59 protein-coding genes and 1 other RNA gene (1 of these 60 cut by a window edge) are annotated in these 52,315 nt (G+C 70.2%); 24 read left to right on the top strand and 36 right to left on the bottom strand.

What is annotated here, in order from left to right; all coding sequences use genetic code 11:
• The 3 genes from ahcY to Q0R13_RS07695 form a co-directional block, all read left to right on the top strand.
• On the top strand, window positions 1–1,098 hold the 3' portion of the coding sequence (ahcY, locus tag Q0R13_RS07705) for an adenosylhomocysteinase (protein WP_293901895.1). The gene continues 294 nt to the left of window position 1, outside the view; the window shows 1,098 of its 1,392 coding nt (coding positions 295–1,392); its start codon lies off the left edge, out of view; the stop codon is at window positions 1,096–1,098.
• Window positions 1,099–1,283: 185 nt separating this feature from the next.
• Window positions 1,284–2,129, top strand: a complete 846-nt coding sequence (locus tag Q0R13_RS07700) for a PfkB family carbohydrate kinase (RefSeq protein ID WP_293901893.1) — start codon at window positions 1,284–1,286, stop codon at window positions 2,127–2,129.
• Complete coding sequence (locus Q0R13_RS07695; protein ID WP_293901891.1) at window positions 2,126–3,259, top strand: serine hydrolase domain-containing protein; 1,134 nt, start codon at window positions 2,126–2,128, stop codon at window positions 3,257–3,259. Before Q0R13_RS07700 ends, Q0R13_RS07695 begins: the two co-directional genes overlap by 4 nt.
• A gap of 358 nt (window positions 3,260–3,617) precedes the next feature.
• Here the strand turns inward: Q0R13_RS07695 and rarD are convergent, their stop codons facing one another.
• From rarD to Q0R13_RS07680, 3 genes are all read right to left on the bottom strand, one after another.
• Entirely contained in the window at window positions 3,618–4,556 is a 939-nt protein-coding gene (rarD, locus tag Q0R13_RS07690; RefSeq protein ID WP_293901888.1) for an EamA family transporter RarD, read from the bottom strand.
• Window positions 4,557–4,560: 4 nt separating this feature from the next.
• Window positions 4,561–5,592: an aspartate-semialdehyde dehydrogenase gene (locus Q0R13_RS07685; protein WP_293901885.1), complete on the bottom strand. Its 1,032-nt coding sequence runs from the start codon at window positions 5,590–5,592 to the stop codon at window positions 4,561–4,563.
• Window positions 5,593–5,778: 186 nt separating this feature from the next.
• Window positions 5,779–7,395: a PEPxxWA-CTERM sorting domain-containing protein gene (locus Q0R13_RS07680; protein ID WP_293901882.1), complete on the bottom strand. Its 1,617-nt coding sequence runs from the start codon at window positions 7,393–7,395 to the stop codon at window positions 5,779–5,781.
• Window positions 7,396–7,641: 246 nt separating this feature from the next.
• On the opposite strand from Q0R13_RS07680, the gene Q0R13_RS07675 reads away from it, so the two are divergent.
• Window positions 7,642–8,034 carry a hypothetical protein gene (locus Q0R13_RS07675; RefSeq protein ID WP_293901879.1) on the top strand — a complete coding sequence of 131 codons (393 nt, stop codon included), beginning with the start codon at window positions 7,642–7,644 and terminating at the stop codon, window positions 8,032–8,034.
• A 26-nt stretch (window positions 8,035–8,060) separates the two neighbouring features.
• On the opposite strand, the gene Q0R13_RS07670 is transcribed toward Q0R13_RS07675, so the two are convergent.
• Window positions 8,061–8,468, bottom strand: coding sequence for an EVE domain-containing protein (locus Q0R13_RS07670; RefSeq protein ID WP_293901876.1), 408 nt, complete (start codon window positions 8,466–8,468; stop codon window positions 8,061–8,063).
• A gap of 101 nt (window positions 8,469–8,569) precedes the next feature.
• Window positions 8,570–8,941: a hypothetical protein gene (locus Q0R13_RS07665; RefSeq protein WP_293901873.1), complete on the bottom strand. Its 372-nt coding sequence runs from the start codon at window positions 8,939–8,941 to the stop codon at window positions 8,570–8,572.
• Between the two features lie 141 nt (window positions 8,942–9,082).
• Here Q0R13_RS07665 and Q0R13_RS07660 point away from each other — a divergent pair, with 141 nt between their 5' ends.
• On the top strand, window positions 9,083–10,003 hold the full coding sequence (locus tag Q0R13_RS07660) for a bifunctional helix-turn-helix transcriptional regulator/GNAT family N-acetyltransferase (protein ID WP_293901870.1): 921 nt from the start codon (window positions 9,083–9,085) through the stop codon (window positions 10,001–10,003).
• 5 nt (window positions 10,004–10,008) lie between these two features.
• Here Q0R13_RS07660 and leuB read toward each other — a convergent pair whose 3' ends face one another.
• The 8 genes from leuB to Q0R13_RS07620 form a co-directional block, all read right to left on the bottom strand.
• The gene (gene leuB, locus Q0R13_RS07655; protein ID WP_293901867.1) at window positions 10,009–11,061 is read right to left on the bottom strand and encodes a 3-isopropylmalate dehydrogenase; all 1,053 of its coding nucleotides are present in this window, start codon (window positions 11,059–11,061) and stop codon (window positions 10,009–10,011) included.
• A 10-nt stretch (window positions 11,062–11,071) separates the two neighbouring features.
• Complete coding sequence (locus tag Q0R13_RS07650; RefSeq protein ID WP_293901864.1) at window positions 11,072–11,377, bottom strand: putative quinol monooxygenase; 306 nt, start codon at window positions 11,375–11,377, stop codon at window positions 11,072–11,074.
• Window positions 11,374–11,985, bottom strand: coding sequence for a 3-isopropylmalate dehydratase small subunit (leuD, locus tag Q0R13_RS07645; protein WP_293901862.1), 612 nt, complete (start codon window positions 11,983–11,985; stop codon window positions 11,374–11,376). Before leuD ends, Q0R13_RS07650 begins: the two co-directional genes overlap by 4 nt.
• Window positions 11,985–12,797: a VOC family protein gene (locus tag Q0R13_RS07640; protein ID WP_293901858.1), complete on the bottom strand. Its 813-nt coding sequence runs from the start codon at window positions 12,795–12,797 to the stop codon at window positions 11,985–11,987. Before Q0R13_RS07640 ends, leuD begins: the two co-directional genes overlap by 1 nt.
• Before the next feature lie 21 nt (window positions 12,798–12,818).
• Window positions 12,819–12,959, bottom strand: a complete 141-nt coding sequence (locus Q0R13_RS07635) for a hypothetical protein (protein WP_293901855.1) — start codon at window positions 12,957–12,959, stop codon at window positions 12,819–12,821.
• A complete protein-coding gene (locus Q0R13_RS07630) occupies window positions 12,956–13,237 on the bottom strand; it encodes a type II toxin-antitoxin system prevent-host-death family antitoxin (protein WP_293901852.1) in 282 nt (93 codons plus the stop codon). Before Q0R13_RS07630 ends, Q0R13_RS07635 begins: the two co-directional genes overlap by 4 nt.
• 37 nt (window positions 13,238–13,274) lie before the next feature.
• Complete coding sequence (leuC, locus tag Q0R13_RS07625) at window positions 13,275–14,699, bottom strand: 3-isopropylmalate dehydratase large subunit (RefSeq protein ID WP_293901970.1); 1,425 nt, start codon at window positions 14,697–14,699, stop codon at window positions 13,275–13,277.
• 132 nt (window positions 14,700–14,831) lie between these two features.
• Window positions 14,832–15,815, bottom strand: a complete 984-nt coding sequence (locus tag Q0R13_RS07620; protein WP_293901849.1) for an NAD(P)H-binding protein — start codon at window positions 15,813–15,815, stop codon at window positions 14,832–14,834.
• A gap of 98 nt (window positions 15,816–15,913) precedes the next feature.
• Between Q0R13_RS07620 and Q0R13_RS07615 the strand changes: the two genes are divergently transcribed.
• Window positions 15,914–16,798 carry a LysR family transcriptional regulator gene (locus Q0R13_RS07615; RefSeq protein WP_293901847.1) on the top strand — a complete coding sequence of 295 codons (885 nt, stop codon included), beginning with the start codon at window positions 15,914–15,916 and terminating at the stop codon, window positions 16,796–16,798.
• Window positions 16,799–17,038: 240 nt separating this feature from the next.
• Here the strand turns inward: Q0R13_RS07615 and rplS are convergent, their stop codons facing one another.
• Genes rplS through Q0R13_RS07600 form a run of 3 tightly spaced genes read right to left on the bottom strand, consistent with a single transcriptional unit; the run spans window position 17,039 to window position 18,808 of the window.
• The gene (rplS, locus tag Q0R13_RS07610; RefSeq protein ID WP_293901845.1) at window positions 17,039–17,440 is read right to left on the bottom strand and encodes a 50S ribosomal protein L19; all 402 of its coding nucleotides are present in this window, start codon (window positions 17,438–17,440) and stop codon (window positions 17,039–17,041) included.
• A 12-nt stretch (window positions 17,441–17,452) separates the two neighbouring features.
• Window positions 17,453–18,172: a tRNA (guanosine(37)-N1)-methyltransferase TrmD gene (gene trmD, locus Q0R13_RS07605; protein WP_293901842.1), complete on the bottom strand. Its 720-nt coding sequence runs from the start codon at window positions 18,170–18,172 to the stop codon at window positions 17,453–17,455.
• 39 nt (window positions 18,173–18,211) lie between these two features.
• Entirely contained in the window at window positions 18,212–18,808 is a 597-nt protein-coding gene (locus tag Q0R13_RS07600; protein ID WP_293901839.1) for a hypothetical protein, read from the bottom strand.
• A gap of 105 nt (window positions 18,809–18,913) precedes the next feature.
• On the opposite strand from Q0R13_RS07600, the gene Q0R13_RS07595 reads away from it, so the two are divergent.
• Both Q0R13_RS07595 and Q0R13_RS07590 read left to right on the top strand, forming a co-directional pair.
• Window positions 18,914–19,816, top strand: a complete 903-nt coding sequence (locus tag Q0R13_RS07595; protein WP_293901836.1) for an acyl-CoA thioesterase II — start codon at window positions 18,914–18,916, stop codon at window positions 19,814–19,816.
• A 72-nt stretch (window positions 19,817–19,888) separates the two neighbouring features.
• Window positions 19,889–20,758 carry an acyl-CoA thioesterase II gene (locus tag Q0R13_RS07590; RefSeq protein ID WP_293901833.1) on the top strand — a complete coding sequence of 290 codons (870 nt, stop codon included), beginning with the start codon at window positions 19,889–19,891 and terminating at the stop codon, window positions 20,756–20,758.
• Between the two features lie 170 nt (window positions 20,759–20,928).
• On the opposite strand, the gene rimM is transcribed toward Q0R13_RS07590, so the two are convergent.
• Genes rimM through ffh form a run of 3 tightly spaced genes read right to left on the bottom strand, consistent with a single transcriptional unit; the run spans window position 20,929 to window position 23,603 of the window.
• Window positions 20,929–21,432, bottom strand: coding sequence for a ribosome maturation factor RimM (rimM, locus tag Q0R13_RS07585; RefSeq protein ID WP_293901831.1), 504 nt, complete (start codon window positions 21,430–21,432; stop codon window positions 20,929–20,931).
• A gap of 11 nt (window positions 21,433–21,443) precedes the next feature.
• Entirely contained in the window at window positions 21,444–22,067 is a 624-nt protein-coding gene (gene rpsP / locus Q0R13_RS07580) for a 30S ribosomal protein S16 (protein WP_293901828.1), read from the bottom strand.
• A gap of 24 nt (window positions 22,068–22,091) precedes the next feature.
• A complete protein-coding gene (gene ffh / locus Q0R13_RS07575) occupies window positions 22,092–23,603 on the bottom strand; it encodes a signal recognition particle protein (RefSeq protein ID WP_293901825.1) in 1,512 nt (503 codons plus the stop codon).
• 720 nt (window positions 23,604–24,323) lie between these two features.
• Here ffh and Q0R13_RS07570 point away from each other — a divergent pair.
• The 3 genes from Q0R13_RS07570 to queG are packed head-to-tail and all read left to right on the top strand — an operon-like array spanning window position 24,324 to window position 27,161.
• On the top strand, window positions 24,324–25,274 hold the full coding sequence (locus Q0R13_RS07570) for a cation diffusion facilitator family transporter (protein WP_293901822.1): 951 nt from the start codon (window positions 24,324–24,326) through the stop codon (window positions 25,272–25,274).
• Window positions 25,275–25,333: 59 nt separating this feature from the next.
• A complete protein-coding gene (locus Q0R13_RS07565; RefSeq protein WP_293901819.1) occupies window positions 25,334–26,023 on the top strand; it encodes a glutathione S-transferase family protein in 690 nt (229 codons plus the stop codon).
• Window positions 26,004–27,161 (top strand): tRNA epoxyqueuosine(34) reductase QueG, encoded by a 1,158-nt coding sequence (gene queG, locus Q0R13_RS07560; RefSeq protein ID WP_293901816.1) that lies wholly within the window; start codon window positions 26,004–26,006, stop codon window positions 27,159–27,161. Before Q0R13_RS07565 ends, queG begins: the two co-directional genes overlap by 20 nt.
• 157 nt (window positions 27,162–27,318) lie before the next feature.
• On the opposite strand, the gene rfbC is transcribed toward queG, so the two are convergent.
• Complete coding sequence (gene rfbC, locus Q0R13_RS07555; protein WP_293901813.1) at window positions 27,319–27,906, bottom strand: dTDP-4-dehydrorhamnose 3,5-epimerase; 588 nt, start codon at window positions 27,904–27,906, stop codon at window positions 27,319–27,321.
• Between rfbC and Q0R13_RS07550 the strand changes: the two genes are divergently transcribed.
• On the top strand, window positions 27,905–28,930 hold the full coding sequence (locus tag Q0R13_RS07550) for a glycosyltransferase family 2 protein (protein ID WP_293901810.1): 1,026 nt from the start codon (window positions 27,905–27,907) through the stop codon (window positions 28,928–28,930). The two genes, rfbC and Q0R13_RS07550, sit on opposite strands and share 2 nt — an antisense overlap.
• Before the next feature lie 133 nt (window positions 28,931–29,063).
• Here the strand turns inward: Q0R13_RS07550 and argE are convergent, their stop codons facing one another.
• Window positions 29,064–30,233: an acetylornithine deacetylase gene (gene argE / locus Q0R13_RS07545; RefSeq protein WP_293901807.1), complete on the bottom strand. Its 1,170-nt coding sequence runs from the start codon at window positions 30,231–30,233 to the stop codon at window positions 29,064–29,066.
• A gap of 129 nt (window positions 30,234–30,362) precedes the next feature.
• Here argE and Q0R13_RS07540 point away from each other — a divergent pair, with 129 nt between their 5' ends.
• On the top strand, window positions 30,363–31,055 hold the full coding sequence (locus tag Q0R13_RS07540) for a thioredoxin family protein (RefSeq protein WP_293901804.1): 693 nt from the start codon (window positions 30,363–30,365) through the stop codon (window positions 31,053–31,055).
• A 408-nt stretch (window positions 31,056–31,463) separates the two neighbouring features.
• Entirely contained in the window at window positions 31,464–31,799 is a 336-nt protein-coding gene (locus Q0R13_RS07535) for a DUF2794 domain-containing protein (protein WP_293901801.1), read from the top strand.
• Between the two features lie 88 nt (window positions 31,800–31,887).
• Here Q0R13_RS07535 and Q0R13_RS07530 read toward each other — a convergent pair whose 3' ends face one another.
• The gene (locus tag Q0R13_RS07530) at window positions 31,888–32,634 is read right to left on the bottom strand and encodes a Bax inhibitor-1/YccA family protein (RefSeq protein WP_293901798.1); all 747 of its coding nucleotides are present in this window, start codon (window positions 32,632–32,634) and stop codon (window positions 31,888–31,890) included.
• A gap of 116 nt (window positions 32,635–32,750) precedes the next feature.
• Between Q0R13_RS07530 and thpR the strand changes: the two genes are divergently transcribed.
• Window positions 32,751–33,284 carry an RNA 2',3'-cyclic phosphodiesterase gene (thpR, locus tag Q0R13_RS07525; protein WP_293901796.1) on the top strand — a complete coding sequence of 178 codons (534 nt, stop codon included), beginning with the start codon at window positions 32,751–32,753 and terminating at the stop codon, window positions 33,282–33,284.
• Between the two features lie 42 nt (window positions 33,285–33,326).
• Here thpR and Q0R13_RS07520 read toward each other — a convergent pair whose 3' ends face one another.
• Window positions 33,327–33,719: a DUF2237 domain-containing protein gene (locus tag Q0R13_RS07520; RefSeq protein WP_293901794.1), complete on the bottom strand. Its 393-nt coding sequence runs from the start codon at window positions 33,717–33,719 to the stop codon at window positions 33,327–33,329.
• Between the two features lie 62 nt (window positions 33,720–33,781).
• On the opposite strand from Q0R13_RS07520, the gene Q0R13_RS07515 reads away from it, so the two are divergent.
• Window positions 33,782–34,645, top strand: coding sequence for a CoA ester lyase (locus Q0R13_RS07515; protein ID WP_293901791.1), 864 nt, complete (start codon window positions 33,782–33,784; stop codon window positions 34,643–34,645).
• Window positions 34,642–35,259 (top strand): hypothetical protein, encoded by a 618-nt coding sequence (locus Q0R13_RS07510; protein ID WP_293901788.1) that lies wholly within the window; start codon window positions 34,642–34,644, stop codon window positions 35,257–35,259. The genes Q0R13_RS07515 and Q0R13_RS07510 overlap by 4 nt, the downstream gene beginning before the upstream one ends.
• A 27-nt stretch (window positions 35,260–35,286) precedes the next feature.
• Here the strand turns inward: Q0R13_RS07510 and Q0R13_RS07505 are convergent, their stop codons facing one another.
• Complete coding sequence (locus Q0R13_RS07505) at window positions 35,287–35,706, bottom strand: HIT domain-containing protein (RefSeq protein WP_293901785.1); 420 nt, start codon at window positions 35,704–35,706, stop codon at window positions 35,287–35,289.
• A 79-nt stretch (window positions 35,707–35,785) separates the two neighbouring features.
• On the opposite strand from Q0R13_RS07505, the gene Q0R13_RS07500 reads away from it, so the two are divergent.
• The gene (locus Q0R13_RS07500) at window positions 35,786–36,769 is read left to right on the top strand and encodes a malate dehydrogenase (RefSeq protein WP_293901783.1); all 984 of its coding nucleotides are present in this window, start codon (window positions 35,786–35,788) and stop codon (window positions 36,767–36,769) included.
• 108 nt (window positions 36,770–36,877) lie between these two features.
• On the top strand, window positions 36,878–37,081 hold the full coding sequence (locus tag Q0R13_RS07495) for a hypothetical protein (protein WP_293901780.1): 204 nt from the start codon (window positions 36,878–36,880) through the stop codon (window positions 37,079–37,081).
• A 17-nt stretch (window positions 37,082–37,098) separates the two neighbouring features.
• On the opposite strand, the gene Q0R13_RS07490 is transcribed toward Q0R13_RS07495, so the two are convergent.
• On the bottom strand, window positions 37,099–37,683 hold the full coding sequence (locus tag Q0R13_RS07490) for a septation protein IspZ (protein ID WP_293901777.1): 585 nt from the start codon (window positions 37,681–37,683) through the stop codon (window positions 37,099–37,101).
• Window positions 37,680–38,624, bottom strand: a complete 945-nt coding sequence (gene ftsY / locus Q0R13_RS07485; protein WP_293901774.1) for a signal recognition particle-docking protein FtsY — start codon at window positions 38,622–38,624, stop codon at window positions 37,680–37,682. The genes Q0R13_RS07490 and ftsY overlap by 4 nt, the downstream gene beginning before the upstream one ends.
• A gap of 61 nt (window positions 38,625–38,685) precedes the next feature.
• Here ftsY and Q0R13_RS07480 point away from each other — a divergent pair, with 61 nt between their 5' ends.
• The gene (locus Q0R13_RS07480) at window positions 38,686–39,306 is read left to right on the top strand and encodes a trimeric intracellular cation channel family protein (protein ID WP_293901771.1); all 621 of its coding nucleotides are present in this window, start codon (window positions 38,686–38,688) and stop codon (window positions 39,304–39,306) included.
• A 26-nt stretch (window positions 39,307–39,332) separates the two neighbouring features.
• On the opposite strand, the gene mtaB is transcribed toward Q0R13_RS07480, so the two are convergent.
• From mtaB to Q0R13_RS07455, 5 genes are all read right to left on the bottom strand, one after another.
• Window positions 39,333–40,583: a tRNA (N(6)-L-threonylcarbamoyladenosine(37)-C(2))-methylthiotransferase MtaB gene (mtaB, locus tag Q0R13_RS07475; protein WP_366852586.1), complete on the bottom strand. Its 1,251-nt coding sequence runs from the start codon at window positions 40,581–40,583 to the stop codon at window positions 39,333–39,335.
• Between the two features lie 31 nt (window positions 40,584–40,614).
• Window positions 40,615–41,523, bottom strand: coding sequence for a signal peptidase I (lepB, locus tag Q0R13_RS07470; RefSeq protein WP_293901768.1), 909 nt, complete (start codon window positions 41,521–41,523; stop codon window positions 40,615–40,617).
• Window positions 41,520–42,341: a diaminopimelate epimerase gene (dapF, locus tag Q0R13_RS07465; protein WP_293901765.1), complete on the bottom strand. Its 822-nt coding sequence runs from the start codon at window positions 42,339–42,341 to the stop codon at window positions 41,520–41,522. The genes lepB and dapF overlap by 4 nt, the downstream gene beginning before the upstream one ends.
• Window positions 42,342–42,606: 265 nt before the next feature.
• A complete protein-coding gene (locus Q0R13_RS07460; protein ID WP_293901762.1) occupies window positions 42,607–43,188 on the bottom strand; it encodes a PadR family transcriptional regulator in 582 nt (193 codons plus the stop codon).
• 109 nt (window positions 43,189–43,297) lie between these two features.
• Window positions 43,298–43,651 carry a phage holin family protein gene (locus Q0R13_RS07455; protein ID WP_293901759.1) on the bottom strand — a complete coding sequence of 118 codons (354 nt, stop codon included), beginning with the start codon at window positions 43,649–43,651 and terminating at the stop codon, window positions 43,298–43,300.
• 227 nt (window positions 43,652–43,878) lie between these two features.
• On the opposite strand from Q0R13_RS07455, the gene Q0R13_RS07450 reads away from it, so the two are divergent.
• Window positions 43,879–45,582 (top strand): ATP-binding protein, encoded by a 1,704-nt coding sequence (locus Q0R13_RS07450; RefSeq protein ID WP_293901756.1) that lies wholly within the window; start codon window positions 43,879–43,881, stop codon window positions 45,580–45,582.
• Between the two features lie 52 nt (window positions 45,583–45,634).
• Here the strand turns inward: Q0R13_RS07450 and Q0R13_RS07445 are convergent, their stop codons facing one another.
• The 3 genes from Q0R13_RS07445 to ssrS form a co-directional block, all read right to left on the bottom strand.
• Window positions 45,635–46,471 carry a TIGR00282 family metallophosphoesterase gene (locus Q0R13_RS07445; protein WP_293901753.1) on the bottom strand — a complete coding sequence of 279 codons (837 nt, stop codon included), beginning with the start codon at window positions 46,469–46,471 and terminating at the stop codon, window positions 45,635–45,637.
• Between the two features lie 9 nt (window positions 46,472–46,480).
• Complete coding sequence (locus Q0R13_RS07440; protein ID WP_293901750.1) at window positions 46,481–47,029, bottom strand: 5-formyltetrahydrofolate cyclo-ligase; 549 nt, start codon at window positions 47,027–47,029, stop codon at window positions 46,481–46,483.
• A 25-nt stretch (window positions 47,030–47,054) separates the two neighbouring features.
• Window positions 47,055–47,215: non-coding RNA, 6S RNA (gene ssrS / locus Q0R13_RS07435), on the bottom strand.
• Between the two features lie 55 nt (window positions 47,216–47,270).
• Here ssrS and Q0R13_RS07430 point away from each other — a divergent pair.
• Together Q0R13_RS07430 and Q0R13_RS07425 are read left to right on the top strand one after the other, a co-directional pair.
• Entirely contained in the window at window positions 47,271–48,407 is a 1,137-nt protein-coding gene (locus tag Q0R13_RS07430; RefSeq protein ID WP_293901747.1) for a serine hydrolase domain-containing protein, read from the top strand.
• Between the two features lie 70 nt (window positions 48,408–48,477).
• The gene (locus Q0R13_RS07425) at window positions 48,478–49,512 is read left to right on the top strand and encodes a fatty acid desaturase (protein ID WP_293901744.1); all 1,035 of its coding nucleotides are present in this window, start codon (window positions 48,478–48,480) and stop codon (window positions 49,510–49,512) included.
• Here the strand turns inward: Q0R13_RS07425 and zapA are convergent.
• Window positions 49,509–49,841 (bottom strand): cell division protein ZapA, encoded by a 333-nt coding sequence (gene zapA / locus Q0R13_RS07420; RefSeq protein ID WP_293901741.1) that lies wholly within the window; start codon window positions 49,839–49,841, stop codon window positions 49,509–49,511. The genes Q0R13_RS07425 and zapA overlap by 4 nt on opposite strands.
• A gap of 4 nt (window positions 49,842–49,845) precedes the next feature.
• Window positions 49,846–50,115 (bottom strand): DUF4164 family protein, encoded by a 270-nt coding sequence (locus Q0R13_RS07415; RefSeq protein WP_293901738.1) that lies wholly within the window; start codon window positions 50,113–50,115, stop codon window positions 49,846–49,848.
• A gap of 138 nt (window positions 50,116–50,253) precedes the next feature.
• Between Q0R13_RS07415 and tkt the strand changes: the two genes are divergently transcribed.
• Window positions 50,254–52,221 carry a transketolase gene (gene tkt, locus Q0R13_RS07410; RefSeq protein WP_293901735.1) on the top strand — a complete coding sequence of 656 codons (1,968 nt, stop codon included), beginning with the start codon at window positions 50,254–50,256 and terminating at the stop codon, window positions 52,219–52,221.
• Window positions 52,222–52,315 lie beyond the last annotated feature (94 nt).

Here is a 52,315-nt window from a genome sequence, read left to right as displayed (position 1 = left end):
ATCAAGGGCGAGACCCTGGTCGAGTACTGGGAGTACGCCCACAAGATCTTCGAGTGGTCGGACGGCGGCTACCCGAACCTGATCCTCGACGACGGCGGCGACGCCACCCTGCTCTGCGTGCTGGGCCCCAAAGCCGAGCAGGATCCCTCGATCCTCAACAAGCCGGAGAACGAGGAGGAAGAAGCCCTCTACGCGGTGATGAAGCGCTACCTGCAGGAGAAGCCCGGCTTCTATTCGGCGATCCGCGATTCCATCAAGGGCGTGTCGGAAGAGACCACCACCGGCGTCCACCGCCTCTACCAGATGCATGAGCGCGGCGAACTGCCGTTCACCGCCATCAACGTCAACGACAGCGTCACCAAGTCGAAGTTCGACAACCTCTACGGCTGCCGCGAGAGCCTGGTAGACGCCATCCGCCGCGGCACCGACGTGATGCTCTCCGGCAAGGTCGCCGTGGTGCTGGGCTATGGCGACGTCGGCAAGGGCTCGGCCGCCAGCCTGCGCAACGGCGGCGCCCGCGTCATCGTCACCGAAGTCGATCCGATCTGCGCCCTGCAGGCGGCGATGGAAGGCTATGACGTCCAGACCGTGGAAGACGTGGCGGGCCGGGGCGACATCTTCGTCACCTGCACCGGCAACAAGGACGTGCTGACCGTCGATCACATGCGGGCGATGAAGAACAACGCCATCGTCTGCAACATCGGCCACTTCGACTCGGAAATTCAGATCGCCGGCCTGCGCAACTTCAAGTGGGACGAGATCAAGCCGCAGGTCCACCACGTGGAATTCCCGGACGGCAAGAAGATCATCGTGCTGTCGGAAGGCCGCCTGGTGAACCTGGGCAACGCCACCGGCCACCCCAGCTTCGTGATGAGCGCCAGCTTCACCAACCAGACCCTGGCCCAGATCGAGCTCTGGCAGAACGGCGCCAAGTACGAGACCCGGGTCTACACCCTGCCCAAGCATCTGGATGAGAAGGTGGCCATGCTCCACTTGGAAAAGCTTGGCGCCAAACTGACCAAACTCTCCAAGGAACAGGCCGATTACATCGGCGTGACGACCGAGGGCCCGTTCAAGCCGGAGCACTATCGCTACTAGGGCGGCCCGCCGTTAACCCTTTGGGGGTCCGGCCCCCCGCCGCGGCGGCGCTGCCTCGGCAAGCGCCGCCTGCGGTGCGCGTCAAGGTTAGCCGAATACTACCAGAGATGGTTAAATTCGGCCGCCACGCTATTTCTAGTAGAAAAACGCTGGTTACTTGAAAGTATCTGGGCTAGGGCCGAACGGTGCCGCTAGCCCTGATCCTCTCCTCATTCGTTGCCGCGAGCCGCATCGGCGGGGCCGCGCAGCAATATGTGCTGGCGGCGCACAAGATCGACCCGGTGCTGGCGCCGACGGTGATGTTCGGCCGCACGCCGGCCCGCGGGGGTCGCGGCGAAGTCACCTCGCCCGAAGTCTTCCGGCGCATGCTGGTCGACATCGAGGCCGACGCCCTGTTCGGCATGGTCGATCTGATCATCACCGGCCACTTCTCCGATCCCGAGCAGGTGGAGATCGCCGCCGGGGTGATCGAGCGGGTACGCACCACCGAGCGCAGCGACGCCTGGGGCGCGCGGCCGCTGGTGCTGGTCGACCCAGTGCTGGGCGACTCTCCCAAGGGTCTCTACGTGTCCTATGAGGTGGCCGCCGCGGTCGAGAGCCGGCTGGTGCCCCTGGCCGACTGGATCACCCCCAACCTCTGGGAACTGGCGTTCCTCGCCGACCGCCAGATCAATTCGGCCGCCGACGCCCGCGACGCGGCGCGGTCGCTGGGCCGGCCCGCCCTGGTGACCTCGGTGCCGGCGAGGGAGGACGAGATCGGCCTGCTCTACGTGGACAAGGAGGAGGCGGTGCTGTTCGCCCATCCGCGCCGCGAGCGGGCGCCCAACGGCACCGGCGACCTGGTCACCGCCAGCTTCGGCGCCGGCCTCGTGGAAGGTCGCGACCCGCGCGACGCGGCCGAGCGGACGGCCCGCGCCGTGGCCGAGACCCTGCTGGTGGCGCAGGCCTGGAAGTCGCTCGACCTGCCGATCGTGGCGCTGGCCGATCGGATCGTGAATCCCACGGCTCAGGTGCGTATAGAGGCGCTATGAGCGTCGGGACTTCTGTCGAGATCGCAGGCTTCGCGCCGAACCGGTTCGCCGCGGTGAAGGACGCCTTCGCCGCCAATTTCGCCGCCGGCGAGGAGCTGGGCGCGCGCTTCACCCTGGTCGAGGCCGGCGAGGTGGTGCTGGACCTGATGGCCGGCTGGGCCGACCGCAGGCGCACCGTCCCGTTCGGCGAGACGACGCTGGCCCCGGTGTTCTCCAGCACCAAGGCGGTCGCGGCCCTGATGATCGCCCGCCTGGTTGACCAGGCGAAGCTGGACTACGGGCAGACCGTCGCCAGCGTCTGGCCCGCGTTCGCCCAGGCCGGCAAGGCCGCCGTGACCGTCGAGCAGGCGATCTCGCACCAGGCGGGGCTGCCTGGGTTTCCCGAGCCGATGGACCCCGGGCTCTGGGTCGACTGGGACGCGATCTGCGCGAAGCTCGCGGCCATGGCCCCGATGTGGCCGCCGGGCTCGGCCAGTGGCTACCATCCCGTGACCGTGGGCTATATCGCCGGCGAGATCTTCCGCCGGGTCGACGGGCGAACCATCGGCGCCGCGTTTCGCGAGGATATCGCCGCGCCGTTCGGCCTGGATGTGTGGGTCGGCCTGCCGGCCGACGTCGAAGGCCGGCTGGCCGAACTGCAGCGTCCCAGCGCGCTGCCGGAGTTCGGCGAGATCAACGCCGCCACCCGCGCCGCCTTCCTCGCCCCGTGGTCGTCGGCCGCCGGCAAAGCGGGGACCGACTACCGCCGGATGGAGGTGCCCTCCACCAACGGCTACGCCACCGCCGAAGGCCTGGCCAAGGTGATGGGCGCGCTCGCCAACGACGGCTGGCTGGACGGCGGCGAGATCCTCGCGCCCGCGCTGATCGCCGAGGCGGCCCGCGAACGCATCCGCGGCCAGGACCTGGTGCTGCCGTTCGTGATGAGCTGGGCGGCGGGCTTCATGCGCAACGAGCCGAACTTTCCCTGGGGGCCGGGCGCGCAGACCTTCGGCCACTCCGGCTGGGGCGGCTCCTGCGCCTTCGCCGACCCGCAGCGCAAGCTGGGCGGCGCCTACGTGATGAACAAGCAGGGCGTGGCCCTGATGGGCGACGCGCGGCCAAAGCGGCTGATCGCGGCGTCGTACGTCTAGGGGGTCGCCTCTTGGGAAGGTGCGCAAACGAAAAAGGGCCCGCGAGGGGCCCTCATCAGAAGCTGGGTCTTGGGCGTGGGCTTAGACGCCGAGGCCGGCGGTGGCGAAGGCGGTCAGCATGCCGATGACCAGGAGGGCCAGGGGGGCGAAACGGTCGGCTTGGCGTTCGAATGAGGCGAAGGTCATGACACACACCTTGAGATCTTTGTGAGGGAACCCCGGGGGAGCGGGGCTGTCCGTCTGGACACCGTTTAGATAGCACCATCTGAACACTGCACAGATCAGCAATTTCACAGACCCGCTATGCGTTTGTGCATGAGCGACTCCTTTACCCCTCGGCCTCGCCGCCGGAGAGGAGCTATTCTGCCGCCGCCTCCACGGTATCTCGCGCTGCCCGCAGGATCGTCCGCGATCTGCGCCACGCCCCCCATGCGAACACCGCCGCACCGCCCCAGATGAACACGAACGACAGCGCCCGCAGAGGACCGAAGGCCTCGCCCTCGGTCACGCCGATCACGATGCCGATGGTCGGGCCGATGAACTGAAGGAAGCCCATCACAGAGAGCGGCAGGCGGCGCGCGCACCAGGAGAACAGCACCAGCGGCACCGCCGTGATCGGTCCGGACGCCAGCAGCCACGCCGTAGTCGCGACCGAGACGCCGAAGTGACCCTGGCCGCGGCTCGCCAGCCAGGCCACGAAGGCGAGGCCCGGGGTCGCCAGCAGGAGGCACTCGATGAAAAGGCCGGTCTGGGCGTCGGCCCTGACCTGTTTACGCACCACGCCGTAGGCCCCGAAGGAGACCCCCAGCGCCAGGGAGATCAGCGGCAGATGGCCGATGGCGGCGGTCTGCACCGCCACCCCAATCGCCGCCAGGCCGATGGCGACGCCGCCGATGCGGTCGATGCGCTCGTGGAACAGGAAGGCGCCGGCCGCCATGTTGAGCAGCGGGGTGATATAGTAGCCGAGGCTGGAATCCAGCACGCGGCCAGTGGTGACGGCCCAGATGAACACGCTCCAGTTCGATGCGATCAGCGTTGCCGAGAGCATCAGCCAGGCCAGGGTGCGGGGTGTGCGGAAGACGGCCAGGACCTGCCGCCACTGGCCGGCCAGCAGGACGAAGATCAGCGCCGTCGGCGTACCCCACACGGTGCGATGGGCGAGAATCTCCCAAGGGCTCACGCCCTGGCGGCCGATGGCCTGGAAGACCAGCGGCACGAAACCCCAGATCAGATAGCAGCCGATCCCGGCGATCAGCGCCACGCGGGCCTCGGCCCCAGGCGCCGTTGGCGAGGACATGGGCCTAGGCCAGGGCTTTCTGGCGGATCAGGCCGCGCTGGTGGAGCAGCTCGGCGATCTGCACCGCGTTCAGCGCCGCGCCCTTGCGCAGGTTGTCAGAGACCACCCAGATGTTCAGGCCGTGCTCCAGGGTCGGGTCGTTGCGGATCCGCGAGACGAACACCGAGAAGTCGCCCTGGGCCTCCTTGGGGGTCATGTAGCCGGTGGGGTCGCGCTTATCGATCACGATGACGCCGGGGGCCTCGCGCAGGATGTCGCGCGCCTCGTCCTCGTCCAGGTGTTCGTGGAACTCGATGTTGACCGCCTCCGAATGGCCCACCATCACCGGCACGCGGACGCAGGTCACGGTGAGCGCGATGTCCGGATCGAGCATCTTGTGGGTCTCGTTCCACATCTTGTGCTCTTCGTCGGTGTAGCCGTCGTCCTGGAACTCGCCGATGAACGGGATGACGTTGAAGGCGATCTGCTTGGGGAACTTCTTCGGCGGGGTGGCGCCCAGGACGAAGACGTTCTTGGTCTGGTCGAAAAGCTCGTCCATGCCTTCCTTGCCGGCCCCGGAGACCGACTGATAGGTCGAGACCACCACCCGCTTGATCCGCGCGGCGTCGTGCAGCGGTTTCAGCGCCACCACCAGCTGGATGGTCGAGCAGTTGGGGTTGGCGATGATGTTCTTGCGGTCGGCCCACTCGCAGTCGTCCGGGTTCACCTCCGGCACGATCAGCGGCACGTCCGGGTCCATCCGGAAGGCCGAGGAGTTGTCGATCACGATCGGGCCGGCGGCGCCGATCCTGGGCGCCCATTCCTTGGCGAAGGCGCCGGACACGCTCATCAGCACCACATCGACGGTGGAGAAGTCGAACTGGGCGATGTCCTGGCACTTCAGGATCCGGTCACCGAACTCCACTTCCACGCCGATGGAGTTCCGCGATGCGATCGCGTGAATCTTGTCCACGGGGAATTTCACTTCCTCGAGGATGTTCAGCATCTCGCGGCCCACGTTGCCCGTGGCGCCGACGACGGCGACCCGGTAACCCATTGGCGTCTCCTAGAATGAGGGAGCGTCCCGTTACGCCCCCGGCTCCGCCAAGGCAAGGCGAGGGAAGCTGATCGTTCGATCGAACAGGGGGCGTTCGCTTGGGTCAAAGCCCGTCGCCCGGACCTGACACGACAACGCCGCCGATCGCGAGACCGGCGGCGTTGCAGACGTCCCCCCCAGAAGACGTCAGACCGACAGCGCGCCCCGGCGGCGACGAAGCGCCGAGCCGAGCAGGCCGAAGCCGGCCAGCATCAGCGTCCAGGTCGCCGGTTCGGGCACCGCCGTGCCGACGTTCAGTTCCGAGATCCAGGTGCTCCAGCGCGATCCGCCGCTGCCGCCCGGGTGCCCGCTGGCTTCGTTGTTGTATTCGCGGGCGTACTCGCCGATCACCCAGAACTCACGGTCGTTGGTGGGGTCGAGCGATACCGCGCTGTAGTCGCCCCACCGCTGGCGGCCGGCGGCGATCTTACCGAAGGTGCTGCCGTTGTGGTAATCGTCCACGAGGCTGACCTTGAGCAGTTGCTCGTCGCCGCGCTTCGCCAGCTTGCCGCCGATGCCGGTGCTGAAGGCCTGGGCGAGGAAGCTGATGTTGCCGTCCGACGGATCGGAGCCGGACCGGTTATAGCCGATCACCACCTGGCCGTACTTGTTCACGGCCAGCGAACCTTCCCAGTAGTCGTGGAGGCCGTCGCCGATCGCGCCTTCGTCCAGCAGCGCGTTGGTCGCCGCGTCGATCACGTCGTAGCGCACATAGGTGTGGTCGCCGTTCAGCGGGGTGACCGTGTAGACCGAATAGATGCGGCCGTTGACCTCGTAGCTGGACGACCCGATCCGCTGGTCCAGGGTGTCAACCACCCGGTCGTTGCTCGGGAAGTCGCCGTTCGTGAAGATGTCCGGGACCTGGTTGGGCTGACGGGCGGCGTTGTTGGAGCCGTAGTCCTGGATGCCGACGTAGGCGGCGTTCTGGTAGGTGGCCGCGCCGCTGCCGGCGTTGGCGAGGTCGTAGCGGAGCACATCGTCAAACAACAGGGAGGCGGCGACGATGTGGCCGGTCGAGCCCGGCCCCGTGCTATTGACCCCCTGGATCGCGAAGCCCGCGTCCGTGCAGGTGGCCGGGTTGCAGGGCGCCACCAGCTGCTGGAGGCCCGCCACGCTCGGCGCGGCCGGGCCGATCAGGCTCGCCAGCGGAATGACGTTGAGCGTTGTGCCGCGGAAATTACCCGCAGCATTGAAGTTGTTGGTGCCGATGTAGACGGCGTTGTTGTCCAGCGCGAGGGTCGGATAGTCCGCCGTGCCGCCGGCGAAGCCGGTGAACTTGGTCGACTGCCAGATCCCGGTTGCATCCGAGGTGTTGGACACCGCGATCTGGATGTCGGAGACGCTGTCGCCGAACGACAGCGCGATCCAGCGGTCCGCGGCCTTGTTGTACATCACGCGGGAGTCGCCGTTGGCGCCGGTCTGGCCGGCGGCGGCCCAGAAGGCCAGGTCGGACGTGGCCTTGGTGGTGTTGCCGGTGGCCTTGTCGAAGACCGCGAAGCCGCCGTTCACGAACTCGGTGAACTGGGTCTTGCCCACGGCGCCCATGGTGTCCGGCGGGATGAAGTTCCGCGCATAGGAGGCGACGTCGTACTGGCTGACGCCCTGGAAGCCTTTGACTACCATCGTGGAGCCGCCGAACACCGTGGCCTCGCGCGCCGCCCCGCCGGCATCACCGGCGGCGAAGGGCACGTGCTCCATCTGCTCGAAGTCTTGGTACTCGTCCTTCACATTCGCGCTGGTCTGCGCGAGCGCGGTGGACCCCATCAACGAAGAAAGTAGAAGCGCAGCACCCAGCGCGCCGGACATTTTCATAACGCAATCCCCACCACATGCCGCCGCAACGGCCCCATAACATATCGTTAACATTTTCCCGCGTGGCGGCAAGCGTACTCGCCTCAGGGGAGAGTGTGTAATATTTTGAGCGGCCAACAGGTGTTTGGCGGGCCGATTTTACCCGGCACCGGTCGCGAGCCGTGCAAAGCCGCCGTCGCTGGCCGATAAGGTTTCCCCATGTCGTCGCCCTGGATCCTGCTCGCCGCCGCCGCGGCCCTGGCCGCACCTGCGGACAGCGGCGGGCTGACCGGCGTCTGGGGCGGCGACCGGGCCGTCCTGACCGTCACCGCCAAGGGTGCCCGGCTCGAGACCGACTGCGCTACCGGTGCGCTGACGGCGCCGATTCGCCTGGACCGGTTCGGACGGTTCTCCGTCGAGGGGACCTTCCAGGGCATGACCGGCGGGCCGCAACGCGCCGATGAAGACGCCGCCTCGCCGCCGGCGGTCCGCTACAGCGGCCAGGTGAAGGACCAGACGATGATCTTGAGGCTGCCGTCCGCCGACGGGCGGCCCGCCCGCGAATTCACGCTGCGGCAGGGCGTCCGGCCGAAACTGGCGCGCTGTCTCTAGGCGGCCAGCGCCTGCACGACAGCGGCTCAGTCGCCGGCCAGCGTCAGGATCGTCGCCCATTCCTCGGGGCGGACCGGGGAGACGGAGAGGCGGCCCTGGCGGATCATCTCCAGGCCGGAGAGGGCGGGGTTGGCCTTCATCTCCTGCAGCGTGACCGCGCGCTTCAGCGCCCGCACCGGCTTCAGCTCGACGGCGACGAAGCGGCCGGCGGGGTCGGTGACGTCCGGAAAAGCCTCCTTCACCACCTCGGCGATCCCCACGACGGCCAAGCCTTCCTGGGAGTGGTAGTAGAGCACCGGGTCGCCGACCTTCATGGCCTTCAGGTGCAGGGCCGCGGCGTTGTTGCGTACGCCGTCCCAGACCGTGCGGCCATCGCGCTCCAGGTCGGCGAAGGCGTATTTATTGGGCTCCGACTTCACCAGCCAATAGGACATCGCCGCCTCCGGTTCGCGTGGCCGGAGCATGGCAAACCGCGGGGGGATTGCACAGCCGCTCTGCGCGAATGGGGCCGCGAGGGGCTGGCGGCGGTGGTGGCCTAGGCGGCGGCCCTGGCCTCGGCGTAGAGGTCGCGCACCGAGCGCAGGCCCTTGAGAATGGCCGCGCGTTCCTTGGCGTCGGGCTTGCGCGAGACCATGAAGCGCCATGAGCGGGTGTGGACGGCCAGGGCCTCGCGGTCGAACCGGTTCGAGGCGATCATGTCCTTGAGCAGGCCGATGAAGCTGGCCACCACGGCGCCCGCGCCGTCCTGGCCGTCGTCCGGATAGCTGTCCACCACGTCGCGTAGCATCTGCAGGTCGCTGACGCTGGGCGCCTTGCCGAGCGCGGCGACCAGGCCTTCGGCGAGCGCCAGCACGTCGGCGTCGCCGGCGCGACGGCTCGGCTTCGGCTTTTCGTCGGGCTTCGCCATGGACCTCCGGCCTTCCCTTGCAGGCGCTCACGGCGTCGAGTCTCCCCTCCAGACCTTAACGGCACCCTACCTGACAGCGCAGCTTTCGGTTGTGCAGCTGAAATACTTGACTCCGTCAATTAACTTCGGCGCCATTCCCCGATGGCAGACCTCACCGACACCGTCGCGGCCGTGCGGCGTTTCAACCGCTTCTACACGCGCGCCATCGGGGTGCTGGACCGGGCCTATCTGGGCGGCCCCTACACCCTGGCGGAGAACCGGGTGCTTTATGAGATCGCTCAGGGCGAGGCGGCGACCCCCTCGGAGATCTGCGCGGCGCTGGACCTCGACGGCGGCTACCTGAGCCGGATGCTGGCGCGGCTGGAGCGCGACGGCCTGGTGGCGCGCCGCCGCTCGCGGCTGGACGGGCGCAGCGTCAACCTGGCCCTGACGCCGGCTGGCCGGGCATTCTTCGCGGCCCTCAACACCCGCACCGTGGCCCAGGTCGAGGCGCTGGTGGGCGGGCTCTCAGGCCCGGACAAGGCGCGGCTGGCCGCGGCGCTGGACACCGCCCAGGCCCTGCTCGAACCCGACCCGGCCAGGCTGCCGATCGTGCTGCGGCCGCATGGCCCCGGCGACATGGGGTGGGTCACGGCGCGGCACGCGGTGCTCTACGGCCGCGAATACGGCTGGGGCCCGAAGATCGAGAGCGTCACCGCGCGGATCTGCGCCGACTTCCTGGACAACTTCGATCCGGACCGCGAGCGGTGCTGGATCGCCGAGCGCGGCGGCGACCGCGTGGGCTGCGTGTTCCTGGTCAGGGAGGACGAGACGGTGTCGCGGCTGCGCCTGCTGCTGCTGGAGCCGGCGGCGCGGGGCGAGCGGCTGGGGCGGCGGCTGGTCGACGAATGCCTCGGCTTCGCGCGGTCCGCCGGTTACCGCGAGATGGTGCTCTGGACCCACGGCGAACTGACCGCGGCCCGGGCGATCTATGCGGCGGTGGGCTTTCAGCTGGAGGAGAGTCACATCCACGAGGACTTCGGCAAGCCGGCGGTCAGCGAGACCTGGCGGCTGCGGCTCTGATGCCGCTACAGCGCCGCCAGCACCGCGTCGCCCATCTGGGTCGTGCTCAGCGCGCCGCCCAGGTCGCGGGTGCGGGCGCCGTTCTCCAGCGCGCGCTCCACGGCGGCGAACAGCCGGCCGGCCTCGGCGGGGCGGCCGAGGGACCAGCGCAGGGCCATCTCGAACGACAGGATCGCGGCCAGCGGGTTGGCCAGGTTCTGGCCGGCGATGTCGGGCGCCGAGCCGTGGATCGGCTCGTAGAGGCCGGGCGCACCCTCAACCCCGAGCGCCGCCGAGGGCAACATGCCCAGCGAGCCGGTCAACTGGGCCGCGGCGTCCGACAGGATGTCGCCGAACAGGTTGTCGGTGACCAGGACGTCGAACTGCTTGGGCGCCTTGACGATCTGCATGGCGGCGTTGTCGGCCAGGATGTGGGTCAGCTCGACGTCGGCGTAGTCGCGCCGGTGCAGGTCGGTCACCACCTCGCGCCATAGCAGGCCGCTATCCATCACGTTGGACTTCTCGGCGCTGGCCACCTTGTTGCGACGACCGCGGGCCAGTTCGAAGGCGACGCGGGCCACCCGCTCGATCTCCATGGTCGTATAGACCTGGGTGTCGACGGCGCGCCGGCCGCCGCCCGGCAGGTCCTCGATGAACCGCGGGCTGCCGAAATAGATGCCGCCGGTCAGTTCGCGCACGATCATCAGGTCCAGGCCCTCGACGATCTCGCGCTTCAGGCTGGAGGCGTCGGCGAGCGGCTGGAAACAGAGCGCCGGCCGCAGGTTGGCGAACACCCCCATGCCGGCGCGCAGGCTGAGGAGGCCGGCCTCGGGGCGCTTGTCGCGGGCGACGCCGACCCACTGCGGCCCGCCCACCGCGCCCATCAGCACGGCCTTGGCAGCCCTGGCGGCGGCCAGGGTCTCGTCGGCCAGCGGCGTGCCGAACCGGTCGTAGCTGCATCCGCCGAACAGGCGCTCCTCCAGGGTTAGGTCCGGGGTCAGTTTCTCGGCCACCCGGCGCACCTGGGCGGTCACTTCCGGCCCGATCCCGTCGCCGGGCAGGAGCAGCAGGTCGGTCATGGGTCGGGTCTCAGCCTAGAGTGCGTTCGGAGGCGACCTCGTACAGGCTGAGCTTCCGGTCCGAAACCCCGAACTCGGCCCCGGCGGCGCGCCACGCCGCCATGTGCGGGGCCTTGAAGTGGGCGTCGATGGCGGCCTGGTCGCGCCAGGCCTCGAACACCCGGATCAGGCCCGGGTCCTGCACATCGACGGCGTAGGAATAGGTCAGGCAGCCGTCCTCGGCCCGGCTGGCGGCCAGCATGGCGTCCTGATGCGGCCGGAAGGCCGGCAGGTTCTCAGGCGGCACGCGCACCGTGCCGGCGATGATGATCGTCATGCGCGCTCCAGCCAGGGCTGCGACAGGGCCCGCTTCGTCTCATAGGTGTCGATCGAGGCGGCGGACGTCAGGGTCTCGCCGATGGCGTCCAGGCCCTGCAGCATCTTGGCCTTGCGCTGCGGGTCGATCTCGAAGGCGAACACCTGGCCCGACGGCGAGGTGACGGTCTGGGTCTCCAGGTCGACGCTGACCACGTGGTTGCCGCCCCGCGCCTCGTCCATCAGCTGCGCCACCTGCTCGGCCTTCAGCACCACCGGCAGCAGGCCGTTCTGGAAGCAGTTGTTGTAGAAGATGTCGGCGAAGCTGGTGGAGATCACCGCCTTGATGCCGAAGTCCATCAGCGCCCAGGGCGCATGCTCGCGCGACGAGCCGCAGCCGAAGTTATCGCCGGCGATCAGCACCCCCGCGCCCTTGTAGGCCGGCTGGTTCAGCACGAAGTCGGGCTTCTCGCGCCCCTGCCGGTCGAAGCGCAGGTCGTAGAACAGTCCCTTGGCCAGCCCGGCGCGGTCCACGGTCTTCAGGAACTGCTTGGGGATGATCTGGTCGGTGTCGATATTGGCTAGCGGCAGCGGGGCCGACTTGGCGTCCAGGCGGGTGAAGGCTTGCATCAGGCGGTTTCCAGGGCTGCGGTCTGCTGGATCATGAGGGTGGGGACGCCGCCCAAGGTTGTCCCACTTGGCGCATCGCGGACCGTGAAGACCTTGGTGCCCGGCTTGCGGCCGGTTCGCAACTCCGAGACGTTGAAGCCATCGGTGGCCAGGCGCGCGTGGAGCGCGTCGGGGTCGGTGACCCGCCAGGCCAGGCCGCCGAAGCTGTCCGGCTCGTCGGATGGCGGCCGCTTGGTGCTGGCGCCGAACTCCAGCACGCCCTCGCCGCAGCGGAAGAACAGCTGGCGCGCGCCCCACGCCTCGTTCGTGCGGTCCAGCCGCAGGTCCAGGCCGAGCCGGCCGCCGAAGTTGGCGACGGCCCGGTCGACGTTGGCTGTGCGGACCACGACGTGGTCGAGAGCGGGGAGACCGGCCGTCGCCTGCGAGGGCAGGGGCGGGAAACCCATCAGGGCGACTTGAATGCCGCCGGTGGAGGCGGGTTCGAACATCGTGGCGCGCTCGGTGCGCTCGGCGATCGCCAGGCCGCGGCGCTCGCAGAGGCGGGTCTCCGCGTCGAGGTCGGAGGCGGTCAGCGCCACCAGCCACTGGCCCTCGCCCGCGGCGTCGAGGCGGCCCCGCACGCGGTCGCCGGAGGTGCCGTCGCCGTGGGGTGCGACGACCTCCAGCCCCATGTTGTCCAGCCAGAACCACGCGCGGCGCGCGCCGCCTGCGTCCTCAATCTGGGGCTCGATCTCCAGCAGGCGGCGGTAGCCGTCCATCCCGGCCTCAAAGTCGCGCATGGCGACAGCGACGTGGTGAAGTCCTTTGATCATCGGGTCAGGCCCATAGCACGGTCAGGCCTTGATCGCGCGCGTGCTCACGAAGAGCGGCGCCTCGCTGTCTTCAAGCGCAGCCAGAACGTGAGCCGACAGCGATGGCGGCTCCTGCGCCAACCAAATGAGGACATGGCTGTCGATCAGCAGACCCTTGGTCACTCCGGATCATCCGGTGGGAACACCGGGCCGTCCTCCCAAAGGGCGATCCCTTGCCCCGTCGTTTCCCGAAACACCTCGGGCGGTCTCCAGTCCGGATACTTCCGGCCCCAATACCCGAACCGGCGCTTCCCACGCGGCTTCACCTCCGCTTCCGGCAGCGCCAGCAGTCGCGCCCGCGGCTTGCCATTCTTGGCGATGACCAACTCTTCGCCCGCCGCCGCCTGGTCCACCAGCGCCGACAGGTGCGTCTTCGCCTCGTAGAGGTTGACCTGTTTCATCACTCGCAAATGCTCAGCTTGACCAAGTTGGTCAAGGTCACAGCATCTCCCGGACGTCCACGATATGCCCGGCGATGGCGGCGGCGGCGGCCATGGCGGGGCTCATCAGGTGGGTGCGGCCGCCGCGGCCCTGGCGGCCCTCGAAGTTGCGGTTGGAGGTCGACGCACAGCGCTCGCCGTCGCCCAGCTTGTCGGGGTTCATCGCCAGGCACATGGAGCAGCCCGGCTCGCGCCACTCGAACCCGGCCGCCTTGAAGATGGCGTCCAGGCCCTCGTCCTCCGCGTGGGCGCGGACCAGGCCCGAGCCCGGCACCACCATGGCGCGCACGTGCGGCGCGACCAGCCGGCCATTGAGGAAGGCGGTCTGCACCACCTGGGCCGCCGAGCGCAGGTCCTCGATCCGGCTGTTGGTGCAGGAGCCGATGAACACCATGTCGATCTTCGCCTCGGTGATCGGCTGGCCGGCGGTGAGGCCCATGTATTCCAGCGCGCGGACCGCCGAGGCGCGCTTGTCGGCGGTGTCGAAGCTCTCCGGCCTGGGGACGTTGCCGGTGATCGCCACCACGTCCTCGGGGCTGGTGCCCCAGGTGACGGTGGGCGCGATGGCCGCTGCGTCCAGCACCAGTTCCCGGTCGAAGACCGCGTCCTGGTCGGTGAAGAAGCTCTTCCAACAGGCGAACGCCATCTCCCAGGCGCCGCCCTTCGGCGCAGCCGGCCGGCCGCTGAGATAGTCGAAAGTGGTCTCGTCCGGCGCGATCAGCCCGGCCTTCGCGCCGCCCTCGATGGTCAGGTTGCAGAGCGTCATGCGGCCTTCCATCGACAGCGCGCGCACGGCCGAGCCGGCGAACTCGATGACCGACCCCGTGCCGCCGGCGGTGCCGATCTCGCCGATCACGGCCAGGGCGTAGTCCTTGGCGCCGACCCCGGGGCCGGGTTCGCCCTCGATGCGGATGCGGAAGTTCTTGGCCTTCTTCTGGCGCAGCGTCTGGGTGGCCAGCACGTGCTCGACCTCGGAGGTGCCGATGCCGTGGGCCAGGGCGCCGAACGCGCCGTGGGTCGAGGTGTGGCTGTCGCCGCAGACGATGGTCATGCCCGGCTGGGTGCGCCCCTGCTCGGGGCCGACCACATGGACGATGCCGTTCCTGATATCGCCCATCGGGAAGAACTCGATCCCGTAGTCGGCGACGTTCTTCGCCAGGGTCTGCAGTTGCAGGCGCGCCTCCGGGTCGGCAACGGCGTCAATGCCCAGGGCCTGACCCTCGGTCGGCACGTTGTGGTCGGCTACCGCGAGCGTGCGATCGGGCCGGCGCACGGCGCGGCGATTGGCGCGAAGGCCCGCGAAGGCCTGCGGCGTGGTCACCTCATGGATCAGGTGCAGGTCGATGTAGAGGATCGCCTCGCCGTCCTGCCTATCGACGACGTGTGCGTCCCAGATCTTGTCATAGAGGGTCTTGCCGGACATGGGCCGCATGTAGGTCTGCGCATACTGGGTCGTCCAGTGCTGCAGGTCCGCATTTCCTGAGCCATCGAAGTATTTTTGCCTCGCACCCATGCGTCGTCATCCCGCGGACAAGCCGCGGGATGACGACGTGGATCAGGCGGCTCGCCGCGTTTCGGCGGGCAGGGACCCCTGCCCCACCAGCGCCGTCTTCAGGGCCTGCGCCAGAGGCGTGCGGGGCTCGGCGCCCAGCTTGGCCACCAGCCGGGCGTTGTCCATCAGCACAGGGCGGGTCCAGAGGTAGCGCATCTCCTGCATCTCGCGCAGGGTCTCGTTGAACGGCGCTGCGGCGGTCAGCGCGAACCAGGGCAGACGGCGGACCGCCAGCCTGCGGCCAGCGGCGGTTTCGAGGGCGGCGACCAATTCGTGGCCGGTGGCCTGCTGGCCTTGCATATGGAACACTTCGAAGCGGCCCAGTTCAGTGGCCAGCAGTTGCACGAAGGTCTCGGCGACGTCGGGCAGGTAGGCCCAGGCGTGCGGGATCTCCAGGGGGCCGGGATAGGCCACCGCGGTGACAGGACGGCCGGGCTTGACCAGGCCCTGGGAGAGCCAACTGCTGCCGCTCTGCCTGGGGCCGAAGAAGTCGCCGGCGCGGACGATCAGGACCCGCGCCCCGGAGTCGCGCAACGCCTGCTCCATCCGCACCCGGATCGCGCCCTTGCGGCTGATCGGGGTCTGGGGCGAGGCCTCGGTCAGGGTCGGGAAGGCGTCCGGGCCATAGTTGTAGACCGTGCCGGGGAACAGGATGCGGGCGCCGCTTGCGTTGGCCGCGGCGATGGTGCTGGCCAGCATCGGCAGTTGCAGCCCCGCCCAGTTCTTGTAGCCGGGCGGGTTGACGCCATGGACGACGATCTGCGCGCCCTCGGCGGCGGCGACAACCTCGGTCTCCACCATGGCGTCGCCCTTGACCCAGTCGTAGGCCGGACGGCCCGCCACCGCTTGCGACTGGCGCGCCTTGGCGGGATCGCGGTTCAGGGCCCGGACCCGCCAGCCGTCGGCCAGCAGTCGCTCGGCCAGGGCGCCGCCGACGCCGCCGGTCGCGCCGATCACCAGGGCCAGGGGTTTGTTCGCTTGGGTCATCGAGACCTCCATCGCTGAGGCCCCAGATGTGGCCCGACCGCCGGTCAAACGGAATTGCCTTCGATGATAGAACGGCTATTCAATAGCGTATGCCTGGAATGCCCGACTGGGATCTGCTGCAAAGCCTGCACGCCGTGCTGCAAGCCGGCAGCTTCTCGGCCGCCGCCCGCCTGCGGCGGCTGACCCAGCCCACGCTGGGGCGGCACATCGACCAGCTGGAGCGCCTGCTGGGCGCGCCGCTGTTTCTGCGCAGCCCGCGCGGCCTGCAGCCCACCGACCTGGCGCTGGCCTTCCGCCCCCACCTGGCCGACATGGCCGCCGCCGCCCAGGCCGCCAGCCGCGACGCCAGCGGGGTGGCCAGCGGCGAGGGCGGGGTGGTCCGCGTCGCCGCCAGCGAGGTGGTCGGCGTCGAGGTGCTGCCGGCCATCCTCACCAGCTTCCGCATCGCTCACCCCGGCGTCGACGTAGAGCTGATCCTGTCCAACAAGAACGAGGACCTGACGCGGCGCGACGCCGATGTCGCCGTGCGCATGTCGCGGCCCACCCAGAACAGCCTGGTGGCCAAGAAGGTCGGCGACGTCGTGCTGGGCTTCCACGCCACCCCGGACTACCTGGCGCGCTGCGGCGTTCCCAAGGACTTCGACGAGCTGACCGGGCACACCCTGATCGGCTTCGACCGCGAGTTCCCCGAGATGGTCAAGGACCTGGCCATCGGCCGGCCGGTCACCCGCGACGCCTTCGCGCTCCGCACCGACAGCGACATCGCCCAGCTGGCCACCCTGCGCGCCGGGTTCGGGATCGGAGTCTGTCAGAACCACATCGGCCGCCGGTACGGACTGACGCCGGTCATGCCGGAGGCCTTCGGTTTTCGGCTCGACCTCTGGATCTGCATGCATGAGACCCTGCGCGGCAGCCCGCGCATGCGGCTGATGTTCGATCACCTGGCCAAGGAACTGGGCGCCTACGCCGCCCAGGACGGGTGAGCGCGTTCCACGCCGGCGGCGGCCTGTGCGGCTCCTATCCCTCCTCTTTAGGGGAGGGCCGACTCGGCGAAGCCGGGCGGGGTGGGGGTCTCGCGTTCGAGTTCAGAGTCTGGGCGTGACTTCCCCACCCTGGCCGCTTCGCAGCCTGTCCCTCCCCTGAAGTGGAGGGATGGATTCAATAGCAAAACGGCGGCCAGGTCGCCCTGGCCGCCGCTCTGAAGTCTGTTGCTAGCGAAAGGCTCAGCCTTCCGTCGGCGCCTCGGCCGTCGGCTTGGCGCTCATCTGGCGCTCGGCGATCCGGGCCGACTTCCCGCGGCGGTCGCGCAGGTAATAGAGCTTGGCGCGCCGCACGACGCCGCGGCGCTTCACTTCGATGCTTTCGATGTTCGGCGACAGGATCGGGAACACCCGCTCCACGCCCTCGCCGAAGGAGATCTTGCGGACGGTGAAGCTCTCGTCGATGCCCTGGCCGCCGCGGGCGATGCAGACGCCCTCATAGGCCTGGACGCGCTCGCGCTCGCCTTCCTTGATCTTCACGTTCACGCGCACCGTGTCGCCGGGGCGGAACTCGGGGATCTTGCGCACGGCCAGCAGGCGGTCGGCTTCTTCCTTGCGCAGGGTTTCAATGATGTTGGCAGCCATGGTCTTCGTCCTTCACTGGGCTTTATCGCCCTTTGCCTGTTGATTGGCGGGCAGCCGGTCCCAAAGGTCGGGCCGCTGTTGCCGCGTGGTCTGTTCCCGCATCGCGTGCCGCCACTTCCGAACCTCGGCGTGGTGCCCGCTCAGCAGGACCTCGGGGATATCGAGCCCTTCGAACGTCCGCGGCCTGGTGTACTGCGGATGCTCGAGGAGCCCGTCCTCGAAGCTTTCTTCACTCAAGCTCTCGGCCTGCCCCAGGACCCCCGGGACCAGCCGTACGCACGCCTCGATCGTCACCAGCGCCGCCGCCTCGCCACCGGCCAGGACCGCGTCGCCAACCGCGACCTCCTCGAACCCGCGGGCGTCGAGCACTCGCTGGTCCACCCCCTCGAACCGACCGCAAAGCACGATCAGCCCCGGCCCTTGGGCCCACTCATGAACGCGCGCCTGGGTCAGGGGCCGGCCCCGGGCGCTCATGTACAAAAGCGGCCGTCCCCGCCGTTCCACGCTGTCCAGCGCAGAGGCGATGACGTCCGCTCGCATCACCTGTCCAGGACCGCCACCCGCCGGGGTGTCGTCCAGGAAGCCGCGCTTATCTTTGGAAAAGGCCCGAATGTCCACCGTTTCCAGGGTCCACAGCGCGGCCTCTCGCCACGCCGTGCCGATCAGCGAGACGCCCAGCGGGCCCGGAAAGGCCTCGGGAAACATGGTCAGGACGGCGCAGTCGAACGGCATGGCGGCTGAAAGCGCCGGCCGCGGCCCACCCGTCAAGCCTCAGAACAACATCTGGTAGTAGTTGTAGTGCCCGCCCAGAGGCCGGCCGCGGTCGATGCACCGATGGCCGGGCCGCGGCACGCAGGGGCTGTCGTCGTAGCGGACCCCCGTGCGGAACTCGCCGTTGGCCGCCCAGGCGAAGTCGATCTCGCCGGGCCGGTCGGCGCGGTAGCGATAGCGGACCTCTTCGCGAACCCCGGACACCCAGTGGTCGTGGCCGCTGGGCGGGCGCAGGCTGACGTCGGCGACCACGGCCTCGTAGACCGGCCGATGCGCCTCGAAGTTCAGCCGCACGCCGGCGTCGAGCAACGGCTGCAAGGCCGGGATCAGGCTGCCGCCGAAGGTCAGCAGCACGGTGGGGGCGATCCAGCCGGTGACCGGCTCACGCAGCATGGTCCAGAACCCCCAGACCAGCAGCACCGGGACCGGCGCGACCAGGCCGGCAATCGCCAGGACCAGGGCCGTCTCGCCGGGCAGGATCTCCATCAGCCGCGCCGAGGTCAGGGCGCCGCCGACCACCAGCAGCATCCACGCCACCAGGACCGCCGCCAGCGGCCTGCGCCAGATCGGCCTGGAAGTGTCCGCCCCGTTCCCCATGTCCGAAGATGAGGGCGCAACCCAAGGTTCCGCAAGGGCGCCACGGACACAGCCACCCGGCCAAGCGCCTTGCCCCTCGCGCGCCGCGCGCGTATGCGGCGCCCCATGAGCGACGCCGACCTCCCCGAGACCGAGGGTCCCGAGACGGAAGGCCAGGACGAGACCCTGGTCGAGACCCTGCAGCTGGAGCGGATCGAGGAGAACCTGTTCCGAGGGACCTCGCCGGACAACCGGCCGGGCCGGATCTTCGGCGGCCAGGTGATCGCCCAGTCGTTGCTGGCGGCCTACGAGACGGTCCAGGACCGGGTCTGCCACTCGCTGCACTGCTACTTCATCCGGCCGGGCGACCCCACCGTGCCGATCGTGTTCGACGTGGACCGCTCCCGCGATGGCGGCAGCTTCACCACGCGGCGCGTGGTGGCCATCCAGCGCGGCAAGCAGATCTTCAACCTGGCCGCCTCGTTCATGGTCCATGAGGCCGGGTTCGAACACCAGTCCGAGATGCCCGCCGGGCCGCACTGGAGCGAACTGCCGGACGAGGCGGAGGCGATGCGGGAATATCTGAAGACCGCGCCCGAGGCGGCCCGGAGCTGGATGGGCCGCTCGCGGCCGGTCGAGATGCGCGCGGTGGACGCCCGAAACTACTTCATGAGCGGGCCCAAGCCGCCGGTGGCGCAGAACTGGTTCCGCTGCCGCACGCCGATCGGCGACGACGCCCACATGCACCAGGTGATCCTGGCCTATGCGTCCGACATGAATCTGCTGTCGACGGCGATGCGGCCGCACGGAGTGCACTGGCAGACGCCGGGGTTCCAGTCCGCCAGCCTCGACCACGCCATGTGGTTCCACAAGCCGACCGACTTCAACCACTGGCACCTCTACGCCCACGACAGCCCCTCGGCCTCCGGCGGCCGCGGCTTCATCCGCGGCTCGATCTACGCCGAGGACGGAACCCTGGTCGCCTCGGTCGCCCAGGAAGGCCTGATGCGGATGAAGCCGGGGACATAGCTCGGCCTTGCTGCCCCCCGGCGGCGGGCGTAAGGCCCGCCTTCGCAATTGCAGCATGGCGGGGCGGCGCACATGGACACCCAGACGCTGGTGGGACACCTCAGGCTGGAGCGGCTGGAGGTGAACCTGTTCCGCGGCGTGACCCCGGACGAGGAGTCGCGGGAACGGATCTATGGCGGCCAGGTGATCGCCCAGTCGCTGCTGGCCGCCTACGAGACCGTCCAGGATCGCGTCTGCCACTCGCTGCATTGCTATTTCATCCGGCCGGGCGACCCCACCGTGCCGATCATCTTCGACGTGGACCGCTCGCGCGACGGCGGCAGTTTCACGACGCGCCGGGTGGTGGCGATCCAGCACGGCCAGCAGATCTTCAACCTCGCCGCCTCCTTCCAGGTGGAGGAGCAGGGCTTCGAGCACCAGTCGGACATGCCGGCCGCACCCGGCTGGGACGAGGTCGAGGACGACACCGACGTCCAGCGGCGCCTGATGAAGGACGCCCCGGCCGAGCAGCGCGCCTGGCTGGACCGGCCACAGCCGATCGAGATGCGCACGGTGGGCGGCCGCTTCGACGTGGCCCGGCCCCAGCCGCGCGCGCCGCTGCAGCAGGTGTGGTTCCGGGCCAAGGACGGCATCGGCGCCGACCCGCACATGCACCAGGTGATCCTGGCCTATGCCTCGGACATGAGCCTGCTGGGCACCTCGATCCGGCCGCACGGGGTCAGCTGGCAGACGCCGGGCTTCCAGACCGCCAGCCTGGACCACGCCATGTGGTTCCACCGCCCGACCGACTTCAACGAATGGCACCTCTACCACCAGGAAAGCCCCTCGGCCTCCGGCGGCCGCGGCTTCAACCTGGGCTACATCTACCGGGCGTCCGACGGCGCCCTGGTGGCCAGCTGTGCGCAGGAAGGCCTGATGCGGGTGCGGCAGGCGAAGGGTTAGCGCCGACCCGCTGCTCCCCTTCGGGGGAGCTCCCGCGAAGGGGGTGAGGGGGTCCGCTCAGAAGGATCGACTGGGCGCCTCGGAGATGCCGACAGGGCCTCGGCGGCGCCATCGTGGAGGACCCCCTCCTGCGCTTTGCGCCTCCTCCCCCGACGGGGGAGGAACGGGCGCTATTCGACTTCAGGCGGAAGCACCGCGATGACCTTGCCCTCAGCGATCCGCACCTCGGGCACGGCGGCCAGGGTGAAGGGCAGGTACCAGCTGGCGCCTTCGGGTGGCTGGATTTCCAGGAGGTCGCCGGCGCCGAAGTCCTGGACGGCCTTTACCTTGCCCAGGGCCTCGCCCTCGGCGGTCTCGACGGCCAGACCGATCAGGTCGGTGACGTAGAACTCGTCGTCGTCGGGCGGCGGCAGGTCGGCGCGGGGGATGTACAGCTTCAGCCCGCGCAGGGCCTCGGCCTGGTCGCGGGTCTCGACCTCCCGGGCGCGACCCACGACCCCGCCCTTGGCCGCACGGCCGAAGGTCAGCGTGAGGCCGGGCGAGCCGTCCTCACGCAGCAGCACCTTATAGTCCACCAGCGCCAGCGGATCGGCCGTGAAGCTGGTGATGCGGACCTCGCCGCGGACCCCGAAGGCGCCCGCGACGCGACCCACCTGGATGAGATCGGACCTCATCCCTGGCTTGCTCAGGCCTGTTCTTCGCCGGTTTCGGCGGCCGGGGCCTCGGTCACGGCTTCCTCGGAGGCGGGCGCGCTTTCGGCCACGGCCTCGACGGACGGGGCTTCTTCGGCAACCGCCTCGGCCGCAGGAGCGTCCTCAGCAACCGGTTCAGCGGCCGGAGCCGCTTCAGCCACAACTTCCGGCGCAGCCTCTTCCGCCGGGGCGGCCTCGGCTTCGGCGACCGGGACTTCCTCGATCACCGGCTCTTCGACCGGCGGCGGGTTGGCGGCCAGTTCGGCGGCGGCGGCGGCGCGGTCGGTCTCGCGCTGGGCGCGCTCCTCGACGCGTTCCTTGGCCTTGGTTCCGGGCAGGCCCTTCTTCGGATTGGAGCTGGCGGTCCACTGGATCACGCCGACCTTGCCGAGCTCGCGGGCCACGCGGTCGGTGGGCTGGGCGCCCTTGCTCATCCATTCCTGGATGCGCTCGACCTTCAGGACCACGCGGTTCGGGTCGTCCTTCTTCAGCAGCGGGTTATAGCTGCCCACCTTTTCGATAAAGCGGCCGTCGCGGGGCGAATGGCTGTCGGCGACGACGATCGAATAGTAGGGGCGCTTCTTGGCGCCGCCACGGGCGAGACGGATCTTCAGCATTCTCTAGTCCTTTGAACTTTCAGTCTATTTCTTGAACGGGTTGAAGCCCGGCGGACGTCCGCCCAGGCCCGGGAGTTTCGGCATGCCGCCCGGCATGTCCTTCAGCTTTGCGGCCATCTCTTCCATCTGCTGCGGGGTCGGGGCCTGGCCGCCGGTCATCTGGGCCAGCTTGCCCATGTCCATGCCGCCCGCGCCGCCCAGCATCTTGGCCATCTGGCCGAAGCCCTTGCCGCCGTTGCGGCTGAGCGCCTTGAAGGTGTCGGCCATCTGCCGGTGCTGCTTCAGCAGGCGGTTGATCTCGGCCACGTCGACGCCGGCGCCCTTGGCGACGCGGCGCTTGCGCGAGGCGGCGAGGATGTCGGGCTTCTGCCGCTCCTGCCTGGTCATCGACGAGATGATCGCCATCTGGCGGTCGAAGCTCTTGTCGGTGATCCCGCTTTCGGCGATCTGTTTCTTCATCTTCTGCACGCCGGGCAGCAGGCCCATCATGCCTTCCATGCCGCCCATGCGCTTCATCTGCGCCAGTTGGTCAGCCATCATGTCCAGGTCGAACTGGCCCTTGGCCAGCTTGCGGGCCGTGGCTTCCGCCTTGGCCATGTCCAGCTCTTGCGTGGCCTTCTCGACCAGCGCCACCACGTCGCCCTGGCCCAGGATGCGGCCCGCCACGCGCTGGGCGTCGAAGACGTCCAGGCCGTCGATCTTCTCCGACACGCCGAGGAACTTGATCGGCAGGCCAGTGACGGCGCGCATGCTGAGCGCCGCGCCGCCGCGGCCGTCGCCGTCCGCCCGGGTCAGCACCAGGCCGGTCAGCGGCAGGCGCTCATGGAAGGCCTTGGCGGTGCGGACCGCGTCCTGGCCGGTGAGGGCATCGGCGACCAGCAGGGTCTCGGATGGCGAGGAGATGCGGGCGATCTCGGCCGCCTCGCTCATCATCGCCTCGTCCAGGGTCGTGCGCCCGGCGGTGTCGAGGATCAGGATGTCATAGCCCTGCAGCCTGGCCGACTGCATGGCGCGCCGCGCGATGTCGGGCGCGGCCTGGCCGGCGACGATGGGCAGGCTCTGGGCGCCGGCCTGCTCGGCCAGCATCGCCAGCTGTTCCATGGCGGCGGGCCGCCGGGTGTCCAGCGACGCCAGCAGGACCTTCTTGCGCTCGCGCACCAGGCGGAGCGCCAGCTTGCCGGCGGTGGTGGTCTTGCCCGAGCCCTGCAGGCCGGCCATCAGGATCACGGTGGGCGGATTCAGCGAGAGGTTCAGCCCCTCGGGCTCGCCCGTCCCACCCAGCATCTCGACCAGGCCGTCGTAGGTGATCTTGACCACCTGGTCCGCCGGCCGGATCGAGCGGATCACCGCCTCGCCGGTCGCCGCCTCGGTGGCCTTGGCGATGAAGTCGCGGACCACCGGCAGGGCCACGTCGGCCTCCAGCAGGGCGACGCGGATCTCGCGCATCACCTCGGCGACGTCTTTCTCGGACAGCACGCCGCGACCGGAGAGCCGGTCGAATACGGTCGAAAGCCGGTCTGTTAGTGCGTCGAACAAGTCTCAACTCCATGGCCCAAACGCAGTCGACCCCCGTGCACGATTGCGTGGACGGGGGGCCTCGCCGCCCTCGTCCCAGATAAGACCTGGGGGCCGTGGCGGTAGAGGGCGCTGACCGAGGTTGCGCCGGAAGGCCGCGCTTATGCGCCGATGAGGGGGGTCAGGTCAAGGAACGGGGGTTGAGAGACTCATCTCGATCGCCGCAGCACCTTTGTCGCGACCCTCACCGCTGTGACCACAATGATAATGACAGCCGAGAACAGGATGAAGAGCCAGACTGTCATCGACGCCGGACTGGATGGGATTGCTCCCGAAGGGACGCTTGTCGCAACTTGACTTGAAGGCCGCCGGTCAGCGTCAGAACGGCTAACAATAGGCCCAAGGCCGCAGGTAAACTGGCCGCCATGAGATCCATGGTGGGGCCTGGCCGAGGCCCGCCTTTCCACCGACTTCGCGTCAAAGAGGCGTGTCATCCCGGTTTTCGCGCCAGCGAAAGACCGGGACCCATAAGCGTCGATCGCGCCGCAAGGGCGGTGCTGCGGCGCAGCCACGACCAGTCCTGACCCTCAGGCGCTCATGGGTCCCGGTCTTCGGCTGCGCCGAAACCGGGATGCTACCCGTTGGTAGGGTCGATGAGCGCGCACCCGGCGCGGCGCGCCACGTCGTCACCCCGGTCTTTCCCCGGCGCGCAAACCGCGACGAACCGCTATGGATGCGGCGATGAGCCCGCCGCGCCTGAGCCCCGCCGAGACCACCGCCCTGACGCGGCGGGTGACCCTGATGTCGGTGGCGACGGCGGCGATCCTGGTGACGATCAAGCTCGCGGCCTGGATCGGGTCCGGGTCGGTGGCGCTGCTGGCCTCGACGGCCGACTCCGGCCTCGACCTGGTGGCCTCGCTGGTCACCTTCTGGGCGGTGCGCTACGCCGCCGCGCCGCCGGACGCCGAGCACCGCTTCGGGCACGGCAAGGCCGAGGCCTTCGCCAGCCTGGTGCAGGCCGGCCTGGTGTTCGCCTCCGCCGCCCTGATCGCCCGCGAGGCGGTCGGCGACTTCATCGCGCCGCATCCCCTGCGCCAGGAGGGCTGGGCGGTGGCGGTGATGGCCGTCTCCACCGTGCTGACCGCCCTGCTGCTCGCCGCCCAGGGGCGGGTGCTGAAGCAGACCGCCTCGGTGGCGGTGTCGGGCGACCGGGCGCACTACGCCATGGACCTGGCGTCGAACCTGATCGCCCTGGCCGGCATCGCCGCCTCGGCGTGGCTGGGCGTGAACGGCCTGGACGCCGCCGCCGCCGTGGTCATCGCCGCCCTGCTGCTCTGGGGCGCGGTGGGGGTGTTCCGCGAGGCCTCCAGCCAGCTGATGGACCACGAACTGCCCGACGAGGCCCGCGCCGAGATCGTGCGCCTGGCCACCGCCGACGGCCGGCTGGCCAATGTGCATCAGCTGCGGACCCGCGCCTCGGGCCCCTATGTGCACATGCAGATGCACGTCGACCTCGAACCCGAGGTGACGCTGGAGGCCGCCCACGAGGTGATCGTCGCCGCCGAGAAACGGATCCTGGAGGCCTTCCCCGCCGCCGACATCATCATCCACGCCGACCCGCGCGGGCGGGCGGAACCTCACGGCGGCGCGTTCGCAGAGGCCGCCGTGACGTCCCGTCCGAAAACGCAGTAAACGAGACCTTAAGACCCGCCGCGTCAGTTGGGCGCTCGCCGATTCGCCACAGAAGTCCGATGAGCGTCGAACGCATCCTGCATCACTTTCCCCTCGATCCCGTCTCCCGCCTGGTCCGCCTGGCGCTGGGGGAGAAGCGCCTGCCGTTCGCCGAGGTCTCGGTGCGCTACTGGGAGCGGCCGCGCGAGCTCACCAAGCTGAACCCGTCGGGCATGGTCCCGGTGCTGGTGGAGACCGAGCCGGGTCAGCCGCCGCTGGTCCTCTGCGAAGGCCGGGCGATCCTGGGTCACCTCGAGGAGGCCTATCCCGAGCCCGCCCTGATAAGCCGCGAGCCGGCCGAGCGGGCCGAGGCGCGGCGCCTGATGACCTGGTTCGAGGGAAAGTTCGCCTTCGAGGCCGGCGGCTATATCCTGCACGAGAAGGTCGAGAAGCGGCTGATGGGCCTGGGCGCCCCGGAGCTGGCCAACCTGCGCCAGGGCAAGGACGCCCTGAAGGTCCACCTGTTCATGTTGGACGACCTGCTGCAGGCGCGTGAGTGGCTGGCCGGCAAGCGGCTGTCGATGGCCGACTTCACCGCCGCCGCCCATCTGTCGGTGATCGACTATTTCGGCGATGTCGCCTGGAAGGAATTCCCGGCCGCCAAGACCTGGTACATGAAGCTGAAGTCCCGGCCCTGCTTCCGGCCGCTGCTGGCCGACCGCTGGCCCGGGCTCGCCCCGGCCAGGCACTATGACGACCTCGACTTCTGACGCCCCCGAAGACCTGATCCGCGCCGGAGCCCTGGCCCTCGGCTTCGACGTCTGCCGCTTCACCGACCTCGACCAAGCCTGGCCCGCCGCCGCGCGGCTGGACGCCTATGTCGACGCCGGCCGCCATGGCGAGATGGGCTGGATCGCCGAGACGCTGGAGCGCCGCCGCCACCCGCGCGCCATGTGGAGCGCGGCCCGCTCGGCCATCGTCCTGGGGGTCAACTACGGGCCCGACCGCGATCCGCTGGCGATCCTGGGCCACCCGACCCGAGGCGCGATCAGCGTCTACGCCCAGGGCGACGACTATCACGACGTGATCAAGGCGCGGCTGAAGGCGCTGGCCCGCGGGCTGGTTGCCCGGTTCGGCGGCGAGCTGAAGGTATTCGTCGATACCGCGCCCTTGCTGGAGAAGCCGCTGGCGGAACGCGCCGGCCTGGGCTGGCAGGGCAAGCACACCAACCTGGTCAGCCGCGAGTTCGGCTCCTGGCTGTTCCTGGGCTCGATCCTGACCACCCTGGACCTGACGCCCGACCCGGCCGACCCCACCGGCTGCGGAACCTGCCACGCCTGCCTGGATATCTGCCCGACCAAGGCCTTCCCGGCGCCCTACCAGCTGGATGCGCGGCGCTGCATCTCCTACCTGACCATCGAGCGGAAGGGGCCGATCCCGCCGGAGTTCCGCGCGGCGCTCGGCAACCGCATCTACGGCTGCGACGACTGCCTCGCCGTCTGCCCCTGGAACAAGTTCGCCCAGGCTGGCCGCGACCAGAAGCTGGCCGCCCGCGACGCCTTGACGGCGCCCTCGCTGGCCGATCTTGCTCGCCTGGACGACGCCGCCTTCCGCGCCCTCTTCACCCGGAGCCCGGTCAAGCGCATCGGCCGCGACCGCTTCGTGCGCAACGTGCTGTACGCGATCGGCAACGCCGGCGATCCGGCGCTGGCGGCCGAGGCCCGGCGCCTGCTGGACGATCCCGCCCCGGTGGTGCGCGGGGCGGCAGTGTGGGCGCTGTCACGATTGCTGGGCGGGGCGGCGTTCGAGACGCTGGCCGCCAGTCGCATGAAGGATGAAGGCGACGCCGCTGTCCTCGCCGAATGGACCGCCTCCTCTCCCCCGGCGAAGCCGAGAGGGAGAGGGTAGGGAGAGGGTCGGCTGGGCCTCTGCGTCTCTCCCGTTGGCGACCCAAGGACCCGCAGCGGCGACGTGCATGGGTCCTGGCTGGACCACCGCCGGATCACGTCCTTACGCGCCGACCCTCTCCCTACCCTCTCCCTCTCGCTTCCCGGGGGAGAGGAGATCAGAACGCCACCGCCCCCAGGTCCTTCAGCCGTGGCAGCACCTGGTCCTTGCCCGACATCACCGGGTCGCCATCCAGCGGCCAGGGGATCGCCAGGTCGGGGTCGTCCCAGGCGAGGCCGCCCTCACTCCCGGGCGCGTACGGCGCATCGACCTTGTAGAAGATCTCGCAGTCGGTGGTGATCGTGCAGTAGGCATGGGCGAAGCCGCGCGGGATCCACAGCTGTTCGCCGCGCTCCGCCGTCAGCTCGGCGCTCACCCACTGGCCGTAGGTCGCCGACCCGGCCCGGATATCCACCGCCACGTCGAAGATCGCCCCGCGCAGCGCCCGGATCAGCTTGCCCTGGGCGTTCGGCGCGGTCTGGAAGTGCAGGCCGCGCAGGGTGCCCTTCTGGGCGCTGAAGGCCTGGTTGTCCTGCACGAAGGTGGTCTGCGCCACCGTGCCGGTCAGGGCCTTCTCGCTCCAGGTCTCGGCGAACCAGCCGCGCGCATCGCCATGCCGCCTGGGCGTGATAAGCAGAACGTCGGGAATCGCCAGCGGCGTGATCGTCGTCATGTTCTTCCAGTGGTGCGGGTGAAGCTGTCGCATGGCGCAGCGAGCGAGCGATGACAAGGCCGAAGCGCCGGCGCTGACCGTCTGCGTGATCGCCTACAATTCCGGCCCGACGCTGCGCACCTGCCTGGAGCGCCTGGAGGCGCAGACCTTCCGCGACTTCGAGACCCTGGTGATCGACAACGCCTCGCCGGATCCTGGCGACGTGGCGATCGCGGCGGGCTTTCCTTCCGTGCGGCTAGTCCGCAACGGCGAGAACATCGGCTTCGCCAGGGCCGGCAATCAGGGCGCGCGGCTGGCGCGGGGCCGCTGGTACGTACTGCTCAACCCCGACGCCTTCGCCGAGCCCGACTGGCTGGCCGAGCTGATGGCCGCCGCCCAGCGCCATCCGCAGGTCCGCTCATTCACCTCGCGCCAGATGATGGCCGACGCGCCCGGCCTGCTCGACGGCCTGGGCGACGTGATGAGCATCTGGGGCATCCCCTACCGCGGCGGCTACATGAGCCGCGATACCGGCCAGGCCTTCGAGGGCGAGGTGTTTTCCCCCTGCGGCGCGGCGATGATGATCGACCGGCAGCTGTTCCTGGGGCTGGGCGGGTTCTACGAGCCCTACTTCTGCTACTCGGAGGACGTCGACCTCGGCTACCGCCTGCAGCTGGCCGGGGAGCCGACCCTGCTGGTCCCGCACGCCGCGATCCATCACCTGGGCTCCGCCTCCTCGGGCGGGCGCAAGTCGGAGTTCGCGGTCTACCACGGCACCCGCAACCGCTTCTGGGGGGTCTACAAGAACACCCCCTGGACCCTGCTGCCGCTGGTGATCCCGCTGCACCTGATGGCGGTGGTGTTCATCTCGTCGCGGCGCCCCAACTGGCCGCACGCCGGCATCGTCTGGCGCGCCTTCGTGGACTCGCTGAAGGGCCTGCCGGTCATCCTGCGCGACCGCAAGGCCGTGCAGGCCGGCCGCCGCGTCGACATCGCCGACGTCGCCCGCGCCATGACCTGGAACCCCAAGGACCTGACCTACCGCCGCCCGGTGATCCGGCCGCTCAGGCCGATGTGATTTCCGCTCAGCCCGGCGAAGGCCGGGACCCAGATCGCAGATCTCCAAGGGCTGACGGGATGGGCGCGGCGCCCATCGAACCCGCTTCCCAGCTCTCCCATCTGGGTCCCGGCATTCGCCGGGATGAGCGGATTCAGGTTTCCGACGCCCACTCGATCAGCCGGCGCATGAAGTGGGCGCCGCGCTGCATCTGGGAGACCTCGACATATTCGTCCGGCTGGTGGGCCTGGTCGATGGAGCCTGGGCCGCAGATCACTGTCGAGAAGCCGGCCTGCTGGAACTGCCCGGCCTCGGCGGCAAAGGCCACCACCCGCGGCGGGCCATTGTCGCCGGCCATCCGCCGGGCGAACGCCTCGGCCACGCCGTCACGCTCGGGGACGAACGGCGGCACGTCGGTGCGCTGTTCCACCATCACCCCGGCCTCCGGCGCGCGGGCCTTCAGGGTGCGGTCCAGTTCGGCCGCCTCGGCCAGGAACGGCGCGATGATCTCCTTCGGCGTCCGCGGCCCGGGGGTGCGCAGGTCGAAGACGAAGTGGCACTCCCGCGCCAGGATATTGTGCGCCGTGCCCCCGTGGACGATACCGATGGTCAGCGTCGGGCCCTTCGGCGTGAACGGCGAGGCGGGGTCGGCCTCGTCCCAGAGCCGCGCCGACAGGGCGTTGAGCGAGGCCATCAGCTTCACCGCCTCCATCACCGCTGAGACCCCCAGGTGCGGCTGGCTGGAATGGACCTCGCGGCCGGTGACGCTGACGTGGAAGGTGGCGATGCCCTTGTGGCCGTTCACCGCCTCCATGTTGGTGGGCTCGCCGACCACGACGACGGCCGGGGCCGGCAACTCGCGGGCGATCACGTCGATCATCTGCGGCGCGCCCAGGCAGCCGATTTCCTCGTCGTAGGAGAAGGCCAGGTGCACCGGCCGCTTAAGGTTCGCCGCCGCCAGTTCGGGCGCCGCGGCCAGAGCCAGGGCCAGGAAGCCCTTCATGTCGCAGGCCCCGCGCCCATAGAGCCGCTCGCCCTTCTGGACCAGGGCGAAGGGATCGGTGCTCCAGGGCTGGCCGTCCACCGGCACCACGTCGGTGTGGCCGGACAGCACGGCGCCGCCCGCCACCGCCGGGCCGATGGTCGCCATCAGGTTCGACTTCGACCCGTCGGCGTTCGGCACCCGCCGGTGCGGCACGCCCAGCCCGTCGAGATAGGCCTCCACCCATCCGATCAGCTCGAGGTTGGAATGCCGAGAGGTGGTGTCGAAGCCGACCAGCTTTTCCAGCAGGTCGCGCGCGGCGGGGTACAGATCCTGGGCCATCACGCCTGCTTAGACCCCTGCGGGCCGGCGTCCACCCCCACCCGTGCGGCGAGGACCTTTCGGAGCCAGCGCTCCATCTCACGCCTTCTTGTGATTTACAGCCCCCGGAACACTCCTTAAGTCGAGGCGATGCGGAAGGCCGCGCTTCTCAGCCTCATCCTCCTGGCTTGGCCGGTCGCCGCGGTGGCTAAAACCCCGGTCCTGGTGGAGCTGTTCACCGCCCAGGGCTGTGGCGCGTGCCGTGACGCCAACACCTACCTTGGCAAGCTGTCGGAGCGGCCGGGCGTCCTGGCCCTGACGTTCTCCGTCGACTACTGGGACTACCTCGGCTGGACCGACACCTTCGCCAGGCCGGAATATGCCGAGCGGCAGAAGGCCTATGTCACCCGGCTGAAACTGCGCGAGCCCTATACGCCGCAAGTGGTGGTCGACGGCCGCGAAGAGGCCCAGGGCCTGAAGACCGCCGAGGTGGACCGGCTGGTCCGCCAGGCCGCCGGCGTGCCGCACACGGCGCCGGAGATCCATTTTGTGGGCGGCCGGCGCGTCGACGTCGGCTCTGGCCGGGTGGCCAAGGGGGGGGCCGAGGTCTGGCTGATCCGCTACGACCCGCGCGCGGTCGAGGTGGCGGTGAAGACCGGCGACAATCGCGGCGAGACCGTCGTGCAGAAGAATGTGGTGCGTGAGATGAAGCGCCTGGGCCTCTGGCGGGGCAAGCCCCAGGCCTTCCGGCTGCCGGCGGCCGACGATGGGCTGAAGACCGTGGTGCTGCTGCAGGGGCCCAAGGGCGGCCGGGTGCTGGGCCTCGCCCAGCCGCACAGCTAGAGCGCGCCCGGCGAAAGTGGATGCCGGTTTCGCCGCCCGACACGCTCTAATTCAAAGAGTTAGAGCCTTTCGGGTTCAAGTGAGTCCACTTGAACCCGAAAAGCTCTGGACGCGCGGACAGACCCCACAAACGCCAACCCGCGCGGCTGGAGAGATCCGCGCGGGTTCACGACTGGAGGGTCTTGGGGTAGTGCGCCGGTTGATCAGTCCACCGATCCAGGGGGGGCTGGGGGGGCTGTTCAGGATCCGGGACCAGCAGTTCGCTGACCAACCGACAATGCCAATATCGGAGCCTCATCAGGCCGCGAAGGGACCGAAATAAGGTCATTTCACGGCGCGACGACTGGGGTTCTACGCCGCGGATTCGGGGTGGCGGGAGGCGGTTCGTTCAGTTTAGCATCCGAATCGATGGCATTCGATCCGAGCTATTCGGCCCCCCGGCAGGCTGGAGTGTTCTTCGAGCGGCGCGAGCTGGAGCGGCTGCTCCGGCTTTACGGCCGCATGGTCGCCGCCGGCGAGTGGCGCGACTACGGCATGGACAGCCTGCACGAGGCCTGTGTGTTCTCGGTCTTCCGCCGCACCGCCGAGGCGCCGCTCTACCGCATCGAGAAGCGTCCGGCCCTGGCCCGCAAGCAGGGCGCCTGGGCCATCGTCGGCCAGGGCGGCCACATCCTGCGCCGCGGCCACGACCTGGAGCAGGTGCTGCGGTTCTTCGACAAGGGCCGATTCTCGGTCGTCGACTGAGGCCCGCCAGCCCCCAACGCGCGACCCCGCATACGAAAAACCCCGGCGGTGGCCCGCCGGGGTCGGTTCGTCTGGCCTGCGGCGCGGCTTAGCGGCGGCTGCCGAAGATCGCGAGCAGGAACTGGAAGAGGTTGATGAAGTCCAGGTAGAGGCTGAGCGCGCCCCAGCTGGTGGCTACGCCCAGGGCGGATTCGTCGCCGCCCAGCTCGTAGTACTGCATCTTCAGGCGCTGGGTGTCGTAGGCGATCAGGCCGGCGAAGATCAGCACGCCGATCACATTGACGATCATTGCCATCGCCGAGCTCTGCAGGAACACGTTGATCAGCATGGCGCCGACCAGGCCCCAGAGGCCCATGATCAGGAAGCTGCCCATCCCGGTCAGGTTCTTCTTGGTGGTGTAGCCCACCAGGGAGAGCGCGCCGAACGAGGTCGCGGTCAGCAGGAAGGTGGTGCCGATCGAGGCGCCGGTGTAGCGCAGCACCACGACGCCCAGCGAGGCGCCGATCAGGCTGACGATGGTCCAGTAGAGCGCCGCCGCCGACTTCGGCGTGGCGTTCCGGAGCGCGAACGACCCGAACAGGATCACGCCCAGCGGCGCGAAGGCGATGACCCAGCCCAGGATGGAATAGCCGACGCGCCCGTTGGCCACGGTGAACATCAGGTCGCGCACGGGCGCGAAGGAGCCGGTGAGATAGGCCAGACCGGCCGAGAGGACGAGGCCCAGCGCCACCTTGTTGTAGACGCCGAGCATGAAGCGCCGGAGGCCCACGTCCACGGACATGTCGGCGCGGTCCGTCGGGACCGATCGCGCGAAACCGCGGTTGAAGTCGCTCATGAGAGCAAAGCCCTTAGGGTTAGGCGTCGCAAATCGGACGCCTGCTGAATATCGGTGTCCGCTGTGGCCTAAGCAAGGCCTGACACGCGCCAGGGGTTTTGGGTATTCAGGCGGCCATGATCCGCCTGTTCGCCGCCCTGGCCATCCCCGACGACATCGGCCGCGCCCTGCAGACCCGCCAGGCGGGCCTCGAGGGCGCCCGCTGGCGGCCGCTGGAGGCCCTGCACGTGACGCTGCGGTTCATGGGAGATGTTCGCCAGGACGTCGCCCGCGACCTGGACGCCGAGCTGCTCAAGATCGTCGGCCGGCCGTTCGACATCGCCCTGGAGGGGGTCGGGTCGTTCGCCGACGGCGCAGACATCCACGCGGTCTGGGCCGGGGTCGGGGAGAGCCCGGAGCTACGCCGCCTGGCCGACGCCTGCGAGGCCGCCGCCCGCCGCGCCGGTCTGGCGCCCGACCGCCGCCGCTACCGCCCACACGTCACCCTGGCCTACCTGAAGCGCGCCGATCCGGCGGAAGTCGCGGTCTGGATCCAGGCCCACAACCTGCTGCGGTCCCCGCCGATCCGCGTCGAGCGCTTCGGACTCTATTCCAGCACCCTGGGCGGCGAGGGCTCGCGGTATCGGCTGGAGGCGCAGTACCCGCTCTGACCGCTTCGCCGGAGCTCCCCCGATGGGGAGCGACTTGGAGCGCTACGCCTCCACCGCATAGTCCTTCAGCACCCCCAGCGACACGATCGCCAAGGTCTCCTCGTGGGTGCTCTCCAGGACCAACCTGGGCGCGGCGTTGGCGTCGAGGGCTTCCTTCCAGCGGGGCGCGCAGAGGCACCAGCGGTCGCCGGGGTTGAGGCCGGGGAAGCCCAGGTCGGGGCGTGGCGTCGAGAGGTCGTTGCCGGCGCGCTTGGAGAAGGCCAGGAACTCGGCGGTCATCACCGCGCAGACGGTGTGCAGGCCGACATCGTGCGGCCCGGTCTCGCAGCAGCCGTTGCGGAAGAAGCCGGTGACCGGGTCCAGCGAGCAGGGGACCAGTTCCTGGCCCAGGACGTTGCGGGCGCCGGCGTCGTAGCGGATCGGGCGTGTGGCCATGGCGCCATCCTAAACGCTAAGACTGGACCCGCGCCAAGTCGCCAAGCAGCCTCAGGTCCCGCATGAACGCCCGTCCGCGCCGCAGCGCCCTCTACATGCCGGCCTCCAACGCCCGCGCCATCGAGAAGGCGCGCGAGCTGCCCTGCGACGTGGTGATCCTGGACCTGGAGGACGCGGTCGGCCCCGACGCCAAGGACGAGGCCCGCGCCAACGCCGTGGCCGCGGTCCGGGCCGGCGGGTTCGGGGCCCGCGAGCTGGTGGTCCGCGCCAACGGCCTCGACACGCCCTGGGGCGAGGCGGACCTGGCGGCGTTGGCTCAGGCCGGGCCCGACGCCGTGCTGGTCCCGAAGATCTCGGCGCCGGAGGACCTGGCGGCGGTGCGGGCGCGCCTGGGTGAGGCCTTGCCGATCTGGGCTATGATCGAGACCTGCCAGGCGATGTTCCGGCTGGACGCCCTGGGCGCCCAATCCACCAATGTGGGTGTCGAGGCCTGGGTGATCGGCTCCAACGACCTGGCCAAGGAGATGCGCTGCGCGTTGACCGTGGAGCGCGAGGCTCTGATCTCGGCGCTGACCGTGAGCCTGATGGCCGCCCGGGCGCACCGGATCGCCATCCTCGACGGGGTGTTCAACGAGATCGCCGACCCCGGGGGGTTCCAGCGCCAGTGCGCCCAGGCCGCGGCGTTCGGCTTCGACGGCAAGAGCCTGATCCACCCCAGCCAGGTCGCCCCCGCCAACGCCGCCTTCACCCCGGACCCGGCCGCCGTGGCCTGGGCGCGGGTGGTGGTGGACGCGTTCGGCGCGCCGGAGAACGCCGGCAAGGGCGTGCTGAAGGTCGAGGGCCGGATGGTGGAGCGGCTGCATTTCGCCGAGGCCCGGCGGCTGATCGGCGTCGCCGACGCCATCGCGGCGCGCGAGGCCGCATGAGGTGGACCGGAGCGGCCATGGCGGGGCTGCTGGCCATGCTGGCGACCGCGCCCGCGTCCGCCCAGGCGCCGCCGCCGTCGATCGACGCCCTGCTGAACCGCCAGCCGCCGGCCAGGGGCGTTGATCCCGAGGAACCGGACACCGCGGCGGCCTCCACGACCCGGCCCGCGCCGGCTCCCTATGCGCCTCGCAAGCGCTCGACCCTGACCGCCCCGGTGCGGATCGAGGAGACCGACAAGAGCCCGGATGGGCCACCGTCCGCCGCCGACCTCGCCTATGACGGCCGGATCCGCTCCTCCATGGCCTCGGCCCAGGGGTTCCAGGGCCCGCTGGACGGCGGCTGGACGCTCGCGGCGGGGGCGCGGGAGCTCTATGCCCTGCAGCTGATCGACCGGAATGGCGCGGTGGAGGGCGCCTGGCGCGACCTGCGCCGGCCCGGCGCCCTGGACGCCTCGGGCTTCATCGACCAGGTGGAGCGGGCCGGCGGCGAGCTAACCGTCCGCTTCGCCGGCGGCGCCGTGGCGATCCTGCACGCCGACGACGGCCGCTGGTCAGGTGAGCTGTCGGAGGGCGGGCGGGCGGAATCGGTCACACTGCGGCGGCGCAATCCGTAGGGTCCGCCACCCACCCTCAAGCTGAATTTAGAGAGCGAGCGCCACGCGAGCCGCTGCGATCGCCGCCGCGAGTGCGCCCGCCTCATATCCCTCGGCCGTCCCCAATCCCCACACCGGCCCTGGCCAGGCCTCATCGTCGGCGCGGCGGCCGACCACGTGGATGTGGAGCTGCGGCGTCAGGTTGCCGAGCTGACCGACGTTCAGCGTCTCGACCGGACGCCCCAGCGCCTGGCCCACGGCGCGGACCGCCCGGCCCGCCGCGACCACCTCGTCCATCACGACCAACCGGTCGCCCGCCGCCAGGTCTTCCAGCTCGCGCGCGCCGTCGACCCGCGGCACAAGCACGATCCAGGCGTAGCGCGCGTCGGCCTGCAGCCGCGCATGGCACAGCGCCAGGTCGCCGAGCGCGACGGAAGTGGCGGGAAAGGCCGGATTCAGCTCGAACATCGTCCTGCGCGCCTGCGGCATTGCAGCGCTGGCGTCAACGGGCTACGCACCCAGCGACAGGCAAGTCAGGAGCAGGAACATGGCCAAGAAGCCCATTCGCGTAGCGGTCACCGGCGCGGCCGGGAATATTGGTTACGCCCTGCTGTTCCGGATCGCGTCCGGCCAGATGTTCGGCCTCGACCAGCCGCTGATCCTGCAACTGCTGGAAATCCCCGTCGAAGGTCCGCAGAAGGCGCTGAAGGGCGTGGCCATGGAGATCGACGACTGCGCCTTCCCGCTGGTGCAGGGCATGGTGCTGACCGGCGACGCCAACATCGCCTTCAAAGATGCAAACTGGTGCCTGCTGGTGGGCTCCAAGCCCCGCGGCCCCGGCATGGAGCGCGCCGACCTGCTGAAGGACAACGGCAAGATCTTCATCGCCCAGGGCAAGGCCATCGACGCCGTGGCCGCCGACGACGCCCGCGTCGCGGTGGTCGGCAACCCCTGCAACACCAACGTGATGATCGCCGCCAGCCAGGCCAAGCGCCTGAGCCCGGACCGCTTCACCGCCATGGTCCGCCTGGACGAGAACCGCGGCCGCGCCCAGCTGGCGCAGAAGGCCGGCGTGGCGGTGACCGACGTCACCGACCTGTTCATCTACGGCAACCACAGCCCGACCATGTTCGCCGACTTCACCCACGCCAAGATCGGCGGCAAGCCGGCGGCCGAGGTGATCGGCGACCAGGCCTGGTTGGAGACCGACTACCTGCCGGCGGTCGGCAAGCGCGGCGCGGCGATCATCGACGCGCGCGGCGCAAGCTCGGCGGCCTCGGCGGCCGGCGCCCTGGTGGACCACGTCCGCGACCTGGTGACCCCCGGCGCCATCCACTCCGTCGCCATCGCCTCGGGCGGCCGCTACGGCTTCGCCGACGGCGTCTGGGCCGGGATGCCGGTGAAGACCACCGCCACCGGCTATGACGTGATCGCCGACTACGAGATGGACGACTTCGCCAAGTCGAAGATCAAGCTCACCAACGACGAGCTGATCGGCGAGCGCGACACCGTCAAGGACATGCTCGGGTAGAGCTCGCCACGCGGGTTCCAAGGCTAAGCCGCGAGATTAACAAGATTTTAGACGGGAACGCCTGCGGCCCCGAGGGGTTGTGTCGTGCGAACGAGTACGCGTGCAGACATGACCGGACGAAACGACAAGATCTATCAGGAGGCCGCCGCCCTGTGGCGCCAGCTTCACAGCGAGCCGCCGCCGGACGGCGCGGACGGGGCGATGGTGCTCGACCTGATCCTGGGACGGCTGCCGCCGACCGGGTACGACCGCCTGACGACGCCGCATCTGCGGCCGTCCAACATCGCCTTCCCGCAGCACCCGCGGACCTGACGGCGCCGCGCGCGGCCCTACTCGCTGGGCGGCGGCGGCGGGACCTCGTCGACGGTCAGGTATTTCATCAGCAGCGGCGTCTGGGTGAGGCCGAACGCGAAGGTCACGATCCGCAGGCCGATGGTGTCGAACGCCACCCACGTCGCCTCGCTCTGGGTCTGCCAGACGATCAGGTTCAGCCCCGCGATGGCCAGGTAGAACAGCCCGAACCGCTTGGCCAGGATGCGCCAGACCTCGTCCGGCAGGGTCAGGGTCTCGCCCAACACCGCCTTGATCGGGCTCTTGCCGATCGCCAGGCCGATCAGCAGGATGGCGCCGATGATGCCGTTCATCACGGTCGGGCGGACCTTGAAGATCCAGGCCTCGTGGAAGATCAGGGTCAGCGCCGCGAAAACGCCCCCCATCACCCCCACGAACAGCGGCAGGGCCGCGATCCGCCGCTCGACGATCAGCCCGATCAGCACCGCGATCAGCGAGGCGGCCACCGTGGCCAGCGAGGCCTTCATGAAATCCCGGCCGCCCAGGAAATAGACCAGGGCGAACACCGTGGGCGCCGAGAAGTCGACGAGATAACGGAGCCACTTGCGCTGCTGCGGGGTCATCGGACCGGCTCCTGAAGGCCCACCAGGGAGCGGGCGAAGGCCCGGGCGTTGAACGGCTGCAGGTCATCGACCCCCTCGCCGACCCCGATCAGCTTGATCGGACTGTCCGAGGCCTGGGCCACCGGCACCAGCACCCCGCCGCGCGCGGTGCCGTCCAGCTTGGTCATGACGATCCCGGTCACCCCGATCTGGTTGCCGAAGATGTTCTCCTGGGCGAGCGCGTTGCGCCCCACCGTGGCGTCCAGCACCAGCAGGGTCTCGTGCGGCGCGTCGGGATCGAGCTTCTTCAGCACCCGGATGATCTTGTGCAGCTCGTCCATCAGCCCCTGCTTGTTCTGCAGCCGGCCGGCGGTGTCGATCAGGACCACGTCATAGCCCTGGTCCTTCGCCTGCTGCACTGCGTCGAACGCCAGCCCCGCGGCATCCGATCCCGTGGGGCGGCCGATGAAGTCGGCGTTGGCGCGCTCGGCCCACACCTTCAGCTGCTCCACCGCCGCCGCGCGGAAGGTGTCGCCGGCCACCACCAGCACCTTGGCGCCGCGGCGGGTCAGGTCGGTGGCGATCTTGCCCAGGGTGGTGGTCTTGCCTGAGCCGTTCACCCCGATGAACAGCACGATGTAGGGCCGGGGGCCGGACAGGGCGTCGAAAGTCCCCTCCCGCGACGACAGTTCCTCGCCGATCGCCACGCCCAGCGCCTCGCGGATCTCCGCCTCGTCGACGTCCTTGCCGAACTTCTCGGCGGCAAAGCGTTCGGTGATGCGGGCGGCGGAGTGCGGGCCGAGGTCGGCCTCGATCAGCATCTCCTCCAGCTCGTCCAGCTTGGCCTGGTCGAGCGGCTCCTTGGCGACGAACACCTGGGCGATCTGGTCGCCCATCTGTTTCGAGGACTTGGTGAGCCCCTCGGTAAGTCGCGCGAACCAGCCGCGTTTGGGTTCTGACATGGGCGCGCGTTCTAGCCGCCTCCTTGCGCGCCGTCACCTGGGACCGCAGTAAGGGCGTTGAATGGCCGCGCTCGCCTCGACTCTGACCGTGCTGGACTACGCCGCCGTGGCGGTGTTCGGCGCGTCCGGCGCGCTGGCGGCGGCGCGGCGACATCATGACATCATCACCTTCGGCTTCTTCGCCGCGGTCACCGGGGTCGGCGGCGGGACCCTGCGCGACCTGCTGATCGGCGCGCCGGTGTTCTGGGTGGCGCGGCCGGACTACATCGCCGTCTGCCTGGTCGGAGCCCTGGCGATCTGGGTGTTCGGCTGGGGCCAGGGGCGCGAGCGGCTGCTGCTCTGGCTCGATGCCGTCGGCATGGCGGCCTATGCGGTGGTGGGGGCGCTGAAGGCGGTCTCCCTGGGCGTGCCGCCGCTGTCGGCCGTGATCATGGGCGTGCTCACCGCCACCTTCGGTGGGGTGATCCGCGACGTGCTGGCCCACGAGCCCTCGGTGCTGCTGCGGCGCGAGCTCTATGTGACCCCCGCCCTGGCCGGCGCCGCGGTGTTCGTCGGCCTGGACGCCATGGACGTGTCGACGATCGTGGCCGGCGCGATGGGCTTCGTGACCGCCTTCACGATCCGCGCCGGCGCGCTCCTGTTCGGCTGGCGGATGCCCGGCTTCCCGGGCCGGGCGACGTAACCCCCACGGGTGTCATCCCGTGGGGATCAGAGGGTGGCGGCCAGCAGGCGTTTCCCGTCGTGGCCGGTGACCCGCAGCTCGGCCACGCCGCCCACCGTCGCCTCGCCGGTGAAGGCGATCTCGGTGAAGTCCTCGGCCCGCGCGACACCCGGGCGTTCGACCAGGCCCTGCAGTACCCGCCCGGCCTGGCGGTCCAGGTGCCGCGTCAGGGCGGCCTCGCCGGCCGCCCGCAGTCGCGCGGCGCGCGCCTTGACCACGTCGCCCCTGACCGCCGGCATCCGCGCGGCCGGCGTCCCGGGGCGGGGGCTGTAGGGGAAGACGTGCAGGAAGGCCAGGTCCGCCTCCTCCACCAGCCGCAGGGTGTTCTCGAACATCGCCTCGGTCTCGGTGGGGAAGCCGGCGATGAAGTCGGCGCCGAACGCGGTGTCCGGCCGCGCGGCGCGGACCTCGGCCACCAGCGTCAGGGCGTCGGCGCGGCTGTGCCGGCGCTTCATGCGCTTCAGGATCATGTCGTCGCCGGCCTGCAGCGACAGGTGCAGATAGGGCATCAGCCGCGGTTCCTGGGCCAGGCAGCGCAGCAGGTCGGCGTCGATCTCGGCGGCGTCGATGGACGAGAGCCGCAGGCGCGACAGCTCGGGAACCAGCTTCAGGATCCGCGCCACCAGCTGGCCCAGGGTCGGCTGGCCCGGCAGGTCGGCGCCCCAGCTGGTCACGTCGACCCCGGTCAGGACGATCTCCCGATAGCCTTGGGCGGTCAGCCGGCGCACCTGTTCCACCACCTCCCCCGCCGCCGCCGAGCGCGAGTTGCCGCGTCCGTAGGGGATGATGCAGAAGGTGCAGCGGTGGTCGCAGCCGTTCTGGACCTCCACATAGGCCCGCGCCCGATCCTTCAGCCCGTCCACCAGATGCCCGGCGGTCTCGCGCACGCTCATGATGTCGTTGACGCGCACGCGCAGGGGCTCTGCGGTGGGAAGATAGGCGCCGGGCGCGCTCTTCTCGGCATTGCCCAGCACCAGGTCCACCTCGGCCATGGCGGCGAAGGCCTGCGGGTCGATCTGGGCCGCGCAGCCGGTGACGATCAGCGTCGCGCCCGGTCGCGCGCGGCGCGCCTTGCGGATCGCCTGGCGGGCCTGGCGCACGGCCTCGCCGGTCACCGCGCAGGTGTTGAACACCACCGCGTCGGTCAGGCCGTCCTCAGCCGCCCGCGCGCGGATGACCTCGCTCTCGTAGGCGTTCAGCCGGCAGCCGAACGTGACCACCTCGACGTCGCCGGGCAGGCCGGGAGTGGGGCCGGGGCCACGGGCGGGATCAGGGTTGCTTGCCGACACGGCTCTTGTCCTCGCTGGCGACGATGCGCAGCGCGATGCCGCAGACGTCGCGCTCCGCCACCGGGCCATGGATCCGGGAATCCGCGGCATTGTCGCGGCTGTCGCCCAGGATGAACCAGGCGCCTGCGGGAACCCGCAGCGCCGCCCGGTCGTCGAGCTCGCCGTTCGGCCCGAAGTCCAGGGTCTGGTAGCGGGCGCCGTCGGGCAGGGTCTCCTCGATCACCGCCGCCGGCCGGGGCAGGAAGTCGACCACCTGGCGGCTGACGACGCGGTGGGGCGCGGCGTGGCCATCCAGCAGCAGCCGCCCGCCCTGCAGCGCCACGGTCTGGCCCGGCCCCGCCACCACCCGGAGCATCTCGCGGCCGGAACGGCCGGGGCGGCGATAGAGGGCCACGTCGCCGGGGCGCGGCTGGACGCCGCCGCACAGCGCCCGCGCGCCCCTGACCGCGACGATGTCCCCCTGACGCAGGCTGGGGGCCATGGCGTCCGACCCATAGCTGTAGAAGGCGTGGGGCCAGTAGGCGCGGAACAGCAGCATGGCGCCGGCCACCGCCACGCCGGCGCCGAGGTAGCCGGCCGCGTCGACCAGCTGTGGGACGGACCGGGGCCGGCGGCCCACCGCCAGCCAGGCGGCGTGGACCGAGGTGATCACCGCCAGGCAGAGGATGGCGACGACGATGCCGGGCAGGCCCAGGGCGTACATCCCGGGCGGATAGGCGACGGTCCATTCGGTCAGCCCGGCCGCGCCGAACAGCACCACGGCGGCGAACCCCGCCACCGTCCACCAGGCGCCGACATAGGCATAGCCGGCCGGCGGGAAGACCAGGTTCATGAGCAGGGCCAGCCACCAGAGCCGCTCGCGGGGGATCGCCGCCGCGGCGTCTGTCACGGCAACTCGCCCATGAAGTCGACCGCCGCCGGGCCGGTCATGATCACGTGGTCGTCGGCGTTCCAGTCGATGAACAGCTCGCCGCTGTCCAGCTCCAGCGTGGCGTGGCGGCCGGTCAGGTCGCGCCGCGCCGCCGCCACCAGGGCCGCGCAGGCGCCGGTGCCGCAGGCCCGGGTCATGCCCGCCCCGCGTTCCCAGACCCGCAGGCGGATGCGGTCGCGGCCCTTGATCTGGGCGAAGCCGACATTGACCCGCTGCGGGAACAGCGGATGGCGCTCGACCGCCGGCCCGATCCGGGCGATCGGCACGGACTCGACGTCGGGCACGAAGAACACCACGTGCGGATTGCCCATGGAGACGCAGCCCGCTGGGGCCATCAGGTCGGCGTGGTCGTAGAGCGAGACCTCCAGGGCCACCGTGTCGTGCGGCGCGGCGAGAGGGATTTCCGACCAGTCGAGGCCGGGCTTGCCCATGTCGACACTGACCAGCCGCTCGCCGGCCCGGCTGGCGACCAGGCGCCCCGCCTGGGTCTCGATCACCGCCCGGTCCTGGCCCGAGGCCTGCATCAGCAGCCAGCCGACGCAGCGGGTCCCGTTACCGCAGGCGCCCACCTCCTCGCCGTCCGCATTCCAGAACCGCGCGCGGGCGTCGGCCCCCTCGGCCGCCTCCAGGACGATCAGCTGGTCGCAGCCGATCCCGGTCGCCCGGTCGGCGATGGCGCGCACCTGCTCGGCGCTCGGCGCGAACGGCGCGCTGCGGGTCTCGACCACGACGAAGTCGTTGCCGAGCCCGTTCATCTTCAGGAACGGACGGCTCATGAGGGCCGCATATAGGCGAGAACCGCCCGTTGCGCACGACGGGAGATGGGGCTTCGCTGAGCCAGGCGATGATGGGGGGCCATACGATAAAAAGGGTGTCATCCCGGTTTCGCGGAACGCGAAGACCGGGACCCATCAGCGCCAGATCGTGGGGAGGACCGACGGCGCCGCCGCGCTTTCGATGGCGCATTCGGCGAGGATGGGTCCCGGTCTCCGGCTTGCGCCAGAACCGGAATGACACAGAGAGGTTCTGGGCGCCCCTGGTTCAGCTCCGCTCGATCGCCGAGGCGGTGTCGTCGATCATGCCGACGATGCGGTCGAGGTCCTCAGGCGTGACCGGCCGCGACATGCGGTTCTTCAGCGCCAGGCCCAGGTTCATCATCGCGCGGCCGATGCGCGGGCGGCCGGGGCCGGCGTGGCGCGCGGCGTCCTCCATCCGGGCGAACACCGCCTCGACGCCGGTGCGGTTCTTGTCCAGCTCGGCCTTGCCCTCGGGCGTCAGCTCGAACAACTTGCGGCCGGTCTCGCCGCCCGCCTGGCGGATCAGGCCTTCGTCCTCCAGCAGCGCCAGGGTCGGATAGACCACCCCGGGCGAGGGCCGATAGGCGCCGCCGGTGCGTTCCTCCAGCTCCTTCATCAGTTCGTAGCCGTGGCGCGGCTGCTCCTCGAGCAGGGCCAGGATGATGAACCGCAGGTCGCCGTGCTCCAGGAACCGGCCGTAGCGGCGGCCCCGGCCCTCATGGCGGCCTTCGTGATGGTCCTCGCGGCCCTCGGCGTGGCGGCCCATGTGGCCGCCCCAGGCGTGCCGGGCGCGCCGGAAGCCGTGTTCAAAGAAGTGTCTGTGCATTGGTTTTAGACTCCATTTAGATATGTCTAAAACTTTGATACATCGATATCGGATTCGAAGGCAATCGATTTTTCGACTGTATCTAAATCGGGTCGATACGCGGGTGGCGTCAGCGGCGGTCGTCGCGCAGCGCCAGGCCGCCGATCCAGCTGGCGACGCCCGTGACGATGGCGGCCAGGATGCCGGCCAGCAGGCCGTGGACACTGAAGCCGCGCAGCAGCCACGCCACCAGCCCGATCATCGCGGCGTTCACCACCAGCAGGAACAGCCCCAGGGTGACGATCGTCAGCGGCAGGGTCAGGACGAACACCACCGGCCGCACGAAGGCGTTGACCAGGCCCAGCAGCACCGCGGCGATCACCAGCGTGACGTTGTTGTTGAAGTAGATGCCGGGCACGATCTTCGCGGCCACCCACAGGCCCAGCGCGGCGAACACCGCGCGGATGACGAATTTGGCGAACATCTGCGGCTCCTGGATCCCGCCGGCAACCTAGAGCGCGTCAGGCAAAAGGGGACCCCGGTTTCGCCGCCAGCGTCCGCGGCAGGGCGAAAATTCCGCTAACCTGTTTCACCAAACAAGGGTCGATTCACCTTTGGGGGTCTAAGAGTTGCGGCGAGCTGTCGCAACGAGCACGTGGATGGCTTCGCACGAGGGGGTGCGCGGACTTGATTTCGAGAGCCCGGAGCCTGTTGGACGGACGGTTGGACGCGGTGGCCGCCACCTCGTTCGACACCGTCGTCGCACGCCTGGCCATCGCCCTGGTCTGCGGTCCGCTGCTGGCCATCAACCTGGGCCTCGCGGTCGGTGGTCTGTGGATCCTGGCCTATCTGGTCGCCGAGACCTGGAGCTGGATGGCCTGCCGCCCGGCGATGGGCGGCCGGCGGCTCACCCGCCGCCAGCGGCTGAACTACCTGGTCTCCCTGGCCACGTCCGGCGCCGTCTGGACCGCAAGCGGGGTGCTCTACTGGCAGGCCGGGACCGAGCCGCTGCGACTGGCCGCCTTCGCGGTCCTGGCCGGGGTGCTGGTGCACGCCCAATGCTTCTGCTTCCGCGCGCCGCTGGCGCTGGCCGTCCTGGCCGTGCAGCCGGCCGCCACCCTGTTGATCCTGGCCCTGGGCCGCGGCGGCTATTCCGGCGTGCCGCTGATCACCGTCGGCGTCATGCTCGCCCTGCTGCTGACCTATGTGGCCGCGAGCGCGCAGGCGAACCTCAAGAGCGCCACGGCCCTGGAGGACGCCCAGAAGACCGCAGAGGCCGCCAACGAGGCCAAGTCCGCCTTCCTGGCCATGACCAGCCACGAGCTGCGCACGCCGCTGAACGGCGTGCTGGGCATGGCGCGCGCGCTCCGGCGCACCGACCTCGACGCCCTGCAGCAGGGCTATGTGGACACCATCATGCGCTCCGGCGACGGCCTGCTGGCCATCCTCAACGACGTGCTGGACCTGTCCAAGATCGAAGCCGGCCGCATGGATCTGGAGGTCGCCGCCTTCGACCTGCGCCAGCTCGGCGCTCAGGCGGTGCACCTCTGGAGCGAACAGGCCAGCGTCAAGGGCCTGGAGCTGGTCTGCGAGGCCGACCCCGACCTGCCTGCCCGGGTGCTCGGCGACGAGATGCGGGTGCGCCAGGTGGTGCTGAACCTGATCTCCAACGCACTGAAGTTCACCGACCGCGGCGCGGTGCGCCTGGTGCTGAGCGCCGAGCCGGCCGCGCACGGCGATGGCGGGGTGGCGATCTCGATCATCGACACCGGCATGGGCATGACCCCCGAGCAGCTGGTGGGACTGTTCCGCCCGTTCGCCCAGGCCGAGGCCTCGACCGCCCGCCAGTACGGCGGCACCGGCCTGGGCCTGGCCATCAGCCGCAAGCTGGTCGCCCGGATGGGCGGCGAGATCCGGGTCGAGAGCGCGGCCGGCCGCGGCTCGACGTTCCGTGTCTGGCTGCCGCTGCCGCCAGCCGAGGCCGCATCGAGCTCCGAGGCCGACACCGCGGTCCTGCCGCCGGTGCGGATCCTGGTGGCCGACGACAACCCGATCAACCGGGCGGTCGCCCGCGCCCTGCTGGAGGCGACCGGGGCCACCGTCGAGATGGCTTGTGACGGGGTCGAGACCCTGGAGCGCCTGCGGATCGAGGCCTTCGACGTCGTGCTGATGGACGTGCACATGCCGAACATGGACGGGATCGAGGCCGTTGGCCGCATCCGCGCCGGTCAGGCCGGCCGGCCGGACATCCCGATCGTCGCTCTCACCGCCGACGCCACGCCCGGCGAGGACGCCCGCCTCAAGGCGCTCGGCTTCGACGCCCTGGAGCACAAGCCCGTCCAGCCCGGCGCCCTGGTCGCCGCCATCGCCGAGGTGCTGGGGCGACGCCAGCACGCCGACGAAGCGGCGGCGTGATCTCCTCTCCCTACCCTCTCCCTCTCTCGCTGCGCTCGGGGGAGAGGAGGCGCTAAACCGTCGCGGTTTCCACACTTGGGATGGTCTGGGTCAGCCGGCCGCCGACCCGGATGGGCTCGACGCGCCGCGCCAGGCCAGTCGCCGGGTCGGTCTCCACATAGACCCCGCAGACCGTGGCCGGGCCCTCGGCGGGCTTGTAGCGGCCGCCGGGGATGCGGGTGGTGAAGCGCCGCAGCGGCTCTTCCTTCTGGTTGCCGATCACGCTGTCGTAGTCGGCGCAGGCCCCGGCGTCGGTCTGGTAGGCGGTGCCGCCGGGCAGGATCTGGCAGTCGGCCGTGGGGACGTGGGTATGGGTGCCCACCACCAGGCTGGCGCGGGCGTCGCAGAAGTGGCCCATGGCCATCTTCTCGGACGTCGCCTCGGCATGCATGTCGACCACGATGGCGTCTGCCACGGCGCCGAGCGGACAGGCCTCCAGCTCCTTGTCGACCGCCGCGAACGGGTCGTCGAGCGCATCCATGTGCACCCGGCCCAGCAGGTTGATCACCAGGATCTGCTTGCCGGCCTGGGTGGTGAACAGCTGGGAGCCGCGGCCCGGGGCGGCGGAGAAGGCGGAGTAGTTCAGCGGGCGGATCAGCCGGGGCTCGCGGACGATGTAGGTCATTGCCTCCTTCTGGTCCCAGGAGTGGTTGCCCAGGGTCAGGCAGTCGGCCCCGGCCTCGAACAGCTCGCGCGCCGTGCTTTCGGTGATCCCGAAGCCGGCGGCGGCGTTCTCGGCGTTGACGATGACGAATTCCAGGTCGAGCACGCGGCGCAGGCCCGGCAGGTGTTCGGCCAGCCCCTCACGACCCGACCGCCCGACCACGTCTCCGAAAAAAGCGAACCTCATCGGGTTCCTCTAGCGGACCGGGACATAGGCCGTCTCTGTCAGAATGGCGTCCAGCCGCTGGTCGTGCGGCGCCATCGGAATGTCGTCGACCTCCTGGCCGGCGTAGGCCAGGCCGATCACAAGCACGGCCTTGCGCGCCCGCAGGTCGGCGATGGTCCGGTCGTAGTGGCCGCCGCCCTGCCCCAGCCGCCCGCCGCGCCGGTCGAAGGCCAGCAGGGGCGCGAAGACGATATCCGGCCAGACCTGCGGCGCGGCGGCCGTCGGCGCCGGGATGCCCAGGGCGTCCGGCGTCAGGGGATCGTTGGGCCCGTGCAGTCGGAACACCAGCGGCGCGTCCGGCGACACCACCACCGGCAGGGCGCGCCGGCCGGTCTTGAGGCGAATCGGGGTGGGGTCGAGTTCGGAGCCGACCGGGTGGTAGAGGCCGTAGACCTCGATGTCCGGCCAGCCGTTGGCGGGCAGGTTCGCCGCGGCCCGTTCGGCGGCATCGGGCGCCTCGACGGCCAGCCGGCGCCGGCGCGTGCGCATCTCGGCGCGGAGGGCGGCCTTGGGGTCCACGCCTCCCTTTAGCGGAAGACGGGTGGCGGCGCCGCGAGGACCGTGAAGGACTGTTTCATTCCCTCGACCTGTTAGTGACAGGTGGGCGCCGTGTGTCCGGGACCACGATCCCGGTCAGGGACAGCTCCCTAGAGGTGAATTAAGGTCGCTGGAATATGTCGCCTTCGACGAGGGCCGCAGCAGACCCGCCATCCCTAAGGTAGGGCGGCGCGGGTCCAGTCTCAAGCGCTATGGAGGGATCATGGCGTCGCAGCAGCTTCAGGCCATCCTGGACAAGGCCGTGGCCGAGGGGATTGCGCCCGGCCTGACCGCCGCGGTCGCCTGGCCCGACGGGACCGCCAGCCATCTGGCGGCCGGCGCGCGCGGCCTGGCGGACCCCACGCCGATGGACCCCGGCGCGCTCTTCTGGATCGCCTCGTGCACCAAGGCGATCACCTCGGCCGCGGCGCTGCAGCTGGTCGAGCGCGGGATGCTCGACCTGGACGAGCCGGTCGGGACCCGGCTCCCGGCGCTGGCGTCGCCCCAGGTGCTCGACGGCTTCGGGGCCGACGGCGCGCCCCGCCTGCGGCCGGCGCGCCAGCCGGTCACCCTGCGCACGCTGCTGACCCACACCTCGGGCCTGGCCTACGACTTCTTCCACGGCGATCTCGCGCGCTACTTCGCCGCGACCGGCGAGAGCCTGGGGGGGACCCTCACGACCGCGCCGCGGCTGGTCTTCGATCCGGGCGAGGACTGGCAGTACGGCGTCGGCATCGACGCGGCCGGCTGGCTGATCGAGGCGGCCAGCGGCCAGAGCCTGCCCGAATACTTCGCCGACCATATCCTTGGGCCGCTCGGCATGGCCGACACCGGCTTCGAGCCCGACGCGGCGCGATCGGCGCGGCTGGTGGGCATGCACGCCCGGGGGGCGGACGGCGCCCTGGCCACGGCGGGGCGGTTTCCGACCCCGCCGGCGCTTTACGGCGGCGGCGGCCTCTTCTCGACTGCGGGTGACTACCTGACGTTCCTGCGGGCCGTGCTGGCGGCCGATGGCGGTGGCGTGTTTGGCCCCCAGGCCCTGGAGATGCTGCGTGCGAGCGAGACCCGGGTCGGCTCGGCCGGCGATCTCACCACCTCCGCGCCGCCGCTCAGCTACGACTTCCGGCCGATGCCCGGAACGCCCAAGACCCACACGCTCGGCTTCCTGCGCAACGAGGCCGACCTTGCGGGCGGCCGCCGCGCCGGCAGCCTGGCGTGGGGCGGCCTGGCCAACTGCTACTATTGGGCCGATCCGGCGAGCGGCGTGGCGGGCGTCCTGTTCGCCCAGTTCCTGCCCTTCGCCGACCCGGCCATGCTGGGCGTTTTCGGGGCGTTCGAGCAGGCGGTCTACGCCGACTGAGGCCGGGCGCCTTTCGCCCGCGACATTCAAACCCTAAGTCTGCGGCTCACGATCAGGGTATGAAGACCGCGTGAGCGTCGCCGCCGAAACCGAACTCAGTCTCGCCCGCCAGGCCAACGAACTGGCCCGCGACCTGGCGCGCGCCAATCCACGCGTCTACTGGGCGGACCTGCTGGTGACGGCGGCGGTGACCTGGCTCAGCCTGTTCGTCGCCACCGCCAGCCCCTCGGCCGGCTGGGCGGTGCTGGCCGGCGTGGTCTGCGTGCTGTCGCTTTATCGCGGCATCAGCTTCATCCATGAGCTGACCCACCTGCGGCGCGACGACGTGCCGGGCTTCCACTTCGCCTGGAACGTACTGATCGGCGTGCCCTTCCTGACGCCGTCGCTGCTGTATGAGGGCGTCCACATCCTGCACCACGCCAAGGACCGCTACGGCACCGCGCGCGACCCGGAGTACCATCCGCTGGCGCGCCGCCCGCCGCACGAGCTGGCGGCGTTCCTGGGTATCGCCCTGCTGGCGCCGGCGGGGGTGGTGTTGCGCTTCGCGGTGCTGGCCCCGCTCAGCTTCCTGTTCCCGCCGCTGCGCCGCCTCGTGATCGCCAAGACCTCGGGGATGGTGATCAACCTCGGCTTCTCCCGAGAGGATTTCCAGCGCGCCCGCAGCACGCCGTGGCTGGCCCAGGAAGTGGGCGCCTGGCTGTGGAGCTGGGCGGTGATCGCCTTGACGATCCAGGGGGTCATCCCGGTCCGCGCCCTGGTCATCGCCGCGGTGATCTTCGGCCTGATGACCTTCCTGAACCAGCTGCGCACCGCCGTCGCCCACGCCTGGGAGAACGACGGCGAGCCGATGGCAGTGCTGGACCAGTTCCTCGACACGGTGAACGTGCCGCCGCCGGCCATGCTGCCGTTCCTCTGGGCGCCGGTGGGCCTGCGCTACCACGCCCTGCACCACCTGATGCCGCGCCTGCCCTACCACAACCTGGGAACCGCCCACCGGCGGCTGGTGGAGGCCCTGCCGGCCGACCACGCCTACCGCCAGGTCGAACAACGCGAGCTGTTCCCGGCCCTGGGACGACTGCTGGGCCGGATGCGGATGAAGCGCTAAGCGTCGCTCGCCGCCAGCCGCTCGATCCGCGACGCCGCCGCGTCCAGCGCGCCCACCGCGCGGCCCTCGATCCGCACGCGGTCGGCCTCGAGCCGGGCGACCTCGGCCTGCATCGCGGCCAGCCGGTTCTTGGCGTCGTAGAGTTCGTCGGCCAGCATCAGGGCGCCCATCAGGAACAGGCGGGTGTCGCCCAGCTGGCCCATGTCCTGCGACACCTGGCGCACCTGATGGTCGAACATCTTCGCCAGTTCCTGCAGGTGCGGCTCCTGGCCGTCCTCGCAGCCGACGGCATAGGGCCGGCCGTTCACGTCGACATTGATCTGGGCCATGGGTCTAGGCCTCCTGTCCGTTGAGCGCGGCGCGGATTTCCTGGATGGCGCGGCCCAGGGCGACGGAGGCCTGGGCGCCCGCCTCCTCCAGCTCCCGCTCGCGGGCCCTGGCCTGGTCCAGCTCGGCGGCCAGCTTGGCGCGGTCCTGGTCGAACAGGCCGCCCATCTCGGCGCCGGCGTCGCGCAGCTTCTGGCCCAGCCGCTGCTCCAGCACGTGGATCGCGCTCTCCAGCCGCTTCGCCGCCAGCTCCAGCGCGCTCTCGCCTTGGCTCATCCGCATCCTCCAAAGGCCGTCGGGGGCTCTATAGCCTGCGTCGCGGAGTCTGGGGACATCCCGGGCGGATTTCTTGACCCTTGCGCCCCCGCGTGCGAGGCGGCCCACAATTCCTCGCCAGAAGGGGCTGAACCTCCGATGCCTGCGCCGCTCAAGACCATGGCCGACGCCATCCGCGTGCTCTCGATGGACGCGGTCCACAAGGCCAGGTCCGGCCACCAGGGCATGCCGATGGGCATGGCCGACGTGGCCACCGTGCTGTTCACGAAATTCCTGAAGTACGACGCCGCGCGGCCGGACTGGCATGATCGCGACCGCTTCGTGCTGTCGGCGGGCCACGGCTCGATGCTGCTCTATGCGCTCCTGCACCTGAACGGGGTGGAGGCGGTGACGATGGCGCAGATCAAGGCCTTCCGGCAGCTGGGCTCCAACACCCCGGGCCATCCGGAGTACGGCCACACCCCGGGCGTCGAGACCACCACCGGGCCGCTGGGCCAGGGCCTGGCCACCGCCGTCGGCATGGCGATGGCCGAGCGGCATGTGAACGCCCGCTTCGGCGACGCCCTGGTCGACCACCGCACCTGGGTGGTGGCCGGCGACGGCTGCCTGATGGAGGGCGTCAGCCATGAGGCGATCAGCCTGGCAGGCCGGCTGAAGCTCAGCAAGCTGACGGTGCTGTTCGACGACAACAACACCACCATCGATGGCGTGGCGACGATCTCCGAGACCGGCGATCAGCTGGCGCGTTTCAAGGCGGCCGGCTGGGCGGTCAAGGCGGTGGACGGCCACGACACCGGCAAGATCGCCGCCGCGATGCGCTGGGCCGTGAAGCAGGACCGCCCGACGATGATCGCCTGCAAGACCCTGATCTCCAAAGGCGCCGGCTCGAAGGAAGGCGACCCCCACAGCCACGGCTACACCCTGTTCGACGACCAGATCGCCGAAGCGCGCACCGCCATGGGCTGGACCGCCGAGCCGTTCGTCATCCCCGACGAGGTGCTCAGGCCCTGGCGCGCCGCCGGCCGCCGCGGCGCGCGGGTGCGCAAGGCCTGGGAGGCCGGGCTCGCCGCCTCCAACCAGAAGGCCGATTTCGAACGCGCCATGGCCGGCGACCTGCCGGCGCACGCCTTCGCGGAGATCGACGCCCTGATCGAGACCGCCGCCGCAGACCGGCCGGCGCTCGCCACCCGCCAGCACTCCGGCGCGGCCTTGGACCGACTGGTCCCGGCGATCCCCGAGATGGTCGGCGGCTCGGCGGACCTGACCGGCTCCAACATCACCATCGTCAAGGGCATGCGGGCCTTCGACGCTCCCGGCTACGAGGGCCGCTACGTGCACTATGGCGTGCGCGAGTTCGGCATGGCGGCGGCGATGAACGGCATGGCCCTGCACGGCGGGGTGATCCCCTATTCCGGGACCTTCCTGGTCTTCTCCGACTACAGCCGCCCGGCGATCCGCCTGGGCGCGCTGATGGGCGTGCGGGTGATCCATGTGATGACCCACGACTCGATCGGGGTCGGCGAGGACGGGCCCACCCACCAGCCGGTGGAGCATGTCGCCAGCCTGCGCGCGATCCCCAACCTCAACGTCTTCCGCCCCGCCGACGGGGTGGAGGCCGCCGAGTGCTGGAAACTGGCCCTGGAGAGCCGCGCGACACCGTCGGTGATGGTGCTGTCGCGCCAGAAGGTCCCCGCCGCCCGCACGGTCGCCGGCGAGAGCCTGTCGGCCCGAGGCGCCTACCAGCTGGCCGCCGCCGGCCACCCGGCCCAGGTGACGATCTTCGCCTGCGGGACCGAGGTCTCGCTGGCGCTCGCCGCCCGCGAGCTGCTGGAAACCCAGGGCATCGGCGCCCGCGTGGTCTCCACCCCCTGCTGGGAGCTGTTCGACGCCCAGCCGGCCGACTACCAGGCCCAGGTCATCGGCGAGACCGACGTCCGGGTCGCCGTGGACGTGGGCATCCGCATGGGCTGGGAACGCTTCATCGGCGAGGGCGGCGCCTTCATCGGCATGACCGGCTTCGGCGCCAGCGCCCCCGCCGAGGTGCTCTACAAGCACTTCGGCATCACCGCCGAAGCTGTGGCCGCCGCGGCGAAGGCGAAGCTCTGAAGCCGGACTTATAGAGATACGTCATCCCGCGGCTTGTCCGCGGGACCCATCCCGACCGTCGCGCGAGCGTATCGATGGGTCCCGCGAACAAGCC

Source organism: Phenylobacterium sp., assembly GCF_025351295.1.
Lineage (GTDB): Bacteria > Pseudomonadota > Alphaproteobacteria > Caulobacterales > Caulobacteraceae > Phenylobacterium.
The sequence above is the reverse complement of the archived record's forward strand: the minus strand, read 5'-3'. Positions and strand labels throughout refer to the sequence as shown.

What these genes read in the sequence shown, in the direction of transcription:
- Q0R13_RS07570 (WP_293901822.1), top strand. Translation starts at nt 24,324, where the DNA reads ATGAGCCCGCCGCGCCTGAGCCCCGCCGAGACCACCGCCCTGACGCGG.
- Q0R13_RS07430 (WP_293901747.1), top strand. Translation starts at nt 47,271, where the DNA reads ATGGCGTCGCAGCAGCTTCAGGCCATCCTGGACAAGGCCGTGGCCGAG.
- Q0R13_RS07495 (WP_293901780.1), top strand. Translation starts at nt 36,878, where the DNA reads ATGACCGGACGAAACGACAAGATCTATCAGGAGGCCGCCGCCCTGTGG.
- Q0R13_RS07530 (WP_293901798.1), bottom strand. Translation starts at nt 32,634, where the DNA reads ATGAGCGACTTCAACCGCGGTTTCGCGCGATCGGTCCCGACGGACCGC.
- dapF (WP_293901765.1), bottom strand. Translation starts at nt 42,341, where the DNA reads ATGAGCCGTCCGTTCCTGAAGATGAACGGGCTCGGCAACGACTTCGTC.
- Q0R13_RS07665 (WP_293901873.1), bottom strand. Translation starts at nt 8,941, where the DNA reads ATGGCGAAGCCCGACGAAAAGCCGAAGCCGAGCCGTCGCGCCGGCGAC.
- Q0R13_RS07670 (WP_293901876.1), bottom strand. Translation starts at nt 8,468, where the DNA reads ATGTCCTATTGGCTGGTGAAGTCGGAGCCCAATAAATACGCCTTCGCC.
- rplS (WP_293901845.1), bottom strand. Translation starts at nt 17,440, where the DNA reads ATGGCTGCCAACATCATTGAAACCCTGCGCAAGGAAGAAGCCGACCGC.
- Q0R13_RS07510 (WP_293901788.1), top strand. Translation starts at nt 34,642, where the DNA reads ATGAGGTGGACCGGAGCGGCCATGGCGGGGCTGCTGGCCATGCTGGCG.
- Q0R13_RS07590 (WP_293901833.1), top strand. Translation starts at nt 19,889, where the DNA reads ATGGACACCCAGACGCTGGTGGGACACCTCAGGCTGGAGCGGCTGGAG.
- leuC (WP_293901970.1), bottom strand. Translation starts at nt 14,699, where the DNA reads ATGTCCGGCAAGACCCTCTATGACAAGATCTGGGACGCACACGTCGTC.
- Q0R13_RS07620 (WP_293901849.1), bottom strand. Translation starts at nt 15,815, where the DNA reads ATGACCCAAGCGAACAAACCCCTGGCCCTGGTGATCGGCGCGACCGGC.
- Q0R13_RS07685 (WP_293901885.1), bottom strand. Translation starts at nt 5,592, where the DNA reads ATGGGTTACCGGGTCGCCGTCGTCGGCGCCACGGGCAACGTGGGCCGC.
- Q0R13_RS07415 (WP_293901738.1), bottom strand. Translation starts at nt 50,115, where the DNA reads ATGAGCCAAGGCGAGAGCGCGCTGGAGCTGGCGGCGAAGCGGCTGGAG.
- Q0R13_RS07490 (WP_293901777.1), bottom strand. Translation starts at nt 37,683, where the DNA reads ATGACCCCGCAGCAGCGCAAGTGGCTCCGTTATCTCGTCGACTTCTCG.
- Q0R13_RS07540 (WP_293901804.1), top strand. Translation starts at nt 30,363, where the DNA reads ATGCGGAAGGCCGCGCTTCTCAGCCTCATCCTCCTGGCTTGGCCGGTC.
- Q0R13_RS07505 (WP_293901785.1), bottom strand. Translation starts at nt 35,706, where the DNA reads ATGTTCGAGCTGAATCCGGCCTTTCCCGCCACTTCCGTCGCGCTCGGC.
- rarD (WP_293901888.1), bottom strand. Translation starts at nt 4,556, where the DNA reads ATGTCCTCGCCAACGGCGCCTGGGGCCGAGGCCCGCGTGGCGCTGATC.
- Q0R13_RS07660 (WP_293901870.1), top strand. Translation starts at nt 9,083, where the DNA reads ATGGCAGACCTCACCGACACCGTCGCGGCCGTGCGGCGTTTCAACCGC.
- Q0R13_RS07565 (WP_293901819.1), top strand. Translation starts at nt 25,334, where the DNA reads ATGAGCGTCGAACGCATCCTGCATCACTTTCCCCTCGATCCCGTCTCC.
- Q0R13_RS07480 (WP_293901771.1), top strand. Translation starts at nt 38,686, where the DNA reads ATGGCCGCGCTCGCCTCGACTCTGACCGTGCTGGACTACGCCGCCGTG.
- Q0R13_RS07445 (WP_293901753.1), bottom strand. Translation starts at nt 46,471, where the DNA reads ATGAGGTTCGCTTTTTTCGGAGACGTGGTCGGGCGGTCGGGTCGTGAG.
- rfbC (WP_293901813.1), bottom strand. Translation starts at nt 27,906, where the DNA reads ATGCGACAGCTTCACCCGCACCACTGGAAGAACATGACGACGATCACG.
- rpsP (WP_293901828.1), bottom strand. Translation starts at nt 22,067, where the DNA reads ATGCTGAAGATCCGTCTCGCCCGTGGCGGCGCCAAGAAGCGCCCCTAC.
- Q0R13_RS07595 (WP_293901836.1), top strand. Translation starts at nt 18,914, where the DNA reads ATGAGCGACGCCGACCTCCCCGAGACCGAGGGTCCCGAGACGGAAGGC.
- thpR (WP_293901796.1), top strand. Translation starts at nt 32,751, where the DNA reads ATGATCCGCCTGTTCGCCGCCCTGGCCATCCCCGACGACATCGGCCGC.
- Q0R13_RS07550 (WP_293901810.1), top strand. Translation starts at nt 27,905, where the DNA reads ATGGCGCAGCGAGCGAGCGATGACAAGGCCGAAGCGCCGGCGCTGACC.
- Q0R13_RS07695 (WP_293901891.1), top strand. Translation starts at nt 2,126, where the DNA reads ATGAGCGTCGGGACTTCTGTCGAGATCGCAGGCTTCGCGCCGAACCGG.
- Q0R13_RS07675 (WP_293901879.1), top strand. Translation starts at nt 7,642, where the DNA reads ATGTCGTCGCCCTGGATCCTGCTCGCCGCCGCCGCGGCCCTGGCCGCA.
- tkt (WP_293901735.1), top strand. Translation starts at nt 50,254, where the DNA reads ATGCCTGCGCCGCTCAAGACCATGGCCGACGCCATCCGCGTGCTCTCG.
- Q0R13_RS07535 (WP_293901801.1), top strand. Translation starts at nt 31,464, where the DNA reads ATGGCATTCGATCCGAGCTATTCGGCCCCCCGGCAGGCTGGAGTGTTC.
- Q0R13_RS07600 (WP_293901839.1), bottom strand. Translation starts at nt 18,808, where the DNA reads ATGGGGAACGGGGCGGACACTTCCAGGCCGATCTGGCGCAGGCCGCTG.
- trmD (WP_293901842.1), bottom strand. Translation starts at nt 18,172, where the DNA reads ATGCCGTTCGACTGCGCCGTCCTGACCATGTTTCCCGAGGCCTTTCCG.
- Q0R13_RS07460 (WP_293901762.1), bottom strand. Translation starts at nt 43,188, where the DNA reads ATGCACAGACACTTCTTTGAACACGGCTTCCGGCGCGCCCGGCACGCC.
- Q0R13_RS07455 (WP_293901759.1), bottom strand. Translation starts at nt 43,651, where the DNA reads ATGTTCGCCAAATTCGTCATCCGCGCGGTGTTCGCCGCGCTGGGCCTG.
- leuD (WP_293901862.1), bottom strand. Translation starts at nt 11,985, where the DNA reads ATGCAAGCCTTCACCCGCCTGGACGCCAAGTCGGCCCCGCTGCCGCTA.
- rimM (WP_293901831.1), bottom strand. Translation starts at nt 21,432, where the DNA reads ATGAGGTCCGATCTCATCCAGGTGGGTCGCGTCGCGGGCGCCTTCGGG.
- Q0R13_RS07640 (WP_293901858.1), bottom strand. Translation starts at nt 12,797, where the DNA reads ATGATCAAAGGACTTCACCACGTCGCTGTCGCCATGCGCGACTTTGAG.
- Q0R13_RS07680 (WP_293901882.1), bottom strand. Translation starts at nt 7,395, where the DNA reads ATGGGGTCCACCGCGCTCGCGCAGACCAGCGCGAATGTGAAGGACGAG.
- Q0R13_RS07515 (WP_293901791.1), top strand. Translation starts at nt 33,782, where the DNA reads ATGAACGCCCGTCCGCGCCGCAGCGCCCTCTACATGCCGGCCTCCAAC.
- Q0R13_RS07500 (WP_293901783.1), top strand. Translation starts at nt 35,786, where the DNA reads ATGGCCAAGAAGCCCATTCGCGTAGCGGTCACCGGCGCGGCCGGGAAT.
- Q0R13_RS07650 (WP_293901864.1), bottom strand. Translation starts at nt 11,377, where the DNA reads ATGACGATCATCATCGCCGGCACGGTGCGCGTGCCGCCTGAGAACCTG.
- Q0R13_RS07520 (WP_293901794.1), bottom strand. Translation starts at nt 33,719, where the DNA reads ATGGCCACACGCCCGATCCGCTACGACGCCGGCGCCCGCAACGTCCTG.
- Q0R13_RS07630 (WP_293901852.1), bottom strand. Translation starts at nt 13,237, where the DNA reads ATGAAACAGGTCAACCTCTACGAGGCGAAGACGCACCTGTCGGCGCTG.
- argE (WP_293901807.1), bottom strand. Translation starts at nt 30,233, where the DNA reads ATGGCCCAGGATCTGTACCCCGCCGCGCGCGACCTGCTGGAAAAGCTG.
- leuB (WP_293901867.1), bottom strand. Translation starts at nt 11,061, where the DNA reads ATGACCGACCTGCTGCTCCTGCCCGGCGACGGGATCGGGCCGGAAGTG.
- Q0R13_RS07615 (WP_293901847.1), top strand. Translation starts at nt 15,914, where the DNA reads ATGCCCGACTGGGATCTGCTGCAAAGCCTGCACGCCGTGCTGCAAGCC.
- ftsY (WP_293901774.1), bottom strand. Translation starts at nt 38,624, where the DNA reads ATGTCAGAACCCAAACGCGGCTGGTTCGCGCGACTTACCGAGGGGCTC.
- queG (WP_293901816.1), top strand. Translation starts at nt 26,004, where the DNA reads ATGACGACCTCGACTTCTGACGCCCCCGAAGACCTGATCCGCGCCGGA.
- zapA (WP_293901741.1), bottom strand. Translation starts at nt 49,841, where the DNA reads ATGGCCCAGATCAATGTCGACGTGAACGGCCGGCCCTATGCCGTCGGC.